Source organism: Longitalea luteola, from assembly GCF_017356035.1.
GTDB lineage: Bacteria > Bacteroidota > Bacteroidia > Chitinophagales > Chitinophagaceae > Niastella > Niastella luteola.
Genome location: NZ_JAFIQX010000013.1, coordinates 173,014 through 230,684 on the forward strand (window position 1 = coordinate 173,014; position 57,671 = coordinate 230,684).

Here is a 57,671-nt window from a genome sequence, read left to right on the forward strand (position 1 = left end):
ATGGGGATCATTACCGAACAGCCAAGCACGGATGCTTTCAGGTGCGCCGGCATATCATCAGCTCCCTCATAATCATGTTTGTAATCAGGATCGTTCTCCCTAACCGTTTTATTGAAGAAGGTCTCAAAGTCTATGCGTACGGTAGGATCGGCATTTTCATTGATGGTGAGCGATGCCGAAGTATGTTGTATAAAGACCTGGCAAAAGCCGGTTGTAATGTTTGCCATGGCCGGCAGCGCCTGCACCACTTCCCGCGTTATTAAATGAAAGCCTCTTGGTTTTTCCGGTAATGCGATCACTTGCTGGTAAATGTTCATGCCCTTTGTTTTTTTGCTGGGTACAAATTTCAGGGAATTTGATTGAATGGAGTGGAAGTTACAGGAAGGATGCCAATGGAACGAAGAAATCATTATTCTCTACCGCTTTCATGGCTTTTAGTTTAATAGCATCATCGAGACTGATATGACCGTCGAGGATCAGTAAAAGATCGTTGCCATCCATACCGATGATACTGGTTCTTTTACCATGACGAAAAGCGATGAGCCCATCAGCAGAGAAGCCGGTATAACTGATAAAAATACCGCGTGCCCAGGTTGATTTACCTTCTACCTTACTGTTGAACACCAGCAGGTCGCTTTGTGGGGTGGGCAATGAATGCCATTTGGCTTCGAGCAGCCATGTTTGCGCGCCCAGGTCGAAGCTGCCGTCAATCTCTTCGCCCTGCAATCGAAACGCGCTTCTGGTAATTATATGATGGGCAGTGAACAGCCGGTGCAGGAAACGTTGAAAGGCAAAGCCGCGGGCCTGTGCGTTCATTTCCGGCAAGGCCAGGTAATCTGCTTTTAATGCGTCAAGGTCAGGTGCAGGTGGGGCAGGCTCTTGCGGGGTCTTAGCAGATGTGAGAACAGCCGCTGATGCGGGCCTTACGGGAATGACAGGTTGCATCGATGGCATTGGTGGCCGTACCGGTACCAGGAGCATAGCTGCCGGCCGCATCAACATCAACACCAGGCCGGCGATCAGGAGGCTCATAGCCACTTCCTGCTTGGTATGTTTGTCTTCCATTAAATGATATAAACCCATCAGGTACAAGCCAACGCCGGCACACCGGATACTTACAACGATGGTATTGCGAACAGTTTTGCGATCAGGCTGATAAGGATCCGGGGGACCGAACAGCAGGCTGTCTAACGGCGATAAAATAATAGCGCATATTACAGCAATGGCTATGCTTTCTTTGTATAAATGCCGTTGAAAACCGCCTACTATCAAAAGGCAGGCCAATGTAGCGATCCCTTTTCTTATCCAGCCTATTTTTATATACGTAGGAATGTCATCCCAGGGAGTACTGATGCGAACGGTTTTACCATGCTTAAAATAATTAACAAGCACCGGGAAACATATTACCAGGCCTGCAATAAAAGAAGCCAGCGCAGCTGCTCCATAATCGCGAAAGGCCATGCGAAAACCAAGCAGGAAATAACCGAGGCCGACCAGATAACGATAATTGTAAGGGATACTATTCATATAAGCCAGGCAATGAGCATTGGAATTAAAAATACTATATCAATTCCTGTAAGGGTACAAAAAAATAATTGGTTTCAACAGCGCGGCGGGCCTTCTGCCTTATGGCGTCAACCAGCGAAAGACGACCCGCTAACACCAGTTGCAGATCACTGCCATCCATACCGATAATGCTTGTGCGTTTTCCTTTGGCAAACATGGCCAGGCCTTCAGCGGTAAATCCTGCATCGCTGATAAAAATGCCCCGTGCCCACGTTGATCTTGATTCGACTTTTGCATTGAACATCAGTAAAGCATCTTCGCCAATCTGTACCGGTTGCCAGTTGGCATACAGAATATAGATCTGACCTTCTACCTCAAAGCTGCCGCTGATGCCTGCTCCATCGAGGGTAAAGGCATTGCTCACCAGCGTGCCCTGCGAGGAAAACAAACTGTTCAAAAATTCGACATAAGCAGTGCCCTTTTGGGCCGGCTCCGCCCACCGTAAATTTTTATACATGTCTGATAGGTTGGCCAGGGTGTCGGCGTTGCTCGTAGTTGCTTCAGGAACTTGCACAGCTACCGGTTCAAGACGAGCTGCTGGCACCGGATGCCCTTCAGGGATGGCTGGTTTAACTGGTACAACTGGTTTCCTGTTGCCCAAAAACAGTTTTTTAAGCTGCCTGATAAAAACAAGTGCCAGCCCAATGGCTATTAACACCATGCTTGCTGCAAACTTCTCTTTTTCAGGGAAAGACAAAATGCCGCCCGTAACGAAAAGTAAACCTGTGCTTCGGAGAAACCATAAACCGGTATTCCGGAGCGTCCACGGCCGGCGTTTACTATTGCCTTTAAAAGGGGGAATGGAGTAAGTAAAAACCTTATCGCTAAGGGGCGATAAAAGAAAGCATCCGGTGATCAATAAAGGCGGTACTGCAGGCCACATTAGCGGCTGCCTGGCCTCAGTGAATGCACCCAGGCCGCAAAGGAAACCAACGAGACCACGGCTCCAGTCCATAAAGGTGTACACGTCAAATTCGTTTGCCAATACAGCCATCGAAGTGGGCGATTCATGACGGCGCATTAATAGTATGGGCTGCAGCATTAAAAAGCAGGTGGTTACCAGCAGGCTGATCCCGCCCAGAATATACGAGTCTACAAACTCGGCTATGCTGCCCATTAGCACGCAAAAGGCAGTAATTATACGCAAGCAGAATACGAAGACATTCATACTATGGATGGTTCTACGATCATAACGGCTAAAGATAATATTAGAATGCCGCATTTCATATAGTGCAGGCTTTATTGATATAGATCATGAAAAGAGGCGCCGGCCGGATAGTGCGGACCGCCTTTTTGGATGCGTGATCCGCAGAAAAAAGGGAACCGGAAGGCGCCGGGCGGTATTTTAATATTCTTCTAATGTGGCACAATGATTTAATACATAAAAGGGTATTAAGTTTAATGAAAATCATGTGTTATGAATTGTCCTAATTGTAACGAAGTCCTTGTAATGACAGAAAGACAAGGTGTAGAAATTGATTATTGTCCCAAATGCCGGGGTATCTGGCTCGATCGGGGTGAACTGGACAAGATCATCGAAAAATCAGGAGCGTCTGGTTCAACCTACGAAAGCGACCGTTATGACAGCGATCGCTATCGCGGTGAACAGAAGGACTATGATTCATACAAAGACCAGAACCATCCAAATTATAGAAAGAAGAAAAAGGGCGGCTTTTTGTCAGACTTATTCGACTTCGATTAACAAAACAGCCCCGGACCTGGTCCGGGGCTGTTTTGTCTTTTGCCTTTTTGTCTATTGTCAATTGTTAATTGTCTACTTGTTCGTCGTAGCCTTGGCGAAGGCGAATTGTCCATTGTCCATTGTCTATTGACCCTTGTCCATTGCATCTTTAAAGGCCGGATACATCTCGTACAAATTGTCAATGGTCGCCTGGTCGGCATTTTTGGTTGCAGTATACGCTTTTGTGAGCGGTATTGCTTTATCCCATCGGTTGTCTTCTACATAACGGTATATAAGTTCGAGTGTGCCAGGACTATAGTCAGGCAGATTTTGATGAAGCCTTTCGAGGCATAACAGCTGGTTGGCAGCATCGTGGCTCTCCCTGTAGATCAGGGCGCGGTAATAATCGAGGAAAGGATCTTTATTGATCAATGAATCGAGGCCATTGATGCAGCGAAGGGTGCCGGGATAATCTTTTTTGAGATAATAGGCATCCATCATCAGCAGGTACATGTTGGTAGCCTGCGGGTATTCCTTTTGAAAATTGATCAGGGAAGCCAGGTATTCATCTGTTCCCAGGCCGCTGGCAATTCTGGTGTAGATGATCTTATAGATCTTCTGCTTCTTAAGTACCTCGGGCAGCGAATGGTAGATCTTATTCGCTTTTTCATACTCTTTTTCATTAATATACTTCTTCATCAGATCCATTTGTCTCGCGTCTTTTGTATCAACCGGCTTTGAAGCTTCTTCTTTCATCGACAAAAGCATTTCAGCATAACTGGTACTCAGGTTCTCGCCCGTGACATAAACGAACACATCTGCTATTTTGACCTGATCATTTACTTTAACCAGCTCGAAGTCGTGGTAGTTGATCTCCTGGTCGTACAGCCGGAAGATCAGGTGCTGGTGGTTGTTCTTTTCATATTGTTTTACCAGCTCATACGTGCCAGTTTTGCCCAGGCTCTTTATTACCTGCCGGCCAAAGTCGCCGGATTTTATAGAAGTGAGCGTATTGGCTACTAACGACCGGCTCAGTTTGTTATCAGACTGCTCCATGATCCTTTTTTCAAGGAGCTCAGTCGACAGCAGGCTGTTCAGAAATCCTGAATTGCGGTTGGCAATAGCGTCTTCCAGGGCAGCAGCAATTTTAGCCGCTTCTTCCTTTGTGACCGGTCTTTCCGGCTCAGAACAGGCTGTAACAAAGAGCACTATTAACAGGAACAAATAGGAAAAGAAAGATTTGCAGTTCATGGTTGGTAATAGGGTCGATAAATAATAAAGAGAAAGAACGTTATGATACCATATTTGTTGTGAGGAGGCAGGGGATCGCGGGAAAATGCTGCCCGGTAAATATTGATTATCTTTGCCCCGTATTCTTCAAACGGCTGATTTGGGCTATTCTAAGGTGCTGATACCGCTACGCTATAAGATCAGGATTTGTACTTTAAATGATAACTACGATGTCAACCTTTTTCTGTAACATTTAAAAGTACATTATGCGAAAGCTGTTGTTATTACACCCGGTTGTTTTCTTCTTTTTTTATTTCTCAGTAAATGCCCAAAAGGATAATTCAGATTCTCTTAATCTCGTATCGAAGATCCAGGCGGATTCTGCCCGGCTCAGGGAACTGCAAAGCGAGCTCGACCTCAAAATGATGAGCAAACAGGAGGCTATTGCCAGGGCGCACCGGTCGGCAAGCGAAAATGTAGCCGCTGCAGACAGGTTGAGTGATGATCCCAGGAATAAAAGGCTGGCCAAAAGAGCTGATAAAAATGCGGGGGAGGCCAGGCGCGATGCCAAAAATGCCAGGTTAGAAACCGAAAAAGTAGATAAATTGGATAAGGAAATCAGGAGAGTACAGAAAAGACTGGCTAAAAACCAATCCAGGCTAAGTAAATACATCCAGCGTGGATACGTTCAGCCGGCAACGCCCGATACTTCGCAACAGTAGCGGGAGTGTTGGAAGAAGTGACTTCCCGCTCGTTAGTAAAGGTATTATTCACGTCTATGGAAACAAATATTCTGATCATCAATGGCTCGCTGCGCGGAGCAGCCGGTAATTCAGGCGCTGTTGCCATGAAGGCCGCACATATGCTGGGAAGTGAATTTAAATTACCGGCCACCCTGTTAACGCTCACCGGTACTTTGCCTTCGATCAGGGAAGTGTATGACCTGGTCAGCAATTCTGACGCTTTCCTCGTAATTACCGGTGTGTACTGGAACAACTGGAGCTCACCGTTGCAGCGATTTGTGGAAGTAATGACAGCCTTTGAAAATACTCCTGCTTTTTTTGGCAAACCGGTCGCCTGTGCAGTAACGATGGACTCTGTTGGCGGAATAGAAGTGGCGGCCAGGCTGCAGGCAGTGTTTGGCGGACTGGGCTGCTGGAGCCCGCCCTGTTCTACCGTCGTATTGTCGCGAACAGCACACGAAGCCATGGCGGCTTCTGCAGGGGCGGCGTTTGATCCCAATGAAGATGTGTGGCGCCTGGATGATCTGCATATTGTGCTCCAAAACCTGGTTACAGCCGCTGCCATGCCCCGCAACAACTGGGTTGCCTGGCCCCACACCGAACTCATAATTCCCGACGGTCCCTGGCCCTCCAGCGGACCGCTCGACATGGGAACGCCTAAATTTCTACCTTAATGTTAACATAGGAATGGAAAAGAACGATCGCTTTACCTGGGCATTATCTGTCATGGATATCCGGCCCAATCACCAGGTGCTTGAAATTGGCTGTGGAGTAGGGCTGGCTGTTGAACAAATGGTACCCATTTTAAAGACCGGCTCAGTTACCGCTGTTGACCGGTCAGATTCAGCTATTGAAAAAGCAGCCAAACGGAATGCGGCTGCCATAACTGCTAACAAAGTAGAATTTCTTACCTGTGATCTGCTGCAGCTGCATGATCATAACAGGCGCTATGATAAAATACTTTCTTTTAACGTTAATCTTTTCTGGACCAAAAGAGCAATTGCTGAAGAAGCTGCCATTTTACGATCGCTTCTTAAGAAGAATGGCTCAATATATATCTTATATGGTCCTTTAATAGGTGGTATCAAAAAGATCGAGGGCCCTCTTACCAAAAATATGGAACGTGAGGCGTTCGTTTTACACCAGGTAATCCATGACAGCACATTAAACTGCTGCTGCTTTGTTGTTAAAGGGAATTAACATACTGCAGATGCGCATCGGGGTTATATACCTCCAATAAAAAGGATGGGTTGCTTAATTTTTTGAACTGAAACTGACGATACAGACCATGGGCGTCACTCGTATTCAGCATCTTCCTTCTCAGTCGCTTCGACCAGTCCTGCTCCATGATATGGGATAACATTTTTTTTGAAATGCCCTGTCCGCGGTATTCCGGTAGTACAAAGAAATCGGCGAACCACCCAAACGTGTAATAATCAGTGATCACCCGGCCAAATGCCACCTGCCTGTCATCAATAAAGGCGCCTACACAAAATGAGTGCGTCAGCGAGTGGTTGACCAGTGAATAGGAGATCCCTTTTGCCCAATAAGAGGCTGTGCTTAAGAAATGATGGATCATGTCCACATCCATATGCTCTTTGCCTGTTTTGATGGTAACTACCGACATAACTTTTATTTTGGTTGTAAAAATAGTTCCAGCTGTTCAATAGACACAGCCTCAGTTTTGTAAATTTTGATGGACACAGTTACTTTTACGTATGAAGCAAAAATTCCTGTATTCCGAGATCACCAATAACATTGCCGCACTTATCAGGAGCGGGGTTTTGAAAACAGGTGACCGGTTGCCTTCGGTAAGAATGTTGTGCCAGGAGTACAATATCAGCATGAACACTGCCAAAAGGGTATTCCTGGAGCTGGAAGCGCAATCACTCATTGAGTCAAAACCACAGTCAGGTTATTTTGTAAGCCCGTTGCGGTATCAACGCGTGCCGCTGGCTGCCGTTAGCAAGCCTTCATCGTCGGGTGGCAGCAAAGAACCAAAGGATCTGATCGGAAAAGTTTATGACACCATGGGACAACCGGATATGACGCTTTTTTCTATTGGTGTAGCTTCCGGGGAATTGTTGCCTTTGTCGAAACTTCATAAAGAAATAATTCATGCTACGCGCACCCTGAAGGATGGAGGTACCGGCTACGAACCATTGCCCGGCAATGAAAAATTGCGGCGGATGATCGCAGCACGTTCCATGTACTGGGGCGGCAATCTTCATGAAAATGACCTGGTAACTACCGCCGGTGGCATGAACGCGCTATCATTTTGCATGATGGCTTTGGCAAAACGCGGCGATACCATTGCCGTGGAAAGTCCGTGTTATTCCGGCATTTTACAACTGGCATTGAGCATGGGGTTGAAAGTGCTTGAGCTGCCCACGCATCCCATCACCGGCATTGAAATAGACGCTTTACGAAAAATAGTATCAAAGATCAACGTTTGCCTGTTGGTGCCAAACTTCAATACGCCGTTAGGGGCTTGTATGCCTGATGACAATAAAAAAGAAGTGGTGAAGCTGTTGGCCAAACATCGTGTACCCCTCATTGAGGATGATATTTATGGCGATCTTTATTTTGGAGCACAACGCCCGTCCTGTTGCAGGTCGTTTGATAAAGATGGGAATGTTTTATTGTGCAGTTCATTTTCCAAAACCCTGGCGCCGGGCTACCGGGTAGGTTGGGTAGCGCCGGGCCGGTATAAAGAGCAGATCCTGAAATTGAAGCTCGCGCATGCCATATCGTCTTCAGCCATTACCCACGAAGCAGTGGCTAACTTTCTTGCCAACGGCCGCTATGAAAATCATCTTCGCCAGCTGCGTTTGACCTTACAAAACAATTACCAGCACTATCTGCAGGTCATAGCCGATTATTTTCCGGAAGGGACCAAAACCAGCAGACCCCAGGGTGGGCTTGCATTATGGGTGGAGTTTGATAAAAGCATCGATACGACAGAATTGTTTGATAACGCAATTAAGCAGCGAATAAGTATTGCTCCCGGGCGGCTATACACTCTGCAGAATCAGTTTGGGAACTGCATGCGGCTGTCTATCGGCCTGCCATGGTCGGAAGAACTGCGTCATAAATTAAAGTTAATAGGAGGAATGGCAGCCCGGATGAAATGACAACGCTGGCATAATTCAGGGTGTTTTATTATCTTTAGCGCGTAGGCAAAGAGGTATTGTGTATAACCATCTTTGCACTTATTAAACCCTTAATTAATCAACATGTTAAAAGCCTGTTTTGTATTGGCTGCCACAGCCCTGAGTATAGCTGCATACGCTCAAAAACAATCTATCACCTGGGGTGATGAATTCAAACTTAAAAAAGGAAGCAATAGCATAAGCGTCGTGTACACGGATGCAAGCGGCGTATATATCCAGGAAGATCACCTGGCTTTAAAAGCCTATTTTGTGATCGGCGCTTCTATGCGTGGATCTGCTTCCCTGGTAAAATTGGACAAGAACCTGCAGGAAGTGTACAGAACTGATTTTAATAAAGAATTGCGGGGAAAAGAATTTGAAACATTCTTTGCCTTCCGCGATAAATTAATGATGATCGCTTCGGAATACCACAAAAGCGACAGAGCCCTGGAGATCTTTGCTGCAGAAGTTGATAAGTCATCAGGCGAGCTTACGGAATCCTTTAAGCCGATTACCAGTTTCCAGAAAGAAGAAAAGAAGGACGAAATAAATTTCAAGCTGATACCAAATGCCGATTCTACGAAGATCGTGCTCATTAGTACAGTATCCGGCAAAGAAAAGAATACCTACCAGGTGCAGGAGTTCGACAAGAACCTGAAAGCTACTACCAAACCAGCCATTATCACGAACGAGTTTGAGGCCAAAACCTATCAACTGGAGGATGTCTTATATACAAAAGACAAAAAGATAATCCTGGTAGGACGGGTATTCGAATACCAGGAGGGTAAAAAGAAGAAGGAGAAATTCCTCGATTTTGCCAATTATAATATCCGGATCTATGATGAGAAAGGTAAACAGCAAAGCGAGATCAATACCAATATCAATGGTAAATGGCTCACGAATACAAAACTGATGCTGGGCAAAGATAAGGACCTGGTACTGGCCAGTTTCTACAGTAAGGAAAAAAGAGGAACCACGAACGGGTTACTGGTTCAACGCATCGACCCTGCTTCGGGTAAGGTGATCAGCACTGCTGAAAAAGAGATCAATTATTCGCTGCTGACCACTGATAACGGAGAAACCGAAGAAGAGGATGATGATAAAGACGGCGAAAGCAAAGCGGAAAGAAAGGAAAGGGAAAAACTGGCAAAGATCAAAGATGAAGGCGAAGGTTTTTCCAAATACATGAAATTCCGGAACATTTTTTACACGGCTGATAAGGGACTGGTACTGCTGGCAGAGAATTACCACCAGTTCACCTATACCAGTTCTTCCTATACGCCTGGCACCAATGGAATGCCTGGCCGGTGGACTTACTACACCAATTATGTTTATGATTGTGGTGAAATAATGATGTGTAAGATCGATGCAACCAACAATATTAGCTGGTTGCAAATTGTGCCTAAATCGCAGCGTGAGGTGATCCGTTATTCCGATGGTTCCAGTGGAGCCGGTGCTTCCATTACCTTCGGCGGTAGTTTTTTTGAATCGGGATCAAGGCCTTTTTATGCAGGTTTTGGCGCTATTCAATCCAGGAACCAGATACACCTGTTTTTTAATGACAGTCCGAAAAACGCCGGCGTATCGCAGCCCGGCCAGAAGGTCAAAGCAATTTCCAGTTTCAGGAAATCTGACTGTTTTATGGTAAGCCTCGATGAAGTAACAGGCAAATACCAGCGTAAATTGTTTTTCTCTAATGCAGATGTGCCTACGGCCATGCCGCGCCACAGTTCAGTCATTGGCCAGGATATGTATATGGTTGGTAAAACCGATCGTTTATTTGGCAAAACGAAATTAGCAGTGGCAAAGATCACATCGAAGTAGAGCGTGTTGCCTAAGATAAAATGATAAGCCCCTGACGGTATTGTCGGGGGCTTGTTTTTTGGTGATCATGTAATTCAGGCATCGGGTGATGCCTGGCCTCATTTTTATGGTGCTGGTTTAGGATCGTTTTATCGAACTTTACAATAGAAGTCATGTATTAAAATAGTGCCCAATGACCAAAAAAGAGCAACAAATTGATGGTAACATAAAGTGGATTGACGTAACCAGCCCGTCGGTTGAGGAAATGGCAGCCCTGAGTGCAGATTACAACCTGAATCCACATATCGTACGGGACTGTATGCAACCGGAACACCTGCCAAAATACGAATTCATTGACGATGTAAACTTTCTGATCCTCCGGTATTATGATCATACAGCCAGTAAACATAATGCAACCATCCAGGACATTACCAATAAGATCGCCATTTTTTATACAAACGATTTTATTCTCACGATTCATAAGTCAGACGTCCCATTCCTGGAGAAAGTTCGTGCAAAATATGTGGTAACCGGCAAATGTTCAACTGTCATTGATGTGTTGATCCATATAGCCTGGAACGCACTGGAAAGCTACGATGAGCCATTGAACCGGCTTTCTGAGCAGGTTGATTTTTATGAGGACCAGATCATGATGAAAACTTCAGGGCGTTCGCACATTGAAGCGCTTTACATTATCAAACGGCAGGCGTCCATATCCCATAAGATCTTAATGTTAATGCAGGAGCCGATCAACCATATTTACCCCAGACATGGAGAGGAAGCTGCCAAGCAGGACCTTAAAGACCAACACCTGAAAATGCAAACCTTATACACCCAGGTACTGGAAGATGTAAATAACCTGCTCAATCTCGCCATGTCTTTTTCAGCGCAGCGTACAAGCGATGTCATGAAAGTACTCACGATATTTTCTGTGTTCTTTATGCCACTAACCTTTATAGTGGGTATTTATGGAATGAATTTCGAATATATGCCCGAGTTGAGCGCCAAATGGGGATATCCGGGTGTACTGATCATAATGGGTATTGTTACAGGAATTATATGGTTCTGGTTCAAACGAAAGAAATGGTTATGAACTACTATTAATTCATCTTTCAGTAACACTTCTTGCAGCTTCAATTTGATGGTGACCGGTTGCTTTTCGCAAATATCCAGATTGATATACATCCATCCCAACGTTGATCATAGCTCCCCGCCAGTATAAAAAGGCGGGGGCCCTTCTTCCCCGGCACGTCTTTTACTTCAGCAGCAGCCTGACGGTTCAGGGCGCTGGCAACAAACGGCTTAACGGGTACTTGATGAACCGGTTCCCCGTTTTCATGCGGCATACTTTTTTGGGCTTTGTGGATAAACAGATATATGTTAGCAATGAATTATCGCGGCCCGTTCAGGGTTCGTTTGGACAGAAACAAGGCAGAACCTGAGATTCAACATCCCCAGGATGCTATTGTTCGTGTAACTCGTTCATGTATCTGCGGTTCTGACCTGCACCTGTATCATGGCCTCGTGCCAGATACCCGGGTGGGTATGACCTTCGGGCATGAATTCACCGGTGTGGTAGAAGCGGTTGGCGCCGGCGTTCAAAAATTAAAAGTAGGCGACAGGGTACTGGTGCCGTTTAATATAGCCTGTGGCACCTGTCCCTTTTGTTCACAACAATTGTACGGCAACTGCCATGAAAGTAATTCTGAAGCCACCGCAGTAGGCGGTATCTTCGGTTACTCACATACGGCCGGTGGTTATGATGGCGGACAGGCTGAGTATGTGCGTGTGCCTTATGCAGATGTTGGACCGGAAATAATACCCGACTGGATGGATCTTGATGATGCCGTTCTGCTTACCGATGTGTTGCCCACCGGTTACCAGGCCGCTGAAATGGCTGGTATTAAAAAAGGGGATACCGTTGTCGTATTTGGCGCAGGCCCCATTGGCATTATGGCCGCCAAATGCGCCTGGTTATTTGGCGCCGGCCGGGTGATCGTTATTGATAAGCTCGACTACAGGTTGGAATTCGTTCAAAATTACGCCCAGTGCGAAGTATACAATTTCCTTTCGATCGACGATCCGGTGCTCTTCCTGAAAAAGCTCACCGGTATCGGTCCTGACGTTTGTATCGATGCTGTAGGCGCCGAAGCAGCCGGTGATCTGTTCCATACTTTGACGGGAAGAAAAACACTGCTGCAGGCAGGCTCGCCCACAGCGTTGGAATGGGCCATCAATGGGGTGAAAAAAGGAGGCATAATCTCCATTGTAGGTGTTTACGGACCTACCGGCAATATGATCCCCATTGGTAACGTGGTAAACAAAGGCCTCACCATCCGCGGCAACCAGGCATCTGTAAAACGCCTGTTGCCACGCCTTATCGAGCACATTAAAAACGGCATTATAAACCCCAAAGAAATAATAACGCACAGGCTGCCTTTGGAAGAGGTGTCAGAAGGATATCATATATTCTCTGCCAAGCGTGATAATTGTATCAAAACAGTTTTAATACCACCAAGAGCAGTTGCCTAAAACATAATTTTATGGAAAGTAAAAATCAACAAACGCCCGGGCATTGGCCTGTAGACAAAGCTGAGCCTGCAGAAAAACAAGGTGGCGATGACATGGCCGCCCGCTTTGCCCACATAAAAGGTTGGGGCATCGATGCTGATGCTGAGAATGAACCTACTTATCCAATGAAGCACTGGAATGGCGACGATCGTAAGGGATTGAACTATGACCGGCCGGAGCTGCAACCGGTTACCGTGGAAAAGTTGCACTCAATCGAAAGGCCCTCGGTTTCAGCCGTTTTTGGCACCACCTGTCCGCCCACCGGTGTAAGCGGTGCGCTTCGCCGTCATGCCTTCAAATACAGCGAAGGCAAATGGGCCCACTGGCTTACTTTGCTGGTGGCCGACCGGGTGAATGCCGTAGAAGGAATTATTGACGATATTAAGCAGGGCATATTTCCCAACATCATTGCCGAACGGGGATGGACGGCCGAATGGAAATACAACCGGAAAGGAATGGTAAAGAATATCGCGATCGGTGTTGCGGTTACAGCGGCTGTATTAATGCTGCTGTCGGGACGGAATAAAAAAGCACATTAGGGTTGAACGAAGAAAAATAGCAGAACACGATTTACTCTATAGCAAAAGCCTCGCTATGGATAGAGCGAGGCTTTTTCAATATATAGTAACATTTAAATTGATCATCACTGCATCACTCTGTCTTTCCCTCCAATGCCAGCAGGAATGCATATTGCCAGGCTTTGTCTTTGAGGTAATCAAAGCGACCAGAAGCGCCGCCATGGCCCGCATCCATATTGATCTTGAACAGCAGCTTATTGTTATCTGTTTTCAATTCCCGTAATTTGGCCACCCATTTGGCCGGTTCAAAATACTGCACCTGCGAATCGTGCAGGCCGGTAGTTACCAGCATATTGGGATAAGCCTTCTTTTCTACATTGTCGTACGGAGAATAGGACTTCATATAAAAGTACTCTTCCTTCTCGGCGGGGTTGCCCCATTCTTTATATTCACCGGTGGTTAGCGGGATGCTGGGGTCCGACATGGTGGTGATCACATCCACAAAAGGCACATCTGCTATAACGCCGTTCCACAGGTCAGGACGCATATTCACAATGGCGCCCATCAGCAGGCCGCCGGCACTGCCGCCATTGGCATACAGGTGTTCTTTGGTGGTATACTTTTCTTTGATCAGGAATTCACCACAATCGATAAAATCATAAAAGGTATTTTTCTTATGGAACATATGCCCCTGGTCGTACCAGGAACGCCCCATTTCCTGTCCGCCCCGCACATGCGCAATCGCATATATAAAGCCACGGTCGAGCAGGCTGATGATATTACTGTTGAAACCAGGCGAAATGCTGCTGCCGTAAGAACCATATGCATACAATAGCAGGGGATGGCTGCCATCTTTTTTCATACCTTTTTTATACACCAGCGAAACAGGTACTTTGGCCCCGTCCCTCACGGTGGCCCACAGGCGTTCCGCAGCGTAATCTTCCTTTTTGAATCCACCCAGCACTTCGGTTTGTTTTTTCAGTTCCCGTTCCTGCGTATCCATGTTGAAATCATAGATAGAAGTGGGCGTGGTCATGGAAGTATAGGAGAACCGAAGAATATTTGTATTATAATCCGGGTTTATATGCTGGAAGGCAGCAAATACTGTTTCCGGAAAACTGATATAGTAATCCTTTTTGTCAGTCTGATCAATGACACGCAGTTGGTTCAACGCATCTTTCACCTCGCCCAGTACCAGATGGTTTTTAAAGACCAGCATATTGGAAATATATACATCCTTCCGGTGAGGTATCACTTCTTTCCAGTTCTTTTTGCCGGTTTTGGCTTCAGGCGTTTGCATCAGGCGGAAATTAGGCGCATTCCAGTCGGTAAGTACATAGAACCTGTCATTGAAATGTTCGATGCTGTATTGGAAATTCTCTTGCCGCGGTTCAAATATTTTGAAGGAACCGGTTGGCTGGGCGGCTTCCAGCAGGCGGAACTCAGTAGATACCTGGTTCATGCTGGAAAAGATGCTGATGTATTTCTTCGATTTGGTGCGATAAACCCCGATGTAAAAACGATTGTCTTTTTCCTCATACACCATTACATCCCTGGCCGGATCGGTGCCCAGTTCATGCCGCCAGACCTGGTAGCCCAATAACGTGGTCACATCTTTTTTTACATAGAAAATGGTTTTGTTGTCGGCCGCCCAAACAATATAATTACCTTCTACATTGCTGATGATTTCCGGGTAGATGGCGCCGGTTACCAGGTTTTTAACCTGCAGGCCATAGAGCCTTCTGCTCACCGAGTCTACCGTAAATGCCAGCAGTTCGTTGTTATCACTCACTGCCCGTCCGCCAATGGAATAATATTTGAAACCTTCGGCCATCACATTCTGGTCGAGCATGATCTGTTCCGGAGCTTCAAGCGTTTCTTTTTTACGGCAAAATATGGGATATTGTTTGCCTTCCTCATAACGCGTGTAATACCAGTAGCCATTGTCTTTATAAGGCAGTGATTCATCTTTTTCTTTGATGCGGCTTTTCATTTCCTGGAAAAGCTTTTCCCGCAGTTCCTTCGTGCCACTCATTAACGTATCCAGGTAAGCATTCTCTGCTTTTAGATAATTCAGCACTTTGGGATTCTCGCGTTGGTTCAGCCAGTAATAATCGTCTATGCGCTTGTCGCCATGTGCCACTAATTCTTTTGGCTCCTTGTCCGCCACAGGAGGTTTTATATCTCCTGGCCATTGAAATGTATTCATAGTAGGGGATGGTTGATTAAACGCCACTAAGGTAGCAGCAATTGGTAATAAAAACAGATTTCTCATGTGGCTGGGTTTGACATTGAATTTACGGCTTTAACATAGATTAATTACACAAAATGCGGTCAATTAAACGGGGAATCTTTGCGAATGCTTCGCTTTTGGATCGTTCATGCCTTTGGTCTTTGAATTCCTGGTATTCGATACCTATATGGTAAAAATCCTTTTCAATATCAACGCCTAAATAATGCGCACAGCTTTTAATATGAGGCACCAGGTGATTATGAGCTTCCCTAATTCCTCCTGGCTGAAAATCAAATTCCCCGGAAGAAGTAAAGACCACCAGTTTTTTCCCTGTCAGGATGGGTTCTATCGGAAAGTCTCCGCGGGAAAGATCAAAGGAAAAAGTTTCGTTGATCCGCGCGATCTGATCGAACCAGGCCTTCAGGGCTGCCGGCATTCCATAGTTGTACATGGGAGTGCCGATAACGATCAGGTCCGTTGCCGAGACCTGCCGGATGTATTCATCTGACCTTGCGAGCGCCAGTCGTTGTTCTTCGGTAAGCGCCGTCCTCGAAAAAGCACCTGCTATCCAGTCAGGGGTCATCAGCGGGGGAGGGCATTTGACAAGATCCAGTTCTTCGATCTCAGGATTGTCAATTTTTTGTTGAAGCCTGCCGAGGAAATCCTTTGAGAGCTTACGGGTAAGTGACCGTTCCATGCTGGCACTGGATTGAACATTCAATATTTTCATTCACTGTTTTTTTAATGCAGGTAAATTTCGTACGGCGCCGCATTAAAAAAATTGAACTGGTTCAAGAAATGATCACAGGTCTTTTTGTGCCCTGATCTTACTCAGCATTTCGGCTGAAATGCCCAGATAGGATGCAATGAGGTATTGTGGGATCTGCGCCTGTAACGACGGGTATTGTTGTAAAAATGTTTTGTACCTGCTCCTGGCGTCATGTGCATTCCTGTAATAAATACGCCGTAACAAAGCGGTAGCGTGGCTTTGAAGTATCAGCCTGAAGTATTTTTCAAGCTTGGGTAACTTTTCAAGCAGCTCATTGAAAGCAGCGCGGGTGATGAGCGCCACTGTTGCAGGTGTTATAGCGGAAATGTTCAGGCTGCTGGCATGCTGATTATGAAAGCTGTCGAGGTCAGCCGCCCACCAGTCGGCAACGGCGAGTAATACGATCTCTTCCTTGCCGGTAGCAGCATCAATTATATAACCCTTTAGACTGCCCTCCAGCACAAAAGCATCATACCTGCACACTGATCCTGCAGACAGCAGATGCTCGCCGCGGTTCAGTTGTTTAATGGTCCAGTATGAGCTTATTATATTTTGATCTTCTTCTGTAAGCGAAACATACCGCCTGATGTTGTCGAATAATAGCTCCATAATTACTTGAAGTAAAACAAAGTTACGAATACCGTACTTTTGCCAAATGCACAAATCTTCTTTTTCTATTGAGGACTCGCTCAGGAATTTACAGATCGATGCGTTGAATGAGATGCAACAGGCGTCTTTGGAAGCCAATAAAACCGCAAATGAAGTAGTGTTGCTGGCAGATACCGGCTCCGGCAAAACGCTTGCTTTCCTGCTGCCGGCAGCACAATTGTTAGACAGACATAAAAAGGTTACACAGGCAATGATCATTGTGCCTTCGCGGGAACTGGCCCTGCAAATTGAACAGGTGTTCAAAAAAATGGGAACGGGCTTTAAGATCACCTGTTGTTATGGCGGTCATTTACGGGAAACGGAAGAAAATAACCTGAAGCAGGCGCCTGCTTTGATCGTGGGAACACCAGGCCGGCTGGCCGATCATATCCGCCGCGGTAATATTATTACCAGTCATATTGAAACCCTTGTGCTGGATGAGTTTGATAAGTCGCTCGAGCAGGGCTTTGAAGAAGAAATGTCTTTCATTATCGCGTCACTGCCTGCCTTGAAGAAAAGAATGCTTACATCTGCTACCGAAGCCCTGGAAGTGCCGGCATTCGTAGGACTGCAGGAGCCGGTGAAACTTGATTTTTTAAAAAGGGAGAAAACAGGCGCCCTGACTGTTCAAATGGTATGGAGTGATGATAAAGATAAATCGAATACGTTATTCAGGCTGATCTGTGCATTGGGTAATCGTTCTACCATTGTGTTTTGCAACCAGCGCGAGTTTGTAGAGGATGCTAGCGCTTACCTGAAAGACAATGGCATTGTGAATGTATTCTATCATGGCGCCATGGAACAACAGGAGCGCGACGCCGCTTTGTGCAAATTCCGGAACGGCAGTTCGAATGTATTGATCTGTACCGACCTGGCTGCACGCGGACTTGATATTCCCAATATCCGCTACATTGTACATTACCAGCTTCCCAATACAGAAGAATCCTATACGCATCGCAACGGGCGTACTGCCCGCATGGAAGCCAGTGGTACCGCTATCCTGATACTGGGGCCAACCGAAAGAGTGCCTGAATACATTTCAACAGCACCTGCCGTCATTGAACTGCCAACTACAACCGTATTGCCCAAAAAGCCGGAGTGGACCACTTTCTTTATTTCGGCGGGTAAAAAGGACAAAGTGAATAAAGTTGATATTGTAGGTTTCCTCGCCAATAAAGGTCAATTGAAAAAAGAAGATATAGGATTGATCGAGGTGAAGGACTTCTTCTCCTTTGTAGCGGTGCGTAAATCAAAAGCAAGCCATACTTTACATTTGATCAAAGATGAGAAGATCAAGAATAAGAAAGTAAAGATCCATGTGGCGAAGTAGCCATTGATTACAACGATCCCTACGTGGTTTGGCGTTAGCACTGCCTCAGATCAAATGCCGTGCTTCGGCCCAGCGCATATGGTAAGCCATTTTTGCCGTATAGCCGAGTTTGCGTATGAGCCTGTAATTTACCAGCGCGCCCACCGGTGCTCCTATAACGGGGATCAGCTGCGCCATTTTAGCCAGGTCGATATAATCGCGGTATTCCTGCTGGAAGGGGCGCCATTCAAACTGGTGAATATCTTCGGGCAGGCTTTTCGATTTTTCATCCCAGTCTTTCATGCTCAAAAATACCTGTCTTCGGTGTTTGGCCGAAGAGAACGCCAGCTGAAAGATATGCAGGATATACACACGCTCCTTGTAATCATTTACCGGGTATCCATAGGTAGCTGCGATCTCGAAAAGGAGTTTGATCTTTATAGCAATTAAAAGCGGAAAATCGGCCAGGCCGAGCAACAGGCCGCCGGCGCCTGTGACGGCGCCTTCAACGGCTGCTGTATTACGGTATAGTTTAATCTTTTCATCAACACGGTAGTCGCCTTCTTCCAAAGAAAGCAGCATCTTTTTATTCCGTGTCGTCCATTTAGCGCCAAATAATACACCGCGGATCATTTGTTTGATCGCTACTGTAATGGCCTGATGCACTTTTTCCGGGATCAGGCTGTTGATCTTGTCTTGCGCTGATTTGGACAGGCGGTTCAGGACGCCGGGCCTCCGCATCATTTTCCGCTGCCATAATTGCAGCTCCCGCATCATTTCCTGTTCGTAGATCATCATAATGCTACGAAATGCAAAAATGCTGCCGGGGATCAGTTGTCGGGCGATTAGTTTACCTGCTGAATCTGAAGGGGTTCAGGGGAGCGTAAACTTTCTTATTTTACCGAAGCGATAAAGTTTTTTATTAATGTGGCCGCGGGAGCAGCGTGCGTTTCGAGCATCAGGTGCCCGGCATCAAAGATATGCGCTTCCATGCGAGGCAGGTCTTCCATCCAGGAAACCGTTTCTGCAATGTGGAAGAAAGCATCGTGCCGGCCCCATAACAGTAAGGCAGGTGGCTGATGGGTTCGCAGGTAATCACCGATGGCATCAAACTGCGCTGCATGCGTGGCATAATCAGTGATCAATTTGCGTTGAACGTCTAAATGGCCTGGCAGCGACATCACCCGCCAGTCTTCCTCCCACAAAGCCGGTGCTATTTTTTTTGCTACGTCTTCCGGTACGCCGGCAACATATTGGTCTCGCATACCCTGCAAGGTTAAATGCATCATCGCGGCGGCTTCATTTTGAGGATTGGGATGAGACCAGTACTCCAATGTATCTTTCCATAATGGACCAAAACCAGTGCGATGCGCATTGGCGTTTTGGATGATGAGGCCAAGAACACGTTCCGGCGCTTTCATGGCCAGCCGGATGCCGGGTACAGCACCGAAATCATGTAAATAAATAAACAGTGATCGAACTTCTAAATGATCGAGCAGTTCACTGAACACCGTAGTGTATGCGTCGAAGGTGGAAACGGGTAATTTTTCTGATTGGCCATAGGCCGGCATGTCGGGAGCGATCACATAGGCCGATTGAGCCAGCACGGGGATCACATCCCGGAATCCATTCGCTGAGTTGGGAAACCCATGAATTAACAAAACGGCCGGCCGCTGCTTTTCACCGGCAACGATCACGGAAAGATCTGTTCCGAAGGATGTTTTGACGGTAATTCGGTTAATGGTGTTTGACATGATCTATAGGTTATATATCCTTAAAGATACGCGCTACGTTTTGCCCCATCACGATTGTTAACGGTTTGTCAAAAGCCCGGTAACTGGCGTGAATTTCCATTTAAAATTATCGAGGTTCAACCATTCCCATTGCACGAGGTCGTCGCCGTTATTCATGCCGTTGGCGTTTATGGCCAGGCATTTGGCGCTGTTGTGTGCTACGATCTTGTAATAACCTCCGCCTGCATCAATGATATTGTACCGTTGACTGGGCGCATTCAGTTCGCTCCATTGTTTTATCAAAGCGCCGTTGGCGCCGGAACTGCCATCTACCGAAAACACTTTTGCATTGTAAGCAGGAACGATCCTGTAACCATAGCTGGTCTTTTCAATGTTGAATTTGAGATTGCTTTGGTTCACCCAGCTCCACTGTTCAATCTGGGCGCCATTATCTACCGACCATCCCTGAACGGAAAGGTATTTGCTGCTGTGTTTGGCCTGTATGGAATATAAGCCGTCTGCAATGGGGCTTCCGGCGATAGTTACCGGTATTACAAAAGTGGTGACCGACATCGCCGGGGCCGTATAACCGAGCTGGTTATTGGTGAAATTCAAACTGCCCAGGGATGCGCAATTTTCGGTATTTGACGTTCGGTATACCTGCGCGGCCGATACGCCGGCAAACAGGTTCAGATCTAATTTATAGGCAGCATCTGCATGGGTGGCATTCACCACTACCAGCACTACCTGGTTATTGGCAGCGTTGATGGCTGCGAGCGTATTGGCCTGGTTGCTTTCAATAACGGTGTAGCCTTGTTTAATGAACCGGGAAAATTGCATGCGCACGTAATAGTTCTTTGTTCTTACATACGTGTGGGCGCTGTCGTTATAGCGTAACAGTCCCCAGGTATTGGTGTAGCTGTCCATCAGTTGCCAGTCGAGCCAGGCATTGGCATGCATATCATGCATGTCCTGCACGATGCGGGCCGCGATCACCAGGTCATAAGCCAGGTCAGAGTTATCTGGCGGTGTGATCCATAAAGGCCCGCTTTCTGACTGCCAAAGCCTTTTGTTATATTGTTTGGCAATGGCATACAGCTGGCTTCGTTGTGTGCCGCCATAACTGTGGGTATTGATCTGGCTGAAGCTGCCCATATTGGAAGCGCCAAAATAGTTCAACGCCGACACGCAGCCATCGATCGAATTGGCATCATTGGCTGCCAATTGCACCGGTAGGCCTTTGGCGGTTATCTGGCTTTTGCAGGCATTGATCAAGGTGATCTGGTGGTCCCAGTTAACGTAAGTGCCTTCCTGCTGGCCTAAGGACGGCCAGGCTACTTCCGGTTCGTTCAGCGGTTCCAGGGTTCTGAATTGAATTCCATACAGCGTGTTGTAGTTTTTGACGACCTCGGTAAGGTAGTCGGCATAAGCCGTATAATGCGTGGATTTAATATTTTCCGCGCCGTTTACGCCACCGGCCGAACAGCCGCTGTTGGTCATCCAGTAGGGCGGTGAATAGGAGGCGGCCTCAAAAATGCAATCCGTTCTTTTTGCTTTCAGGGCCAGCAAGAATTTTCTTTGGCTGGCATCCCGCGTAAAATCATAGGCTGCGGACGCGCTTGTTTTAAAACCGGGAATGGCTGCATCAAAACGCATGTGGTTATGTGCAGGATCGTCGCCGCCACCGATATTATACCTGAAAATATTCATGTTGAGCTCGTTGGGGCTGGTGATCCAGTTGCATATTTCATCAACCTGTGCCGGGGAAGCCCAGCTGCCAACCCGGTTGGCCCACCACGATAATGAGCCGCCCCAGCCTTCAACCGTCTGGTATTTTAATTCAGGGTCAATGGCAATGTAGCTTTGGGCCATGGCAGAACCGGCTGCTATGGCAAGAATGGCAGCAATAGTTAGTTGTTTCATGGTAATAGGTGCATGAAAGGTGTACTAACAATGCTACTGATAAAACAAGCAAAAGGAAATGGAAATTTTTATGGTAAGGATGGATTTTATTATGGGAGCTTACAGAAAAAGATACTACAGCCGCGCAATAAAATTGCGCTCCTGTCACTTTTAACCCTCTAATTGTCGCATCCGCACCTCGATCAACATGATCTTGCTGCCGAAATTTGTGTCCTAACAAACCGACAATATGAAAAATTTAATTCTATTCAGTTTCTTTGTTGCCCTTGTGGTGGCCTCATGTCAACAGCCTTCAAAAGAAGATCCAAATGCGTCGACGGCATCGAAAGACACGACTGTCAGCCAGTCCATAAAACCGGCCGACACCGGGTATGCAGCTGTAAACGGACTGAAAATGTATTATGAGGTCTATGGCAATGGTAAACCTATCGTTTTGTTGCATGGCTCTTATATGAATATACCTATGAACTGGGCGCATATAATTCCGATGCTGGCAAAAGACAGAAAGGTCATTGTAGCGGAGATGCAGGGTCATGGCCGCACCAGGGATATAGCCCGGGAATTCAGTTACGAAGCTATGGCCGACGATGTATCCGGGTTGCTGAAGCACCTCAAAATAGATAGTGCAGATATCCTGGGCTATAGCATGGGAGGTGGAATAGCTTTCCAGTTTGCTATACGCCATCCGGAGCAGGTGCGCAGGCTCGTCGTACTGTCAGGTACCTATACACATGATGGTTGGTGGCCCGATGTAGAAGCCAGTTATCCGAGCATCACTGCAGATATGTTCGAAGGCACTCCCATACAAAAACAATACGACAGTCTAGGAAATGATCCGGCCCATTTTGCAGAATTTGTAAAAAAGGTTATCAGTATAGATTTAAAACCTTATGATTGGTCGAAGGATGTCAAAAATATAAAAGCCCCGCTGTTCATGGCTATTGGTGATGCCGATGGTGTACGGTATGAGCATGCCCTGGAACTGTTTCGCGCCAAAGGTGGTGGCAAAATGGGTGATATTCATGGGCTGCCCAAATCGCGACTGGCCATTATACCCGGCACTACCCACATAGGTATGATGTATAGGACGGATTGGCTGATACCCATGATCACCGATTTCCTGGATGCCGACCTGAATGCGCCACCGCCTACGTTTTAACTTTTTTGATTCGCCTGCTTCCCGCAAACAAAACAACCGCTTCCCAAGCGGTTGTTTTGTTTGCTCACCGGCTTAAGGGCACTGGCTATTGGAAGGCCATTTTAAATTTCTACATCTTATCTTTATCAAATAAAGCGCTGGTTGGCCAGGCTGAACTGTAAATCATTAATTTTATTGCGCCTTCTATGAATCGTTCCATAATCGATATCAAGGATAAAACGCAGCCGTCAGAGGATATAAGAATATCTCCTTTCAGAAAGGAGGTTAGGAAAACAAATCCGCATAAACACAATAGTTATTTAGAAATAGTTTATCTCTCCGCCGGTAACGGATTTCATATTATAGATTCGCGGAAATTTGAGGTAACGCCGCCGGTCATCTTTTTTGTGCGGCAGGAACAAATGCATTACTTTGATCTGGAAGGCGAGCCCGAAGGTTTTGTAACCATTGTAAAAAAGCCGTTTGTGCAAAAGAGCCTTGATAATGAGTTGAAGCTGTTGCTGGCAAAACTCAGCTCGCAGCAATGCCTTCGAATGAGTGAAGAGGAAACCATTGACCAGTTATTCCGGTTAATGGTCAAAGAATATGCAGCCAACGGGGAACATAGCTTTCATATCATGGAAGGATTGTTAAAGGCTTTATTAGCCAAGATCCTGGAAATTGCAAAACCTGTCATTCGTACTTCAGAGCACAGACCAGACCTGTATCAATCTTTTGTGGAATTGCTCCAAGCAGGTGCGGTAGTAAAAAACTCCGTGCAGTTCTATGCAGAGCAATTGAACACCACGCCGCAAAACCTGAATGCTGCCTGCCGCAAAGCGGTCGGTCAATCCGCCACAGAAGTACTGGCAGAGTTTATTACCAGCGAGGCCCGGCGGCTTTTGCTTTATACCAACAATACGGTTTCCCAAATAGCGCATGCCCTTGATTTTATAGATGCCTCTCATTTTGTAAAATACTTCAAACGGATAACAGGTCAAACACCGCAGACCTTCCGGCTTTCAGGTAAATGATACCTTTGCCGAAAAAGCGTCCTGTTTTAGAGATGCTTGACTATGGATTAAAACAGAACAGCATGATCAACACCAAAAATGACGGCCCACAACGGCCTTCGTTAGCTGAGCTGGCCGGTTTGTTCTTGAAGCTGGGTATTATTGGTTTTGGTGGTCCGGCTGCGCATATTGCACTTATGCAGGAGGAAGTAGTGAGCAGAAGACAATGGATGGATGGCCAACATTTTTTAGATCTGGTTGGGGCTACCAACCTTATACCAGGGCCCAACAGTACCGAGCTGGCCATGCACATTGGCCGTGAAAGGGCCGGTACAAAAGGATTGATAGTGGCGGGCGCCTGTTTTATTTTACCTGCCGTACTCATCACCGGTTTATTGGCATGGCTATACTTACAATATGGCACGGTGCCAACTGTACAACCATTTTTATATGGAATAAAACCTGCTATCATCGCCATCATTCTGGCTGCCATTTTTCCCCTGGCCAAACGGTCATTAATAACAGTGCAGTCGGGTATTATTGGACTGGCGGCGATAATATTGTCTTTTTTTCAATACAAGGAAGTATACATCATTTTTGGCGCAGGATTACTTGCACTGCTGCTGGCTGTATTAAAGCGCCGGCCGAACACGCATTGCCTGTTGCCATTTTTCATGCTTCAGCTACCAGCCTCTGCATTGTTAACGATTACCGCCTCCAACTGGAAATTATTTCTTCTCTTTTTGAAAATAGGTGCCATTCTGTATGGCAGCGGATATGTATTATTTGCCTATATTGAAAGTGAGTTGGCTGCGACGGGAATAATAACGCATCAGCAGTTGACTGATGCCATTGCTGTTGGTCAGTTCACACCAGGGCCCGTCTTTTCCGCCGTTACTTTTATCGGTTATCAGGTGAATGGTTTTACCGGGGCCGTTGCTGCAACTATGGGCGTTTTTCTGCCTTCCTTTCTTTTTGTAGCGATGTTAAATCCACTCGTTCGCGCCATGAGAGGTTCAGCCACTTTCTCTGCATTTCTCGATGCGGTGAATGTTGCCTCGGTGGCAGTAATAATAGTCGTATGTTATGAACTGGCAAAAAGTTCGGTGACTGATTGGCGAACGCTGCTGATAGCGTTGACAAGTTTGTTTGTTCTATTCATTGCCAGGATAAACGCGGCTCTCATCATCGTTGGCGGCGCGCTCGCGGGATATGTATTAGGCTTATTTTAATATTTAGTGATATACCATACTATTTTCAAATATACCATAAACTTACCCGGCTAATTTCGAATATTTGCTTTGAATGATTGCGGATATAGGCCTTGCCGCCTGATCCGCAATTCTTTTTTATACGCGGGTTATAACTTCCACTTAGTTGCACCAGTATGTTTGCAAAGCTATTGTCAACCAACAACGATAAAACCACCATTCTGATACGCCTGATGGTCGGCGTTGTTTTTCTTTCTGAAGGAATTCAGAAATTTTTATTTCCAGGTTCATTGGGCGCCGGCCGTTTTAAGAAGATCGGAATACCGAACCCGGAATTTTTCGGACCGTTTGTTGGAACTTTTGAGATCACTTGCGGCATATTGATATTATTTGGATTATTCACCCGCTTTGCTGCGATTCCCCTTATTATCATTATGCTGGTTGCCTTTACAACCACCAAAGCCCCGTTACTTGCTGATGGAATATGGAAAATGTTTCATGACAGCAGAACCGACTGGGCCATGTTGCTCGGCAGCATTTTTTTACTGATCAGGGGTGGTGGAAAATGGTCACTGGACAACCGCATGACACAACCAAAATAAAACGAGCCATGTTAGCATCAGGCCATTCAGGTAATAAAAGTTACCTGGCTATTGTTTCTTTCGCTTTCCTTGTAACCATCGTTGCTCCCGGAATAGCTCGTGCGCAGGAGATCAGGCTTTCTATCAAAGAAACACTGGAGAAAGTGCAACAACAGTTGCCGCAGCTCGAATCGTACCGGCAGCAGGCCGCAGCCACAAAAGAAAACATTTCATTAGCCAGGAACAGTATGGTGCCCGATCTTACAGCCGGTTACCAGGTAAACATGGCTACGTTTAACAATATAACCGGAATGAATTATCCGGGTTTTTTAGTGCCTGTCAGCGGCCCGCCCAGTGCCACCAATGAGATGAATTTTATTCCGGGTACAGCATTGGGTGCATTGGTGAAATGGAATCCATTCACTTTCGGCCAGCGTGAAGCCGCCATTGCCAAAGCTACTGCGCAGTACAAACAGGCCAATGCTGCCTATGATGATCAGTTGTTTCAATTTCAGTATACGGCTTTGAACCTGTATCTGGAAGCATTGTACCTTAAACAGGTGCTGCGCATTTCGGAAGAAGTAACGAATAGATATAAAGTAAGCCTTGAACAATCGCTGGTACTGGCAAAGACCGGGTTAAAGCCGGGGATAGATACCGCTCAATTTCAGTCGATGATCATTCAAACAGAAATTGACTACCTGCAAACCGAAAAAGCTTACCTGCAAAAGCTGGAAGAACTTACCCGGCTTACTGGTTTAACCGGTGCCGCTGCCAATGTGGTGCTCACAGATTCTACGCTCAAATCGTCATTGCTTGTTGAGGATAGTGTTGTATTTGCCCGTCATCCCTATTACCAGTTTATAGAAGCGCAGAGAAATACCACAGAAGCCGGTTTGCGCGAATGGCAACGCGCCTGGATGCCTCAACTCGATATCTGGGGCAGCCTGTATGCGCGAGGTTCGGGGGTTAACGCGCATGGGATCGTGAACAAAGCAGATGGCTGGGGGCTGTCGAGAACCAATGCCGGCATCGGCCTGCAACTGAGCTTCCCGGTATTGCAATTCAGCAAGGTCAATATCAGAAAAAAGCAGCACTGCCTGTTGCTAAGATCAGATGAGGCCAGGCTGGCGCAGGCCCGTTTGGATATTGCCAAACAGCTGGAAAGCGCTCAATTGCAATACAAACAGGATGCGAAAATTGCGGCAAAAACGCCTGTTCAATTAAAAATTGCAGCAGACGTCTATGAGGGGCTGAAGCTGAGTTATGAAGCTGGTTTACTGGATTACACCCGGCTGTACCAGTCGCAATATGAATTGACAAAAGCAGCATTGAACAACGCCACTGCTCAATTACAGTTATGGCGGTCTTTATTGGCCGTTGCTGTTGCCAAAGGAAACCTGGCCATTTTTACTGACCAACTTAACTGATCTTATGAAACTCATTATAGCTGCATTGCGGCACCCCATTACAATACTCGTAACAGTATTTGCCATCCTGTTCTTTTCCTGGCTGGCCGTACGTAATACAAAAGTGGATATTTTTCCAAAGCTGGGCTTGCCGACTGTATACGTGGCCCAACCTTATGGCGGCCTGTCGCCCGAGCAAATGGAAGGATTCATTACATCATACTATGAATATCACTTCCTGTATATCACCGGCGTAAAATATGTAGACTCGAGATCCATTCAGGGTGCAGCGCTTATCAAGATAGAATTTAATGAAGGTACCGATATGAGCCAGGCAATGGCTGAAGTGGTAGGGTATGTGAACCGATCCAGGGCTTTTATGCCGCCAGGTACCGTTCCACCATTTATAACGCGCTTCGATGCGGGTAGCGTACCCGTGGGCCAGCTGGTGTTCAGTAGCGAAACCCGTTCACTGGGCGAGATCTCAGACCTGGCCTTGTTCAGGGTGCGGCCGATGTTCTCCACGCTGCCGGGCGTTTCAGCACCGCCGCCATTTGGTGGCAACCAGAAAACGGTATTGATAACAGTTGACCCCGACAAGATCAGGAACTATCACCTTACTCCCGACCAGGTAGTACAATCGCTCATAAAAACAAATACGATCAGTCCGGCCGGCAATGTGCGCATTGGAGACAGTACCTACATAACGCCTCAAAATAGTGTTATCGAGAATTTGCAGGAGCTACAGAACATGCCCATACAACCCGGCAGCGGGCCAGCTGTGTATGTAAAGGATATTGCCACTGTTTCACTGGGTTCGGATGTAACTACCAGTTATGCCCTGGTGAATGGCAAGCGTTCAGTATATATTCCGGTCACGAAAAGAGCCGATGCTTCCACCTGGGATGTGGTGCAACGGGTGAAAGCCGCTTTGCCCGACATGCAGGCGGCCATCCCGGACGATATAAAAGTATCTTACGAGTTCGATCAATCAGGTTACGTGATCAATGCCCTTAAAAGCCTGCTGTTTGAAGGGGCACTGGGCGCCCTGTTGACCGGCTTGATGGTGTTGTTGTTTCTCGGAGACAGGAGAGGAGCCTTCATCGTTGTGTTAACTATTCCCCTGGCCCTCTTGGCTTCGGCCACCCTGTTATATCTCACCGGACAAACCATCAATATTATGACACTGGGCGGCCTGGCTTTGGCAGTAGGTATACTGGTCGATGAAGCTACCGTAACCATAGAGAACATACACCGGCATATGGAAATGGGCAAAAGCAAGGCAAGGGCCATTGCTGATGGTTCAAAAGAAATAGCGATCCCCAAATTGCTGATCCTCTTAAGCATTTTAGCGGTATTTGTTCCGGCATTATTCATGCATGGGGTACCAAAAGCGATGTTCCTGCCCTTATCACTGGCAGTAGGCTTTGCCATGATCGCTTCCTTCCTGTTATCTCAAACCTTCGTACCCGTGATGGGCAACTGGCTAATGAAGCATCATTTAAGCGGGGGGCACAAAAAAAACGGCGCCTTCTCCCGGATTCAAAATAAATATGTGCAATATGGCAGCCGCCTTCATGGAAAAGGCGGCATTCTCACGGTGTTATTCATCGGCTTTTCGGTGGCAGCTGCTGCTCTGTTGTTCGCTGCCATTGGAACCGAATTATTTCCAGGAACGGATACCGGACAAACACAGGTACGGTTGCGATTACCGGTAGGTACCAGATTGGAAAGAACGGAAGACGCCACGCGGAAATTATTAAGTGAAGTGAACCGGATTGCCGGAAAACAGAATGTACTTATTTCGTCTGCTTTTGTGGGTACCCAGCCATCGAGCTTTCCCGTTAACTATATTCACCTGTGGACAGGCGGCCCGCACGAGTCGGTAACAAAGTTCAAATTAAAGCCCGGGGCCATTGCCCTGGATTCATTCAAAGAACAATTAAGAGCTGCTTTGGCAAAAGAGCTTCCTGCTGCGAAAATTTCTTTTGAACCAGGTAATTTGGCCGAGCAGGTGCTGAATTTAGGATCAACGAATCCCGTTGAGCTTGCTGTGGTAAACAAAAACCTGGAAGAAGGGAAAAAAACCGCTGCCTGGTTGTACAACCAGCTTTCGGCTATACCGTATTTAAAGGATGTGCAGATCGCTACTCCGCTTAATTATCCCGCCATCAAAATTGATGTGGACCGGGTGAAAGCCGGACAACTGAACCTCACTACCGATCAGATAACCCGCAGCACAATAGCGGCTACTTCTTCGAGCCGCTTTACATCGCCAGCCTACTGGCTCGACAAAACGACAGGAACAGCCTATATTATACAGGTACAATACCCCGAATACCGGGTAAATAATACCACGCAGCTGGAAATGATCCCGATAGCTGCCGGTAACGGCAATCTGCACCTGCTTAATGAAGTTGCTTCCTGGAAACATGTTACGATGCCGGGTGAATATGACCGGTTAAATCAACAACGTTATATCACTATTTCGGCCAACGTACAGGGCAAGGATCTCGGCACTGCTTTCCAAGAGGTAAATACGATCGTTAAGCAGGCGCCTTTACCTAAGGGTTCAAAAATCTTATTGCGTGGGCAACCGGAATTGCTGGAGGATACATTGTACAGTTTGCAGTTCGGTCTGCTGGTGGCCGTGGTCGTTATTTTTTTACTGATGACCGTATTTTTTCAATCGTTTCGCATTTCTTTTACCATCCTTTCTGTAATACCGGCTGTTATAGCAGGTTCCTTATTTTTTCTGTTGATCACGGGCAATACGCTGAACATACAATCGTACATGGGATGCATTATGGCGGTAGGGGTCGGCCATTGCCAATGCCGTGTTGTTCATCACCGCTGCAGAAGTGCAACGAAAGGCCGGTGATCTTCGTACGGCTTATGTTGCAGCCTCAGCGAGCAGGCTGCGTCCGATCCTGATGACAAGCCTGGCTATGATAGCGGGCATGATACCGATGGCGATCGGCCTTGGCGAAAGCGGTGATCAAACTTCGCCCCTGGGCATAGCGGTTATTGGAGGATTGGTATTTTCAACTGTAAGTGTCCTGTTCTTTTTGCCACAGGTCTATCAGTATGCTGTTGGCAGGCGGAAATATATTTCTGCGTCCCTTGATCCCGACGATCCTGATAGCAAAAATTTTAATGAACAATAAAACGCTCTATAGGAATATGAAATATGTTATTGCAGTGGTACTGATTGCCGCATTGACCGGCTGCCGGAACAATACCCCATCGCCGCCGGTTGCTCCTGCAAATACCCCCGATACCGTTCCTGTTTTTGTAATTCACGATACCCATGTAACCAAACACATCGAGTTGCCTGCTGAAATGTTACCTTACGAACAGGCAGTCCTGTTTGCCCGGGTGCAGGGTTATATAAAAGATATGAAGGCTGATATGGGCGACAAAGTACGAAAGGGACAAACACTGGCTGTCATAGAAGCACCGGAATTGCAAACGAAATATGCAGAATTCCAGGCCACGTTACAGGCGGCAAAAGCAAAGCTGATGAGCAGTGCCGACGTGTATCAACGCTTATCGAAAGCGGCGCAGGCAAAAACGCCCGGCATTGTTGCTGCTGTGGATTTGGAACGAAGCAGGAATCAATACCTGGCAGACAGCGCCAGCTATGAAGCATCGAGGCAGCTGGCGAGATCATACAAAGAGGTGGCGGGTTACCTTGTGCTAACAGCACCTTTTGATGGAGTGATCACTGCCCGGAATGCTGACCGTGGCGCGCTGGTAGGCAACAACCAGGCTATCCTCACAATTCAGCGTATCGACAAACTGCGTATACGGGTAGCTGTTCCTGAACTGTATGTGTCATCAGGCGCTGTTTCCAAAACGGCTGATTTCAGGGTAGATGCGTTTCCCAACAAATTGTTCCAGGCAACGCTTACCCGCAAAAGTGAAAGCATCGATCCGCAAACAAGAACCGAAATGTGGGAGTTTGATTATGATAACCGCAAAAATGAACTGAAAGCCGGCTCCTTTGCTTACTTAAAACTGACCTTACAGCGCAGCGGCAACTCCTTTATTCTTCCGCCTACGGCTGTTGCGACCACCCAGGAAAGAAAATTCCTGATTAAAGTAAAAGATGGCAAAGCAACCTGGGTAGATGTGCGCCAGGGGATGTCTACTGATAAAGGCGTAGAGGTATTCGGCGATTTAAAGAACAATGATACGATCGTAATAAGGGCCACCGATGAAAGAAAACCGGGAACTGAAGCTTATTGGAAATTAAACAAGCTTTAACAAAAACAGGAAAGGGCAATAATATTTGTTTAAAGAACGGGTAAAAAAATCCACGGATGAAAGCTCTTCACAGGCTGTACTTCAATAAATGTGCATAAAGCATTAGAAATGTACGCTCAATGGCTTTTACATGGGGCATTTTGCGGCGATGGTATCTAAATTGTAGCTTTTGGGAGATCGCTCAAAAAATGAAGTCACGCTTATGATCAAGCAAATCCTGGCATGTGTGCATGCCTCCCTATGGGCAGTTATCTGTTGTTTACTGGTTGCCTGTAACAAAGATGCATTGAATGAATACAGTGGTGGTTATAAACCTGGCCAAAAGGCTCCCGTCGGCAACGTCACAGACATAATTTACATCCAAACGAATAACAATCAATACGCACAAAACGCCATTATCGGCTATCGTGTTTATGAAAACGGCGTTCCCGTGCTTATGGAAGAAGGGCCGTTTTTAACCGGTGGCTCAGGACTGCCCAGCAGCCCGAATGCCGGTTCCTTTAATTCAGACCATGAAGTGCGGTTGTCGAACGATAAGCGGTTCCTGCTGACCGTTAACTCCGGTGACAATACCATCTCCGTATTTTCCATACAATCTGACGGTACTTTGAAACTGGTGCCCGGCGCACCATTTTCGTCGGGTGGTGAAACCCCGGTAAGCATCGACATGTGGCAGCAATATGTGATCGTACTGAATAAAAGCAATGACCCGGTAAAACCTTCATCGGCACCACCAAACTATTCGGTGTTTAGTTTAGCAGCCGACGGATCACTGAAGCCGGTGAGTAAATTTGAAGTGCGCGAAGGTATATCGCCCGGACAGGTATTTGTTTCCCGCACCGGCGCCTTTGTATACGGTTCCAATACCTGGGGTTTTGATTATACACCACCGGCCATCCGGTTGGATCTGTTCTCCATCAGCGGCAATGGCGTGTTAAAGGCCGGTATGGATGCGCCGGCAATCGATTCCACGCTGCCCGGCGCCCTGGGCATGTGCCAGAGCTGGCGGCAAAATGTATTGTATGTTGCTTTTCCCTTTTCGGACCAATTCAATTTTTATGACATGGATCCCAGCACTGGCGCTTTAACCTATGTTGGAAACGCAAACGCCCGGCCTGGCTGTAGCCGCCTTTGTTCAGATAATTCTAACAACAAATTATTCACTGCCAATACCATCGATAATTCGGTGAGTATGTTCGATATCAGCAGTGCACGGTCGCCCCGCAAACTGGGTGAGTTAACGCTCAAGGAAACGGGACCAGCATACACCGGGTATTTTGGCAGCTACGCGAGCAGTCAATGCGTTTCATTGGCTACCAGCAGCAATGACCAGCTGTTGTATGTAGTTTCGCAACACGCCAATCCCGATCTTGGCATCGGCAATTATAATTATTTACACGTTTTACATATTGACGAGGCGGCTGGTCTGCAGGAGCCCGATGAACCGGTACAATTGCCCGTGCCTAATACTTTGCGGCCGCGCGGGCTGGCAGTATTGACATTGAATTAATCCAAAAAAGCGATCTCATTCAGCCTCTTTGCCTCTGCCGGTGAGTTCCTGCAACTCCTCAATTTTCTTCGAAGCTTCGGCCTTGGTCATATTTTCATCGATTTCCACCTTGGCCTCGCCAGCCAGCGTATGTAAATAAGAACGTTGCGCTTCTGTCATCGGTTCATTGCCGGTTGTCCAGTTGTCAGGATCTTTGATTGCGTTTCCTTTATTGTTGTTGTCATTCTTCTGCATGTGCTAATATTTTTAGTATAATTATGCCATAATTATGCCATCCCGATTGCGCCAATGTGCAAAGTAAATTTTGGATGCTGTATAATTTTAGTGGATTTTTGCGCGACATAATTCATCTATTTCCTTCCCCCCGAAAATTTCAATTTCCTTCCCGCTGATAACGCTGCTTTTCTTCACCTAAAACAAAGGAGGCGTTTATGGCAAAAAGAGGATTATTAAGATCAGGTTATGTCCTTCTTGTTATTCTGACTGTTGCATCATGCCGTAAGGACATCGGCCATTACTGCGATTGCGATCAGGAGGACCTGGTAGCATCCGTTTCAGTATTGGCTTCCGGGCTGAACAATCCGCGTGGATTGACATTTGGACCAGACGGAAACCTTTATGTTGCAGAAGGCGGTATTGGAGGTACCAATTCTACTGCCGGTTTATGTACCCAGGTGCTACCTCCCATAGGCCCATATACGGGCAGCAATACCGGCGCCCGGATATTGAGAGTAGATTGGGCCGGGAACGTTACTACGGTTGCCGACAGCTTACCATCGAGCCAGACAGCTGCTGAAACCGGCAGTTTGGTCAGTGGCGTTGCTGATGTAGCTTTTATTGGAAATACGCTGTATGGATTGCTTGCAGGAGCCGGCTGCTCACATGGCGTTACCAGTGTACCAAATGGCATTGTAAGGGTGCATAGTAACAGAACATGGGAGTTGATAGCCAACCTCAGCGAGTGGCAAATGGGTCATCCGGTAGCCAATCCTTCAGCAGGCGATTTTGAACCGGATGGCAGCTGGTACGACATGATAGCGGTAGGCGGCCGGTTCTATGCCGTTGAACCAAACCATGGTGAGATCGTGACTGTAACCCGCAATGGAAATATTGACCGGCTCGTCGATATGTCGGCAACTGAAGGGCATATTGTGCCGACTGCAATTGCTTACCATAGAGGCAATTTTTATGTAGGCAATCTTGGTGTTTTCCCGATTGAAGGAAATTCGAAAGTTTATAAGGTTACACATTCGGGTGAGGTCAGTGTAGTGGACACCGGTTTCCATGCGATTCTTGGTATTGCTTTCGACAGATCAGGCGGAATGTATGTGCTTGAAAACACAACAGGAAATGCTTTTCCCACACCGGGCACAGGCACTATCATCAGGATCGATCCTTCAGGCAACCGGCGCACACTGGTTACCGGTTTAAACCTGCCCACGGCATTGGAATATGGACCAGACGGTAATTTATACGTTTCCAACTGGGGCTTTGGTCCTCCGGCCATAGGAGGTGGAGAAATACTTAAGATCAGGATCGATTGCGACAAAAACCGCAAGGATAAATGATCATACATGAACATTTGATACTTCTTGAATGGCGTTCCTTGAACGCCATTTTTCAGTAATCCGGTAATTGAAAAAGTGACCCGGGTAAGATCATTGGTGTCATAAGCAGTTGTTCAACCCTGAATTTACCGGGGCGTTTTATTTTCAATATATTTGATGTCATAAAGGAATGTATGCGACAGCTGTTCAAAGTTGCAAAAGCCATTTTTTTGTACATTTTGGGAAGATGCAGAGGCCTGTTCTCCACCAGTTCCTTTGGGATCAAAGGAGGCTACCGGCATCGTAAAAAAGAGGTCTATTGGGATGATACATCGTTCACGGATGAATGTCAGAAAGAGGTGTATGAGTTAGCCCGGTTTTACCTGGATAAATACGGTTACAAAAACGTATTGGACATTGGCTGTGGATCAGGTTTTAAATTGCTGCGCTACTTTTCTGATTGCAATACAGCAGGCGTGGAGGTGGATGCTACGTATAAATTCCTCAAAGAAAAATATCCTGACCGTGTATGGATAAATGCGGATCAGGCGGGTCAGATGCCGCAGAAAACGGATATAATTATCTGCGCCGATGTAATAGAGCATCTGATTAACCCGGATGACCTGTTGAAGCTGATAAAAGATATACACTTTGAACTACTGTTTTTAAGCACTCCGGAAAGAAAAATATGCAGGGGCTGGCTGGATTACGGTCCGCCCGCAAATATTCATCATGTGCGCGAATGGAATGCAAAAGAATTTAGCCGCTACATTGCTCCTCACTTTGATATTTTAGCGCATATGATAACAAATGTAGCCGATGCTACGCAGCTGCTGATCTGCAAAAGAAAAACGACGACCTGATCGACTGCCGGTAAGAGAAACGCCGCCTTAAAATCTGCTTAAAAAAATGAGCGGATGCACGAAATATGATATTAATCACCGCTTAACAACTTTTCACCAGCCGGTTTGTTAATAACCAATAATTTTGCAGGCTAAATTATTCCTACCCAAACTTTTAGCTATTTAATCACCGATATTACGCGTTCTATGAAAGGTGTATTTACTTTACTGCTTTTACTGATGCTGTACCCTTCGCTGTTGTTGTCACAGGTAATAACTGATACTACACTGGAGCAGGCGACCCTTCAACAGTGTATCCGGTATGGGCTGGAACATCAGCCTGCCATCCGGGCTTCTATAATTGATGAAGAGATTACCGAAACAACCATTAAAAACAAACTGGCCGACTGGTATCCACAACTGAATCTATCGGCCAACCTGCAGCATTACCTGAAGATGCCGGTTTCCATTTTTCCTGACTTCACGAATCCTGCCGGTCCAAAACGCGAAGTACAAACAGGTGTACGCAATTACTCAACACCGCAGCTTTCAGTAACCCAAACTATTTTTAATCGCGATGTATTACTGGCAAGCCGTACGGCCCGGGATGTTCGGCTGCAAGCCCGCCAGACAACGACAGCCAATAAAATAGAGGTTGCTGCCGGCATTTCAAAAGCGTTTTACGACGTACTGCTTACCCAGCAGCAAATACAGGTGTTGAACGAAACCATCACCCGGCTCGACCGCAGTTTGAAAGATGCCTGGTATCAATACCAGAGTGGTGTGGCAGACAAGACCGACTATAAACGAGCTACGATCGCATTCAACAATGCCAAGGCTGATCGCAGGGCCGCACAGGAGCAGCTCAATGCCCGGTACGCGTACCTCAAGCAGCAAATGGGTTATCCCGCCGAACAGCCGTTACATTTATCGTTCGATACTACCCATATGGAAAAGGAGATCGCCTTCGACACTTTGCAAAAAGTACAATATGAGAGCCGGATCGAATTCAAACAATTGCAAACCCAGCAACGGCTGCTGCAGGCCAATGTAAAGTATAATCAATGGAGTTATATTCCCACGTTTTCGGCCTTCGGCTTATACAACCTGGTTTATCAAAATGATGAATTTTCAAAATTGTACAGTCAGTCGTTCCCCAACTCTTACATCGGGGTACAATTCGCATGGCCGCTTTTCCAGGGAGGTAAAAGAACGCTGAATATCAGGCAGGCCAATTTGCAATTAAAGCGAAATGAGTGGGAGATGGCCGATCTTAAAAACAATATCAATACACAGTACAGCCAGGCGATGGCCACCTATAAAAGCAATCTGAACGATTTTTATACGCAGAAAGAGAACCTTGAACTGGCCAGTGATGTATATAACACGTTGCAATTGCAATATAAGTCAGGTATCAAGACCTATCTGGAAGTCATTATTGCCGAAACCGATCTGCGCACTACGCAACTGAACTATTATAATTCATTATACCAGGTATTATCAAGTAAAATAGATGTTGAAAAAGCACTGGGTACCTTAAAAACCAATTAGCTGATGTGCAAATGTGATAATGTGATAATGCATCAAATTTCAGAACTCCGCGATCATTCAGCAGTTGTGGATTTTCGATTATCACATTATCGAATTATCAAATTATCACATTAAAATGTATATGAACAAGCACCTTTCATGGGCAATTATTATTATCAGCGCGGGCTGGCTTTTGTCGTCGTGTAAAGATGATAAAGCCAATACCCAGCCAGCCGCCCCACCGCCCGTTCCTGTAAATGTATATACCGTGACCAAAGGCAGGGCCTCTTATTACGATCAGTATCCGGCCACTATAACACCACTGAACCAGGTCGACCTGCGGCCACAGGTGAATGGTTATCTTACCGGCGTCTTTTTTAAAGATGGCAGCCGGGTAAGAAAGGGGCAGAAATTATATACCATTGATCAGCAGCAATACATGGCGAATTATCAGCAGGCGCAGGCGAATTTGCAGGTGCAGGAAACCAACCTGATGAAAGCGCAGAAAGATGCCGACCGCTACCATGAGTTGGAAAAGCATGATGCTATTGCCAAACAACAGGTAGATTATGCAGACGCAGCGCTGGAAGCCGCGAAGAAACAGGTGGCTGCTGCCAAAGCTAATGTAGCAAGCGTTCAAACCGGCTTGCGCTATACCACCATATTTGCACCCTTCGACGGCACCATCGGCATTTCCCAGGCCAAACTGGGTACTGCTGTATCGGCAGGTCAAACCTTGCTAAACACAATATCTTCCGATGATCCCATGGCTGTTGATGTGGCCATCGATCAAAAGGACCTGTATCGTTTTACGCAATTGCAAAAGAAAGGCGCCGGCAGGAAGGATTCTACTTTTAAACTGATACTGCCCGGCGGGGAAACATACCCTTATCCCGGCCAGATCTATACAATTGACCGGGCTGTTGATCCGCAAACGGGGACCATTAAAGCGCGGCTGCTTTTCCCCAACAAAGAAAGTGATTTGAAAGCCGGCATGACAGCCAACGTACAGATCCTGAACAATGCCAACACCGAAAAATTATTGATACCGCATAAAGCCGTTGTTGAGCAAATGGGCGAATACTTTGTATACACTACCGATGGCAAGTTCGCTCATCAAAAGAAGGTAAGCCTTGGAGCAAGGATTGGCGGCCAGGTGATCATTAACGAAGGATTGAACGAAGGCGAACAGGTGATCACCGATGGCCTGCAAAAATTGAAAGAAGGAGCGCCTGTTCAGGTGGCACAAACGGAACAGGCAGCAGCGCCTGCCACAGCCAGGTAGAATATTGAACGAGTATTGTTTACAGAACTTCAATCAAGCGCTACAATATGATCGCTAATACATTTATAAAACGACCGGTAACCGCTATCGTGATTTCGATTGTGATTGTAATGACAGGTTTACTGGCAATGTCTGATTTACCCGTAGCCCAATATCCTAATATCACACCTCCTGTTGTTCAGGTTACGGGCGCTTTTACCGGCGCCGATGCCCAAACGGTTGAACAAACGACAACGACTGCAGTTGAAACCCAGATCAATGGTACGCCAGGCATGGCTTTTCTGCAAAGCAACAGCACCAGCGATGGCCGTACCACAATGAACGTAACTTTTGAAGTAGGCACCAATGTTGACATTGCCGCACTGGATGTGCAAAACAGGGTAAGCGTTGCCTCGCCATCATTACCCGATGATGTTAAACGCCTTGGCCTTACCGTTCGTAAGCGTAACCCCAGTATTTTGATGCTGGTGGCCATCTTCTCACCCAATGGTACACACGGCGTTCCCTTCCTCGACAACTTTACGAATATATATGTAAAAGATGCCCTGCTACGTGTAAAGGGCGTAGGGGACGTTTTCTCGCGGGCAGATGATTTCAGCATGCGTGTTTGGCTGCAGGCCGATAAACTGGCGCAATTAGGCATTACATCCAATGAAGTAGTTGCAGCATTGCAGGAGCAGAACCTGCAGGTGGCAGCCGGTTCTGTAGGCGCTCCGCCGCAGCGTTCGGTGCAGGCTTTCGAATACACGGTGTTTACCAACAGCCGCCTCAATACAGCAGACCAATTCAAAAATATTATTGTACGCACCAACCCCCAGAATGGTTCTGTCGTTTACCTGAAAGATGTTGCCCGCGTAGAGCTGGGTAAATTCAACTACTCCAATAATTCTTTCGTCGATGGTAAACGCGCTTCCTACCTGCTTATTTACCAGGCGCCCGGCAGTAACGCCATGCAAACAGCCCAGGGCGTGTACGATGTAATGAGCCGTTTAAAAAAATCTTTTCCCGCCGACGTCGACTATATTGTTCCTTTTGAAGCAGTGTCTGTGGTGAAGGTGTCTATTCACGAAGTGGTAGAAACCCTGCTCGAAGCATTAGCGCTGGTTGTGCTGGTGGTGTTCCTGTTCTTGCAGAACTGGCGCGCCACATTGATCCCGGTGCTCGCCATCCCGGTAAGTATCATCGGCACCTTTGTTTTTTTTATACCGCTCGGATTTACGATCAATACCCTTACGCTGTTTGGTTTTGTGCTGGCCATAGGTATTGTGGTGGATGATGCTATTGTGGTGGTGGAGGCCGTACAGCATTATATGGATGAGCAAAAAATGTCGGCCAAAGATGCTACCATACACGCTATGGCAGATATCTCGGGGCCTGTTATAGCCATTGCCCTGATCCTTGCCTCGGTGTTTATTCCGGTGGGCTTTATTCCTGGTATTGTAGGGCGGTTATACCAGCAATTTGCCATTACCATTGCCATTTCCGTATTGATATCGGCCTTTGTGGCGTTGTCGCTCACCCCGGCATTATGTACGCTGTTGCTGAAGCCGAGCCATATCAATAAAGAATCAAAAGGCATTAACCGGTTCTTCTTTGTATTCAATGAATGGTTTGCCCGTACAACCGCCAGCTATAGCCGCGGGGTAAAAAGATTTATCGGCGGCGCACGGTATGCCGTCATTCTGCTCGTGTGTATCCTGGTAGGCACGTTTTTGTTATTTAAAACGAAGCCTACTGGTTTTATTCCAACAGAAGACGAAGGCCGTATATTCATTACCTACGAGCTGCCGGAAGCATCTTCTACCACCCGCAGTATAGAAGTATTGACCACCATTCAAAATACATTGAAGACGATACCCGCTGTGGCGCACTATGCCGCATTGGGCGGATTGAACGTGGTTACCTTTTCAACCAAATCGAATGCAGGCACTGTATTCACGCAGTTGAAACCATGGGATGAAAGAACAGACAAAAGCATGCAGATCAATGGCGTAATTGCTGAAGTGCAAAAGAAATTATCGGCGATAAAAGATGCGAATATTGTGGTTATACCACCGCCACCGATCCCGGGATTAGGACAAACCGCCGGTTTTACATTTGAACTGCAGCAGCGCGAAAGCACGGATGACCTGAAGACCTTTGAAAAAGTTGTACAGAATTTTGTAGCAGAAGCCAATAAACGGCCTGAGATCAACCGCGCATTTTCATTTTTCACTGCCCGAACACCCGGTTACCAGGTAAATGTAAACCGCGAACAATGTAAAAAGCTGGGCGTTTCCATAGCCGATGTGTTCAATACCCTCCAAACCTATCTGGGCAGCCGGTATGTGAACGACTTTAATATTTATGGAAGGAATTTCAGGGTTGTAGCCCAGGCAGACACAACTTTCCGGGGCGATATAAGCGAACTGCAGAGATATTATGTACGTAACAGTGCCGGGAATATGATACCGCTAAGTGCTGTAACCACCTACACGGTTACGGAAAGCGCCCCGCTGATCCAGCACTATAACCTGTTCAGATCGGCTGAAATAAACGGGGGTTCCAAAGAAGGCTATAGCAGCGGTGAGGCCCTTAATGCATTACGCGAGGTGGCTGATAAAGTGCTGCCCACAGGATATGGGTACGAATTTTCAGGGTTAAGCCGCGAGGAAATTAATGCCGGTTCAAAAACAGTGTACATCTTCGCATTATCGGTGGCATTTGTATTCCTGTTCCTGGCAGCGTTATATGAAAGCTGGTCGGTACCGTTCTCGGTATTGCTGGCTGTGCCTATTGGCGCTTTTGGCGCCATACTTACCCTCACTTTTTTGCCATCACTGTCGAATAACGTATACGCGCAGATAGGGTTAATTACTCTGATCGGGCTGGCAGCGAAAAATGCGATCCTCATAGTGGAGTTTGCCAAAGAAAGGGTCGATCGCGGCGAGGAACTCATTGCGTCTACCCTGGAAGCGGTAAAACTGCGTTTACGGCCGATACTTATGACTTCGCTGGCATTTATACTGGGTGTGCTGCCGCTCGCCTTCGCCAGTGGTGCAGGCGCGAATGCGCGTAAAACGATCGGTTGGACCGTTTTTGGCGGCATGTTATCGGCTACGGTATTATCGATCTTTATCGTACCGGTGTTGTTTGTGATCATTACCCGGATCTCATATGGTAAACAAAAATTGGGCGCTTTGAGAAAGAAGAGTGCCAAATTAGCTGAATAGACTATGAAGTATAAGTTATCACCCGAACAGGCAGGCATAACACCACACCAGGTAGAAATTGAATCGTACAACCCTGATTGGCAGCTGATGGCGGGGGAAATTTCAGCCAGGCTGGCGAATGTATTAGGCGAAAATCTAACCTGCGTTGAGCATATTGGCTCTACAGCTGTACCTGGTCTGGCTGCCAAACCTGTTATCGACCTGATACCTGTAGTTAACAGCCTGACGCAACTGGATGAACAAAAACAACTGGTTGAAGAACTGGGTTATAAATGGCATGGTGAGTTTGGAATAGCCGGCCGGCGATTTTGTACATATACCAACGGCGCAGGCAAACGTTTGATCCATCTTCATTTCTTTGAGAAAGGATTCGGGGCCATTACACGTCACCTGGCTTTCAGGGATTACCTGAGAGCGCATCCGGCCGTTGCCAGGCAATATGAAGCGGAAAAAAGGCGGGCTGCGCAGTTGCATGCAAACGATTCGCTTGCTTACAACGATGAAAAAGCTGCCTGGGTGAAACACTATGAAAAAGAAGCGTTGAACTGGTATCACCTGCACACGTTGCAGAAAGAGTGAGGTGAACATGTGATCTGCGGAAATGAATTGAGATAACGCATGTTCCTAAACGATACAATTATAGTTGACGGTATAATGGTCGAGATAGATCAATCAAGAGGTTAGTTATAGGAACATACGAATAAACCTGTAAGTAAAAAAGGTGAAAAACACCTGATGTTAATACGATTTTGTTTGTAAAGGCTGGCTCAATCTTTTAAGCCGGCCTTTTATGTATAATTTTTCAAGAGTTGGCGTTTTCTGGTTATATTTAAATAAAAGCAATATTATGCCGTCAACTAAAATACTTACTGTGTTTGGCGCTACCGGTGCACAGGGCGGAGGACTTGCCCGTGCTATTTTACAGGACCAAGACAGTGCCTTTAGCGTTAGGGCTGTGACCCGCAATCCCGATTCTGATAAAGCAAAGGAATTAGCGGAACTCGGGGCTGAGGTGGTAACCGCAGATATTGATGATCAACAGGCTGTTGAGAATGCACTGCAGGGTGCTTATGGCGCTTTTTTCGTTACTTTTTTCTGGGCCCATTATTCAGCAGAAAAAGAGAAAGCTGAAGCCGCCATATTTGCTGAAGCGGCGAGAAAAGCCGATCTGAAACATGTTATCTGGTCTACCCTGGAAGATACACGTACATACATTCCACTTACTGACGAACGAATGCCTACACTCCAGGATAAATATAAAGTTCCTCATTTTGATGGTAAAGGCGAATCGGATAAACTTTTTATTGATGCTGGAATTCCAACTACATTTATGCTCGCCTCTTTTTACTGGGACAATTTTATTCACTTCGGGTCAGGACCAAAACGAGGCGAGGATGGCGTGCTGGCGCTCACCATGCCGATTGGCGATTCCAGGATGGCGGGAATTGCAGCCGAAGATGTTGGCAAATGTGCCTATGGCATTTTCACAAAAGGCACTGGAATGGTAGGGCAAAGAATTGGCATAGCAGGCGAACAATTAACCGGTGAAGAAATGGCCGCTGCAATGAGCAAGGCATTGGGCGAGCGGGTAGTTTACAATAAGGTGCCAGCCGACGTGTACCGGGGCTTTGGATTTCCCGGTGCTGATGAACTTGGAAATATGTTCCAGTTTTATGACGAGTTTGCAAAGGAACTAAACAAAACCAGGGATGTTAATTTCTCCAGGGAACTTAACCCGGAGCTGCTCAGCTTTGAGCAATGGCTCAATAAATATGCACGTCAAATTCCCATATAGATAAAACACACAAAACAGACTTTCATAACATCACCGGCAGCTGATGTTGCGCATGAGCATTCACTTAACCGGATCACTTGCTTTCATTCCCATACGAACGCCCGCTCAATGACTGACATTTATATTGAACAGCGATGAAAACATACGCCCGGGCATGGCATATGTTTAGCATATGAACCATATAATCGTCTGTTATGAAAAAGCGTGTTTTCCTCTTGATTCTTTCCATTGTACTGCCTGTTAGTCTCGTATTTAGCCAATCCATTGAAAACATAGCGCCCGGCATCTGGAAGATCGTTTTCGGAGCTCCGGAAAAATACCTGCCCACCGATTTTAAAGAACCACCGTTATCAGAACCATTGAAAACACTAGGGCATGTTGACAGGCCACCATTCGATCTAAAAACGATTCAATTCCGTAAAGCGGCAGGTGGTATAATAGCGCAGTTGCCTGTTGATACAGCAGAAAGGTTTTATGGCTTCGGTTTACAAACGAATGCCTTTGAACAAAGAGGAATGCGAAGAGAGATCCGGATCAGCAGCTGGGTCTCGGGTAACCTTGGTTTTGGTCACGCGTCCATGCCATTTTATATTTCATCCAGGGGATATGGCGTTTTGGTGAATACCGCGCGGAATACTGTATTTTATATGGCATCAAAGGGAAAACTGGATACAGCAAGGTTTGAACGCGCAAACAACGATAGTCAGAAAATTGCACTTACAACGGTAGATCTATACGGGAAGCAACATACGCCATCCAATGAAGTTAGTATTGTCGTCAATGGCACCGAAGGCATGGTGCTCTATGTCTTTGGCGGACCCTCCATGCGCGAGGTGGTGCAGCGATATAATCTGTTTTCAGGCGGCGGGGCTATGCCGCCCTTATGGGGACTGGGTTTTAAGTACCGCACCAAAGCTACCTTTACTGATAAGCAGGTTGCCGCAATAGCCAATTACTTCAGGGACAATAAAATTCCCTGCGATATGATTGGGTTGGAACCCGGCTGGCAAACGCATTCCTATTCCTGTTCTTTTGCCTGGAATAAAAAGAATTTCCCCGATCCCGATGCTTTTATCAGCAGCATCAATGCAAAGCAGTTTAAATTAAATCTGTGGGAACATGCTTATACCCATCCGTCTTCACCTTTATTTGACAGCATTGTAAAATATTCATGTGATTATACGGTTTGGACGGGCGCCGTGCCTGATTTTATAACAGCCGGTGCGCAAAATCTCTTCGGCAATTACCATGAAACAACGTTTGTTAAAAAGGGTATAACCGCATTCAAGCTCGACGAATCGGATGCAGCTGATTACCTGGTAGCCGATCTCGAATGGAGCTTTCCTGATATTGCGCGTTTTCCGTCGGGCATAGACGGTATACAAATGCGGCAATTATTTGGCACCTTGTACAATAAGACAATGATCGATCTGTACAGGAAGAACAATAAACGCACCTGGTTCGATGTAAGATCGTCGTATTTGTTTGCAGCGCCGTCTCCGGCGGTATTGTATTCTGACATGTACAGTCACGCAGACTTTGTACGTATGACTGTTAATTCAGGATTTGCCGGTGTGAACTGGTCGCCTGAACTACGGGAAACAAATAATGAAGCAGATCTTATCAGGCGGTTGCAAACGATTACTTTATCAGCACAAATGGTCGTAAACGGCTGGTATCTCGATCTGCCACCCTGGTTGCAATATGAGGTGAACAAAAATGCGCGACAAGAGTTGTTGCCCAACCATAAACAATTGGAAGAAAAAGCAAGAAAGCTGATCAATCTGCGCATGAGCCTGCTGCCTTACTTATATTCGGCATTTGCCCGCTATTATTTTGAAGGCATTCCACCTGTACGTGCGTTGGTATTGGATTATGCCGACGATGTGAACGTAATGAAGATCGATGACCAATATATGCTGGGTGAAAGTATATTATGCGCGCCGTTTATAGACAGTGCATCTACCCGCACTGTTTATTTCCCAAAAGGCACATGGTACGACTTCAATACCAATAAAAAATATGAAGGCGGCAGATCCTATAAGATTACGATGTCGATCGACGAAATTCCTATGTTCATAAAAGATAATACCATTCTGCCGCTGGCTAACCCCGAACAGTTTATTACATCCGAAACGGTGCTGCAGGTTACGTGTCACATTTACGGTAAACCAGTGCAGCCATTGCAACTGTTTGAAGACAATAGTTTCAATTACGATTATACCAAAGGCATTTATAACCGGTTACAGCTTTCATGGGATGGCCGGAAGGGTTCGGTTACCCGGAAAGGGAATTACAAAGGACGGTTGTATAACATCAATAAATGGCAGGTAGTGGCATCATAGTACAGTTAATGGTCAGCGATCCACTATAATTTCTTTTCAAACGAAAATATATTGATCGTTCCGTTATTATAACTGCAAACCCAGGCCTCCAGTTTATTATCGTCTTCAAAGATATCTACCCCTACAGGGTGACCTTTACAGGGCAGAGAAGCTACCCGGGTGAAGCTGTTCTCATTGAGCTTGAAAACCTCTACTTTGTCGCTGCTATAGCAGGTTACAAATAAGAACTTATAATTTTTGGAAAGCGCAATAGTGCGCGGTTGGGCCGGGGTAGGGGCTGTAAATAATGTTTTGCGGGCGATAGGATCTATACAGGCGATGCGAGCCAGCTTGTTGTATGATACCAGTAGCCGGCCATTGTCGGTTAATACGATATGCCGGGGGTTTGATGCAACAGGGATATCGGTTTCCCTGGCCCAGGTATCATTATTTATGACAGTAATGGCTGCGCCACCCATTATGGCTACATACGATTTTTTCCGTTGGTCATCAACTGCTATGCCTCTTGGTATGGCAGAGACCCGAACGGTGCTTACTGTTTTCGCATATGGAAAAGCGGCAGTGTCAGTATCTAACACGCTCACACTGTGAGAATGCCAGTTGCTTACCAGTAAATGTTTACTATCTGCCGTACGGGCAATAATTTTTGGGGTAAGACCTGTACCAATGACCGGTACCTGAATTGAATCTTTGATGGCAGAACCAGCATGTTCTATATAGATCTTCTTGCGTTTTACACTAGTGTTGGATGTATCTGCCTTATAACCAATAACCTGTTCCGTAGGTATAGGTACAATGCTGGCCGCATTATGCAATGAGACCCAAAGTAATTTGTCGTCATGACTCAGGCAGGCTTCTACCGGCTTTTCTTCATAGCTTGCCATCGGTTTATTGGTCTCATAATCCCAGCCGGTTCCTTCCGTTGGTTTAAATTTAAATTCGCGTTGCAGCTGTCTGTTCGCCTGGTTAAATTCATAGATGCTCATGCCTTCCAGGTTCATGGCGTATAGTTTTTGACCGGTCTTGTTAAATAGAACCGATTTTGTGCCGGGTGCCGCTTTTATGTGTTCTGTTTTCTGGAAGACCAGCCTTGTATAGGGCTTTAATGAGGGAAGCATCACCGTATCATCATTCGTACCGATTGATATATTGGTCTTGTTTGCAATACTGCTGCCGGTTGAAGGAGCATCGGCTAACTGGGTATCATGGAACGGTTGGAATGCACTACTTATTATACAAAGGAATAGGGATGCGCTAATTGAATACGCTTTCATTTGACGGATTTTTCACCCAGGCGAAATGCGTCCATTCGCTGGTAGGGCTGGGTGCGGTTATAGGGGTATAAAAAAAGACAGAGCGGAAATACTTCCACTATGTCCTCTCTGATGACTGCAAGATACACATTTTTTTTATGGATTAAAATGACTTTTCGTTTTTGTACCAGGCGCGACGCCAGGCAAAAAATTGATCAATTAGATAAAAAAGGTATCGATAAGATGTAACACCGCATCAAAGTTCTTTTCCAGCACTTCGTGCACGCCACGCCATTCAGGATATATTTGTGCGCGGCGTCCCAAACCGTTATTAAACCCTACTAAAATAGTAGAATAAATTTGACAGTAATATTACAACGCCTATCTTTGCCATGTTTACTCCTGTATGACGGATGGCGCTGTAAGCTGCCCGGCTAAGTTGTTACTGTTATTTCCCGCAATGAATGTTTGATGAATGCTTCCTTCGTCGGAGACAATGAGTTGTTTCTTCGATGCGTATAAATATTGTCTTTACGACTAACCTATAACTATATAAATGATAAGGATGAGACCATTTTTAGCATCTATCTTCCTGATACTGCCGTTATGGATGTTTGCACAAACCAGAACGGTAACCGGCGTGGTAAAGGCAAAAACAACTGGATTGCCACTGGCTGGCGTAACGGTGATAGGTAATACGGGTAATAAGGCCAGTGTTTCTGATGCTGGCGGTAGCTTTTCCATCGCTGTTAGTGGCAGCACGATCATTACCATTTCTCATGTCGGGTATGAAGCACAACAGGTAGTGGTAGATTCTTCGGCCAATCACCTGGTGATCGAGTTGTCGCCTGCCGACAGATCGCTCGACGCCGTGGTGGTTACTGCGCTGGGTGTATCACGGCAACGGAAATCGCTTGGCTATTCTACACAGGAATTGAAATCGGCCGATATTGCCGAAGCCAAAGAGTCGAACCTGGTGAATGCGCTGGCCGGAAAAGTGGCTGGTGTGCGCATCACCAATACGCAGGGTGACATGGGGTCATCGCGTATCATAATTCGCGGCGAAACCTCTATTGCAGGCAATAACCAGCCTTTATTTATAGTTGATGATATTCCGGTTGATAATTCGCAATTGGGCGCCGGCGGTTCCCGGGATTATCGCAACGCCATTTCCGACCTCAATGCGGAAGATATTGAATCGATCAGCGTTTTAAAGGGTCCTAACGCCGCAGCCCTGTACGGCTCAAGAGCAGCCCATGGCGTTATACTTATCAAAACAAAAAGTGGAAAGAAAAAGCAGGGCCTGGGGCTGACGATCAATTCCAATACTACCTTGTCGAGCCTGCTGGTATTGCCGGAATACCAGAATGTGTTCGGCCAGGGGTCGGAAGGAAAATTCAGTTATGTTGACGGAAAAGGTGGAGGTGTCAATGATGGCGTGGATGAAAGCTGGGGACCCCGTTTAGACGGACAACTTATACCTCAGTTCTACTCCAATGGAACGCCTGTGCCATTTGAAGCTCATCCCGATAACGTCAGGGATTATTTCAGAACAGGCGTTACCTTAAACAATAGCATTGCCCTGGAAGGCGCTGGTGACAGTTATAATTACCGAATAGGTTTTGCTAATGAAAAGCAATCCGGCATAATTCCAAACAGCGAGGCCCGGAAGAACAACATCACCTTTAATGCACAGTTTGCGGTTACGCCTAAAATAAAGATTAGTGCTAACGCCAGTTATGTAGTGTATAATGCGCCGAACCTGCCGGGTTCAGGAGGCAGAAGGGCTACCAGCACTATGTTGCAATTTACCTGGTTTGGCCGGCAGGTAGACATTGAAAAGCTTCGTAATTATAAAGATGCCAATGGCAACACCTTTAACTGGAATAATAGTTATTATAGTAATCCATTCTGGGTGGCTTATGAGAATACGGTAGGTCAGCGAAGGAACCGCTTCATCGGTGCTGTTAAACTCGATTATGCAATCATTGATGGATTGAACTTAAGTGTCCGCTCCGGCAATGATTATTACAACGACCGGCGGAAAATTAAAATAGCGTATGGCACCAATGGAACGCCCTATGGTTCTTATCAGGAAACCGGGTACACTGTAAATGAAAATAATACGGAGGCAACGCTTCGTTATACTAAAAACCTCAACGAAGATTTCAGTATCGATGTGCTGGCTGGTGGTAATATACGCTCGAAGTATTATGAAGAGAACGATCAACAGGCGCCACGGCTGGCGGTCGCAAACGTGTATACGCTTTCCAATTCAAGAGACCCGCTGATCTCTTCCAATACGTATTCCAGGTTGAAAACATACAGTGTATTTGCGTCTGCACAGGTGGGATATAAAAATTATGCTTTCGTGAATGTTACGGCCCGTAACGACCGTTCCTCTACATTACCCGAGAAAAATCTGTCATATTATTATCCTTCCGTTAACGCCAGTTTTGTGCTGTCGGAAGCATTTAATCTCAAGGGATCTGTATTGAACTATGCCCGTATTCGGGGCGGCTGGTCAAAGGTGGGCGCTGATGCCGATCCATACCAGTTGATCAATACCTACAACTTTAACGCTCCGTTTAATGGTAATCCGCAACTGACCACTGCCGGCGTTGACCTGAACCCTGAGCTACGATCAGAAAGCACCAACTCTACGGAATTAGGTTTTGAAGCGGGATTCTGGAACAGCAGGGTACGGCTGGATGTAAGTTTATATAGTACAAACAGTATTGATCAGATCCTGAAAGTAGACGTAAGCGCCACTACCGGTTATACCCAGAAGTTGTTGAATGCAGGAAAGATCAATAATAAAGGTGTAGAAGTGCAATTGGGCATAACGCCCGTAAGAACAAGCCGGTTTCAATGGGATGTGAATGTAAATTATGCGGCCAATAGAAGTAAGGTATTAAAACTCGATGATGAAGGCCGGTTGCAGAATTATGTGCTGGGCAGTTATCGAAGTGTACAGGTGATCGCATCCGTTGATAAAGCGTATGGAACCCTGTTTGGAAATGCCTATCTGCGCGATGCTGCAGGCAATATTATAGTTAACAACAGCGGTATTCCGCAGGCTGACCCGAATAAGAAAGTGCTTGGCAAATTTACGCCCGACTGGATAGGCGGTATTACCAATAGTTTCTCTTATAAAGATCTTCATTTGTCATTCCTGGTAGATGGCAGCATTGGTGGATCATTGTTTGCCGGTTCCAATTCAACCGGCAGTTATACCGGTGTGCTGGCAATGACCCTGCCGGGCCGGGATGCTGAACATGGAGGCTTATATTATTACTATCCCGGCAACAACAAAGCCAATGGGACCGTGGCCCTCCCGAAAGGCGGCAATGCACCCAACGGAGAAACAGTGTATGATGATGGCATGATCTGGAAGGGCGTTACAGCCAATGGAAATGACAATACCACAATTATTCCTGCCTCGCAATATTATAAAGCGCCGAGAAGCATTGAGGAACATTTTGTGTACAGTGCTGATTATGTAAAGTTCCGTGAATTGAAGCTGGGGTACACGATCCCTGCCAAATGGGTCAGGAAGATCAGGATGGTAAGCGCTACCGTTTCGCTGGTTGGCAGGAACCTTTGGATCATACATAAAGACGTGCCCAATATTGATCCAGAAACAGCTTTTACCAATGGAAATACCCAGGGGCTTGAAGATCTGTCGAACCCCACGGTAAGAAGTTATGGATTGAACATCAACCTGAAATTTTAAACGGAATAGGATGAACAAAATAAACAGGATTTTTATAGCAGCGATGATCTTGATGGCGGTATCATGCAGGAAGGACCTTGTTGAGATGAATAAGAACCCGAATGCAACGGAGAACCCACAGCCCGATTACCTGCTCACAGCCGCGCAAAAGATCTCTTCAGATCTGTATTGGGGAGCAGACAATAATTTCAACTCCACCTTGCTGATCATTCAACATTGGGCCAAAGTGCAGTACACCGAACCCGATCGTTATATTTTTTCCAACAGCAGTTTTACCTCGCTTTGGAATACCGGTTATGCACAAAGCATTACCAACCTAAATACTATTATACAATTGCCAGATGAAAAGGCAAACATTAATTACAAGAACGTTGCGTTGATATTGCGGTCATGGGTGTTCAGTTTGCTCACAGACGCCTATGGCGATATTCCTTACAAACAGGCAGGGGACATCAAGAATAATTTTACGCCGGCTTATGACGCGCAGAAAGACGTGTATTATGGATTGCTGGAGGAGTTGAAACAGGCTTCCGCTGCTTTAACAACAACCGGTAATGCTATTTCAGGCGATGTGATATATGCAGGTAAAATAGATCGCTGGAAGAAGTTTGCCAACGCATTACGTTTGCGGATTGCCCTGCGTATTGCTGACAGGGAGCCGGAAAAAGCAAAACAAACGATCAATGAAGTGCTGAGCGATGGTGGTGGACTCATCAGCAGCAATGCAGAAACGGCGCAATTTACGTATAGTACGTCGCCCCAGCAGAATCCGGTGAGCGCCTGGTTCGATACCCGGGATGAATTTCGTATTGCCAAAACCATCCTCGATAAATTAACCGCATTGAACGATCCCCGCATATCCGTTTTTGCGAATAAACCTACCGATCCTTCCGTTGCAACTTATGTAGGTGTGCCCAGCGGCCTCACAACCAGTGACGCCAATAACCTGGGTTTCGCGAAAACATCCCGGCCAGGTTCTTTCTTTTTTGCGCCCACATCACCGGCCGTGATCACCAGTTATGCAGAAGTGTTGTTTAACCGGGCCGAAGCAGCCGCCAGGGGCTTTACTATGGAAAATGCCAGTGAATTGTACAAAGCAGCCATCACGGCGTCTTTCAATCAGTATGGTATAACTAATGCAGCCGCCATAAATGATTATCTGGCGCAGACATCGGTGCAGTATGATGCGGGCAATTTTAAAAAGTCAATCGGTGAACAAAAATGGATAGCCCTGTATGGACAGGGGCTGGAGGCCTTCGCTGAATGGCGCCGCCTCGATCATCCCCAGTTGACGCCAGCGGTAGCCGGTGTATTGGATAAGAAAATTCCCGTACGGTTCATTTATCCCGGTTCAGAGCAGTCACTCAATGGGAACAGTTACAGGCAGGCCATAAACAATCAGGGAGCTGATAATCTGCTGACGAAATTGTGGTTCGACCGGTATTAATGATAATTCCAGGTGGCAGTACTGTGCAGTTCCGTAACAGTCAAAGCCCTCAAAATAGCTTGTGGAATTTTATTTCTACAGAGCAGTTATTCATTCATTCATTCATTTAATACGGCCGCGGTTTTCACCGTGGCCTTTACTTCAAACCTTAAATAACGCCAAACTTATGAGACGTTCATTATTTATTACCCTAATGCTGATCCTCCTCGTTTCATCAGCAACCGCTCAGTTTGTTCTTAGCGGTGTAATTAAAGACAGCCTGGGTGCGCCTTTGGTGGGCGCCACCGTAATTATCAAAGGCACCAATTCCTTTGCGCTGGCTGATGCAAACGGATCATTCAATATCACGGCTAAAAAAGCGCTGCCCTACATATTATCTGTCAGTGCAGCGGGTTATAGATCAAAAGAGATTGAGATCACCGAATCAACAGCTAAGCCTTTGTCTATTTTTCTTGCATTGAGTAACGAGCTCACCGAAGTTGTCATTACTTCCCGCCGGCGGGCAGAAACAGCGCAGGATGTGCCGATTCCTATTTCCGTAGTTGGGGGCGCACAGGTGGAAGCAACCGGCTCCTTCAATGTAAATCGCCTGAAAGAGCTTATACCTACTGTGCAGTTGTATTCATCAAACCCGCGCAATACCACGTTGAATGTACGCGGACTGGGTTCAACATTCGGTCTTACCAATGATGGTATTGACCCGGGTGTAGGTTTCTATGTAGACGGCGTATATTTTGCCCGGCCTGCCGTTACAACACTCGATTTTATTGATGTAGAGCAGATCGAAGTGCTGCGCGGCCCTCAAGGCACCTTGTTTGGAAAGAACACCACGGCCGGCGCGTTCAATATTACGACCCGCAAACCCACGTTTACACCCGGGGCAACTTTCGAGGTTAGCTATGGTAATTTTGGTTTTATCCAGGCAAAAAGTTCAATCACCGGAGGCCTTATCAAAGACAAACTGGCTGCCCGTTTATCGTTTTCCGGTACACAGCGGGATGGTACCATTTACAACATTGCTACCGGCAAAAAGGTGAACGATATCAATAACCTGGGAGTAAGAGCGCAGTTCCTGTTCACACCCACTTCCAAAACGCATATCACGCTGGTGGGAGATCTGTCGCGACAACGTCCTGAAGGCTACGCACAAGTGGTCGCAGGCGTGGTAGAAACAAAACGTGCAGCTTACCGGCAGTTCGATCAGATCATTAAAGACCTCAATTATGAACTGCCCAGCAGGAATCCTTTTGACCGCGTAATCGATCATAATACACCGTGGCGCTCGGGCAATGATCTTGGCGGTGTGTCGATCAATATTGATCAGAAGATCGGCAGAGGTACGTTAACGGCTACGACCTCGTGGCGTTACTGGAACTGGGATCCCTCAAATGACCGTGACTTCACCGGTTTGGCGGTATTGAGCTTATCTCAGGCTACTTCAAAACATCAGAACTGGACGCAGGAAATACGGTATGCCGGAAACATATCTTCCCGGTTGAGTGGCGTTATTGGCGTCTTTGCCATAGGGCAGGACCTGAAGACCGATCCCTACCACATTGAAGAATCAGGTTCGGCCCAATGGCGTTTTTCGCAAAGCACTACCAGCTCAAAATGGAAGACACCCGGTTTGTTTGATGGTTATGGTATCAAAACGTATTCGAGGCTTAAGAGTTTAGGGGCAGCCGTGTTTGCACAGGTTGACTGGGCCATCACCGAGCGCCTGCATATCCTGCCGGGATTACGCTTCAACTACGATAAAAAGGAAGTGGATTATGACCGCCAAACGTATGGTGGATTAGAAACAACCGATCCTGAGCTGCTCGCCTTAAAGAACCTTGTATACACGAACCAGTACTTTACCAAAGATGTAGATGAAAACAATTTTTCAGGCCAGTTGACCGTATCGTATAAGGCCACAGAAAAGATAAACGCATTTGCCACCTATTCTACCAGTTATAAACCGGTGGGCGTTAACCTCGGTGGTTTGCCAACATCCAGCGGCGAAGTGATGCTGGACCTGGCGCAGATAAAACCGGAATATGTGACCCATTATGAAGCAGGTGTTAAAACCAAACCCTTTCCCGGGGCAACGGTGAATGCAGTTTTCCATCATACCAATGTGAAAGACTTTCAAACACAGGTACAAACAGCCGAAGTGGGCGTGAACAGGGGTTACCTGGCAAATGCGGAAGAGATACGGGTGTTAGGTGTTGAGGTGGACGCGAATATTAGTTTAGGTCAACAGGTTTCATTGAATGGAGCCCTGGCCTGGACAGAAGGCGAATACGTTTCTTTTACAAATGCACCTGTGCCTTTGGAAGAAACCGGTTCGCCAAGTGCCTTTAAAGATATTTCGGGTGGCGACCTGCCAGGTATTTCCAAATGGGCGGGCTCTTTAGGTGGTGAGCTTCTTTCCCGGCAAACGACTACGCTTGGCCAGCATGGACGGTTTTTCCTTGGGCTTGACAGTTACTTCCGTTCTTCTTTTTCTTCAAGCCCTTCCCCTTCACAGTATTTGAACATTCCAGGGTATGCGTTGGTAAACGGTCGGCTTGGTTTCCGGGCCATTAACGGACTAACATTTTTCGTATGGGGCCGTAACCTGTTCAACCGCGATTATTTTGAACAATTGTTACCAGCTGCAGGAAATGCCGGCCACTACGCAGGCGTCCTGGGAGATCAAAGAACGTATGGCGTAACATTGCGGTATTCTTTGTAGTGCATTAAAAGATGCTACCAATATAAACGGCCGGAGCCCTAGTGGATGGCTACCGGCCGTTTATTTCGATTGGCAGCAAGTAACGTGCTGCTTATAATTAACTTTTCAGCAGGAGTCCGAGTAAAGCTGCGGCAACGATAATAACCGGCTCCTGTACCTTTTTAAATTTTAGGAGCACCAGTATGGTCACTAATGCAATGATCGCCGATGTTATATCCGTTATCTGCCGTTTACCCAGCACCAGCACAGCGCCTGCAATGGCGCCAATGGCGGCCGCAGTAATACCATTTACAAAAGCCATGATAGCCGGGTGTTTGCCAAATTTTTTAAAATAGGGCGCTGGAATAACAGTAAAAAGATAACAGGGTAAAAAAGTGGCGAGGGCTGCCACACAGGCGCCGGGAAAACCTGCTACCAGATAACCGATAAAGCCAACTGTAATTACTACAGGCCCGGGCGTGATCATAGCCACCGCTACTGCATCCAGGAACTGTTGATCATTCAGCCACTGGTATTCTTTTACTACGCCGCCGTACAGGAAGGGAACAATAGCCAATCCACTGCCAAAGACAAAAGCCCCGGCTTTAAAAAAGAACCAGCTTATCTGAGTGAGCTTTTCATTCAATGTAAAGCCGGAACTTATTTGAAGTAACAAGGGAGAAAGTAAAATGCTATTGAGCGCAGCTCCCGGCCGAATTTTATAGAGCCACACGATAACACCGCCGGCCAGTATCAGCCAGAGACTTTCCTGTTCCGTTATGAAAGTGGTAACAGCAAGGACGATTGCAATGACCCACAACAGCCAATCTTTACCCAGGCTTTTTTTAGACAGCTTGTAACTACTTATGGCAATGATACCGATAACAGCTGCACCAATGCCATAAAAAACAGCCTGCATCCAGGGCAATCCACCAGCCTGCACATAAGCATAACTTATTCCCAGCACCATTAGAAAGGAAGGAAAGACAAAGGCCAGTCCGGCCAGTGTGGCGCCCATGATCTTGTAGTGCACATAACCCAGGTAGATAGCCAGCTGGGCAGCCAGCGGTCCGGGAGCCAGCTGGGCAAGCGCCAGCCCTTCTTTATAATCTTCTTCAGTGATCCATTTGCGTTTTTCAACCAGGTCCCGGTGCATATAACCTACCAGCGCAACAGGACCGCCAAAACCAATGGTTCCCAGCTTAAGAAAATACAGCGCCAGGTCTTTTAATTTATACGAAACTTCCATGAGTTATTATTTGAATGCTGCATATACATTTAGATAACTATTAAAAGATCATCCCAAATTGAAAACCAATGGCAGCCGTTGTGGGCAGGTCATTGCCAAAACGTACAGGAACAGGAACGGCGATAAAAAAACTACTGCTTTGGCCCTTTTTTACGATCTTATTCAATACCGGCGTAAAACCATACCTGCCGGAAGTTTCAAATGCGGCGCGTGTTGCCAGGGTGAAGCCTCTGCCCAGCCCGAACAGGGCGCCTGGATGAAATAAAAAATTATTCATCTTGCTGGTTCCATTGGTTGCTCTTATAAGCGGCACGAACTCCATTGAAAAGCCGATTTTAGCGCTCTTCCAGATATTGATGCCGGTTGGCATTCCCACTGTGTAAGCTCCATCGAAATTGTAATGCGGTTCCTCCTTGCTGTAAGTGACCAATGGGTGCAGAATGCCAACATAACCTGTTATTTTGGGATAGGTTGCCGGCGCCTGTTGTGCTACACTGTGGCCGTGCAAACTGCCGATGATAAAGTTTATTAGTAAGATTTTCTTAAAGTGTACCTTCTTAGATCCAGGCAGGATGAAATTTCTCATTCGTTAAGCATTTGGTTTATTTCCTATCGAACCACAATGCTATGACTATATGTTGGCGCAGAATAGAACAAAAATTACCCGCCTTGTATAAAAATTACTTTTTCCGCAGATTTTTTCTATAGGCTGAAGGACTGATGCCCGTGTGCTTTTTAAAAATCCTGGTAAAATGACTTTGATCTGAAAAACCTGTCAAATAACCGATATCTGTAAGAGAGTATGACGGATTGCTCATTAATTCGATCGCCCGTTCTATACGTAATTTGCGGGTGTAATCGCCAAAGCTTAAGTTATCGAAGTGTTTCGAAAATTCCCTGGATAAATAGGAAGGATTAATATCGAGGTCTTTCGACAGTTCTTTTAACGTCACATTTGTGTCAATGTGATCCTGGATCATTTCTTTTAACTCCTGTACCCAGGAAGGCATCTCTTTTCCTTCGGCCTGTTTATTCCTGATAAACGTCTTAAATACGTTGAGCAGTGAGTTTTCAAATGGCTGTTGCGTATGTTTTTCTTTTTGCAGGTGTTTTGCCCAACTATATAAAGCATCGTATATCAACATGCCCTTTTCCAGCAGCTCGTGATCGTTTTTATAATTATAGGCCAGTCCTGCCGAAATAGCCCATAGACCCGACGCCTGTATGGCAATCTCATGACGATCTGTATCTGCTCCCCGCACTATGGGCGCCATCGTTTTTACTGCAGGATCGGTGATATTATATTTTTTGATCAGGTAATCAAAGGTGCATTCGTCGCCATAGTGAGTATGTTCCACATTGGGAATGTCAAAGGGAACAGCATTGAGTTCTTCTGCTTTGGGCAGCACTTCTTCAAACGGAACATAAATGATTTCCGCCTGTGGGTCAATGAAACGTTTAATCAACCACGGGCAGGCTATTCTGTCAATCTTTGGATGTTCCCTGGTAATCCACTTCATAAAAACCGTTTAAATTTTGTGCAGGACCGGCGGGTAGTTTGCGGAACTAATTTAAGACTAACCGATTCATTAAAGCGGCTTTTCCCGTAAAATTCTTTAGGTGAAAAGCTGCGGGCGCATGCTTTAATGTTATTCCAATAAATCAAGTATTGCATCATCCCGGCAAGCGTCGTCAACTCGATACCCGTTTCAACATAGGTTA

46 protein-coding genes (1 of these 46 running past the window's edge) are annotated in these 57,671 nt (G+C 46.4%); 30 read left to right on the forward strand and 16 right to left on the reverse strand.

Annotation, left to right across the window (positions count from 1 at the left end):
- The 3 genes in view from JUB15_RS24940 to JUB15_RS24950 are tightly spaced (at most 58 nt apart) and all read right to left on the reverse strand, a layout consistent with a single transcriptional unit that may run on beyond the window.
- Positions 1–317: the 5' portion of a secondary thiamine-phosphate synthase enzyme YjbQ gene (locus JUB15_RS24940; protein ID WP_242696506.1), read on the reverse strand. 106 nt of this gene lie to the left of the window's left edge; 317 of the gene's 423 nt are visible here — the first part of the coding sequence; it begins with the start codon at positions 315–317; the stop codon falls past the left edge of the window.
- 58 nt (positions 318–375) lie between these two features.
- Positions 376–1,527, reverse strand: a complete 1,152-nt coding sequence (locus JUB15_RS24945) for a hypothetical protein (protein ID WP_207515378.1) — start codon at positions 1,525–1,527, stop codon at positions 376–378.
- Between the two features lie 34 nt (positions 1,528–1,561).
- Positions 1,562–2,683, reverse strand: coding sequence for a hypothetical protein (locus JUB15_RS24950; protein ID WP_207515379.1), 1,122 nt, complete (start codon positions 2,681–2,683; stop codon positions 1,562–1,564).
- Positions 2,684–2,983: 300 nt separating this feature from the next.
- Between JUB15_RS24950 and JUB15_RS24955 the strand changes: the two genes are divergently transcribed.
- On the forward strand, positions 2,984–3,268 hold the full coding sequence (locus tag JUB15_RS24955; RefSeq protein ID WP_207515380.1) for a TFIIB-type zinc ribbon-containing protein: 285 nt from the start codon (positions 2,984–2,986) through the stop codon (positions 3,266–3,268).
- Between the two features lie 123 nt (positions 3,269–3,391).
- Here the strand turns inward: JUB15_RS24955 and JUB15_RS24960 are convergent, their stop codons facing one another.
- Entirely contained in the window at positions 3,392–4,498 is a 1,107-nt protein-coding gene (locus JUB15_RS24960) for a tetratricopeptide repeat protein (protein ID WP_207515381.1), read from the reverse strand.
- A 245-nt stretch (positions 4,499–4,743) separates the two neighbouring features.
- Here JUB15_RS24960 and JUB15_RS24965 point away from each other — a divergent pair, with 245 nt between their 5' ends.
- The 3 genes from JUB15_RS24965 to JUB15_RS24975 are packed head-to-tail and all read left to right on the forward strand — an operon-like array spanning position 4,744 to position 6,420.
- Positions 4,744–5,199: a hypothetical protein gene (locus JUB15_RS24965; protein WP_207515382.1), complete on the forward strand. Its 456-nt coding sequence runs from the start codon at positions 4,744–4,746 to the stop codon at positions 5,197–5,199.
- Positions 5,200–5,255: 56 nt separating this feature from the next.
- Positions 5,256–5,894 carry an NAD(P)H-dependent oxidoreductase gene (locus JUB15_RS24970; protein WP_207515383.1) on the forward strand — a complete coding sequence of 213 codons (639 nt, stop codon included), beginning with the start codon at positions 5,256–5,258 and terminating at the stop codon, positions 5,892–5,894.
- Between the two features lie 13 nt (positions 5,895–5,907).
- Positions 5,908–6,420, forward strand: a complete 513-nt coding sequence (locus tag JUB15_RS24975; protein ID WP_207515384.1) for an SAM-dependent methyltransferase — start codon at positions 5,908–5,910, stop codon at positions 6,418–6,420.
- On the opposite strand, the gene JUB15_RS24980 is transcribed toward JUB15_RS24975, so the two are convergent.
- The gene (locus JUB15_RS24980) at positions 6,407–6,847 is read right to left on the reverse strand and encodes a GNAT family N-acetyltransferase (RefSeq protein WP_207515385.1); all 441 of its coding nucleotides are present in this window, start codon (positions 6,845–6,847) and stop codon (positions 6,407–6,409) included. The genes JUB15_RS24975 and JUB15_RS24980 overlap by 14 nt on opposite strands.
- 91 nt (positions 6,848–6,938) lie before the next feature.
- Between JUB15_RS24980 and JUB15_RS24985 the strand changes: the two genes are divergently transcribed.
- From JUB15_RS24985 to JUB15_RS25005, 5 genes are all read left to right on the forward strand, one after another.
- Entirely contained in the window at positions 6,939–8,354 is a 1,416-nt protein-coding gene (locus JUB15_RS24985; protein WP_207515386.1) for an aminotransferase-like domain-containing protein, read from the forward strand.
- Positions 8,355–8,456: 102 nt separating this feature from the next.
- Positions 8,457–10,196 carry a hypothetical protein gene (locus JUB15_RS24990; RefSeq protein ID WP_207515387.1) on the forward strand — a complete coding sequence of 580 codons (1,740 nt, stop codon included), beginning with the start codon at positions 8,457–8,459 and terminating at the stop codon, positions 10,194–10,196.
- A 172-nt stretch (positions 10,197–10,368) separates the two neighbouring features.
- On the forward strand, positions 10,369–11,268 hold the full coding sequence (locus JUB15_RS24995) for a magnesium transporter CorA family protein (protein ID WP_207515388.1): 900 nt from the start codon (positions 10,369–10,371) through the stop codon (positions 11,266–11,268).
- Positions 11,269–11,552: 284 nt separating this feature from the next.
- On the forward strand, positions 11,553–12,707 hold the full coding sequence (locus JUB15_RS25000) for a zinc-dependent alcohol dehydrogenase (RefSeq protein WP_207515389.1): 1,155 nt from the start codon (positions 11,553–11,555) through the stop codon (positions 12,705–12,707).
- An 11-nt stretch (positions 12,708–12,718) separates the two neighbouring features.
- Positions 12,719–13,285, forward strand: a complete 567-nt coding sequence (locus JUB15_RS25005; protein ID WP_242696508.1) for a hypothetical protein — start codon at positions 12,719–12,721, stop codon at positions 13,283–13,285.
- A 112-nt stretch (positions 13,286–13,397) separates the two neighbouring features.
- Here JUB15_RS25005 and JUB15_RS25010 read toward each other — a convergent pair whose 3' ends face one another.
- The 3 genes from JUB15_RS25010 to JUB15_RS25020 form a co-directional block, all read right to left on the reverse strand.
- Positions 13,398–15,539, reverse strand: a complete 2,142-nt coding sequence (locus JUB15_RS25010; RefSeq protein WP_242696509.1) for a S9 family peptidase — start codon at positions 15,537–15,539, stop codon at positions 13,398–13,400.
- A gap of 40 nt (positions 15,540–15,579) precedes the next feature.
- The gene (locus tag JUB15_RS25015) at positions 15,580–16,227 is read right to left on the reverse strand and encodes an FMN-dependent NADH-azoreductase (protein WP_207515390.1); all 648 of its coding nucleotides are present in this window, start codon (positions 16,225–16,227) and stop codon (positions 15,580–15,582) included.
- A 72-nt stretch (positions 16,228–16,299) separates the two neighbouring features.
- Positions 16,300–16,875: a Crp/Fnr family transcriptional regulator gene (locus JUB15_RS25020; RefSeq protein ID WP_207515391.1), complete on the reverse strand. Its 576-nt coding sequence runs from the start codon at positions 16,873–16,875 to the stop codon at positions 16,300–16,302.
- Between the two features lie 46 nt (positions 16,876–16,921).
- Between JUB15_RS25020 and JUB15_RS25025 the strand changes: the two genes are divergently transcribed.
- Positions 16,922–18,244 (forward strand): DEAD/DEAH box helicase, encoded by a 1,323-nt coding sequence (locus tag JUB15_RS25025; protein ID WP_207515392.1) that lies wholly within the window; start codon positions 16,922–16,924, stop codon positions 18,242–18,244.
- A gap of 45 nt (positions 18,245–18,289) precedes the next feature.
- Here JUB15_RS25025 and JUB15_RS25030 read toward each other — a convergent pair whose 3' ends face one another.
- The 3 genes from JUB15_RS25030 to JUB15_RS25040 form a co-directional block, all read right to left on the reverse strand.
- Positions 18,290–19,021 carry an EcsC family protein gene (locus JUB15_RS25030; RefSeq protein WP_207515393.1) on the reverse strand — a complete coding sequence of 244 codons (732 nt, stop codon included), beginning with the start codon at positions 19,019–19,021 and terminating at the stop codon, positions 18,290–18,292.
- 95 nt (positions 19,022–19,116) lie between these two features.
- Positions 19,117–19,977 carry an alpha/beta fold hydrolase gene (locus JUB15_RS25035; protein WP_207515394.1) on the reverse strand — a complete coding sequence of 287 codons (861 nt, stop codon included), beginning with the start codon at positions 19,975–19,977 and terminating at the stop codon, positions 19,117–19,119.
- A gap of 57 nt (positions 19,978–20,034) precedes the next feature.
- Positions 20,035–21,879: a glycoside hydrolase gene (locus tag JUB15_RS25040; protein WP_207515395.1), complete on the reverse strand. Its 1,845-nt coding sequence runs from the start codon at positions 21,877–21,879 to the stop codon at positions 20,035–20,037.
- A gap of 229 nt (positions 21,880–22,108) precedes the next feature.
- Between JUB15_RS25040 and JUB15_RS25045 the strand changes: the two genes are divergently transcribed.
- The 9 genes from JUB15_RS25045 (at position 22,109) to JUB15_RS25080 (ending at position 33,010) form a co-directional block, all read left to right on the forward strand.
- The gene (locus tag JUB15_RS25045; RefSeq protein ID WP_207515396.1) at positions 22,109–23,038 is read left to right on the forward strand and encodes an alpha/beta fold hydrolase; all 930 of its coding nucleotides are present in this window, start codon (positions 22,109–22,111) and stop codon (positions 23,036–23,038) included.
- A 185-nt stretch (positions 23,039–23,223) separates the two neighbouring features.
- A complete protein-coding gene (locus tag JUB15_RS25050; protein ID WP_207515397.1) occupies positions 23,224–24,051 on the forward strand; it encodes a helix-turn-helix domain-containing protein in 828 nt (275 codons plus the stop codon).
- Positions 24,052–24,113: 62 nt separating this feature from the next.
- Positions 24,114–25,262 (forward strand): chromate efflux transporter, encoded by a 1,149-nt coding sequence (chrA, locus tag JUB15_RS25055; RefSeq protein ID WP_207515398.1) that lies wholly within the window; start codon positions 24,114–24,116, stop codon positions 25,260–25,262.
- Between the two features lie 155 nt (positions 25,263–25,417).
- Positions 25,418–25,843: a DoxX family protein gene (locus tag JUB15_RS25060; protein ID WP_207515399.1), complete on the forward strand. Its 426-nt coding sequence runs from the start codon at positions 25,418–25,420 to the stop codon at positions 25,841–25,843.
- Between the two features lie 8 nt (positions 25,844–25,851).
- Complete coding sequence (locus JUB15_RS25065; protein ID WP_207515400.1) at positions 25,852–27,252, forward strand: TolC family protein; 1,401 nt, start codon at positions 25,852–25,854, stop codon at positions 27,250–27,252.
- Between the two features lie 4 nt (positions 27,253–27,256).
- Positions 27,257–30,112, forward strand: coding sequence for an efflux RND transporter permease subunit (locus tag JUB15_RS25070; protein ID WP_255539677.1), 2,856 nt, complete (start codon positions 27,257–27,259; stop codon positions 30,110–30,112).
- A complete protein-coding gene (locus JUB15_RS28675; RefSeq protein ID WP_369411604.1) occupies positions 30,093–30,398 on the forward strand; it encodes an efflux RND transporter permease subunit in 306 nt (101 codons plus the stop codon). Before JUB15_RS25070 ends, JUB15_RS28675 begins: the two co-directional genes overlap by 20 nt.
- Positions 30,399–30,414: 16 nt before the next feature.
- Positions 30,415–31,500, forward strand: coding sequence for an efflux RND transporter periplasmic adaptor subunit (locus JUB15_RS25075; protein ID WP_207515401.1), 1,086 nt, complete (start codon positions 30,415–30,417; stop codon positions 31,498–31,500).
- A gap of 202 nt (positions 31,501–31,702) precedes the next feature.
- On the forward strand, positions 31,703–33,010 hold the full coding sequence (locus tag JUB15_RS25080) for a beta-propeller fold lactonase family protein (RefSeq protein ID WP_207515402.1): 1,308 nt from the start codon (positions 31,703–31,705) through the stop codon (positions 33,008–33,010).
- Between the two features lie 15 nt (positions 33,011–33,025).
- Here the strand turns inward: JUB15_RS25080 and JUB15_RS25085 are convergent, their stop codons facing one another.
- Positions 33,026–33,244, reverse strand: coding sequence for a DUF3072 domain-containing protein (locus tag JUB15_RS25085; protein ID WP_207515403.1), 219 nt, complete (start codon positions 33,242–33,244; stop codon positions 33,026–33,028).
- A 197-nt stretch (positions 33,245–33,441) separates the two neighbouring features.
- Between JUB15_RS25085 and JUB15_RS25090 the strand changes: the two genes are divergently transcribed.
- From JUB15_RS25090 to JUB15_RS25125, 8 genes are all read left to right on the forward strand, one after another.
- The gene (locus JUB15_RS25090) at positions 33,442–34,578 is read left to right on the forward strand and encodes a ScyD/ScyE family protein (RefSeq protein ID WP_207515404.1); all 1,137 of its coding nucleotides are present in this window, start codon (positions 33,442–33,444) and stop codon (positions 34,576–34,578) included.
- A gap of 173 nt (positions 34,579–34,751) precedes the next feature.
- On the forward strand, positions 34,752–35,420 hold the full coding sequence (locus JUB15_RS25095) for a class I SAM-dependent methyltransferase (RefSeq protein ID WP_207515405.1): 669 nt from the start codon (positions 34,752–34,754) through the stop codon (positions 35,418–35,420).
- 186 nt (positions 35,421–35,606) lie between these two features.
- Positions 35,607–36,950: a TolC family protein gene (locus JUB15_RS25100; protein WP_207515406.1), complete on the forward strand. Its 1,344-nt coding sequence runs from the start codon at positions 35,607–35,609 to the stop codon at positions 36,948–36,950.
- A gap of 121 nt (positions 36,951–37,071) precedes the next feature.
- Positions 37,072–38,214 carry an efflux RND transporter periplasmic adaptor subunit gene (locus tag JUB15_RS25105; protein WP_207515407.1) on the forward strand — a complete coding sequence of 381 codons (1,143 nt, stop codon included), beginning with the start codon at positions 37,072–37,074 and terminating at the stop codon, positions 38,212–38,214.
- A gap of 47 nt (positions 38,215–38,261) precedes the next feature.
- The gene (locus JUB15_RS25110; RefSeq protein WP_207515408.1) at positions 38,262–41,426 is read left to right on the forward strand and encodes an efflux RND transporter permease subunit; all 3,165 of its coding nucleotides are present in this window, start codon (positions 38,262–38,264) and stop codon (positions 41,424–41,426) included.
- 3 nt (positions 41,427–41,429) lie between these two features.
- Entirely contained in the window at positions 41,430–42,005 is a 576-nt protein-coding gene (locus JUB15_RS25115; RefSeq protein WP_207515409.1) for a GrpB family protein, read from the forward strand.
- A gap of 268 nt (positions 42,006–42,273) precedes the next feature.
- Positions 42,274–43,221, forward strand: coding sequence for an NmrA/HSCARG family protein (locus JUB15_RS25120; protein WP_207515410.1), 948 nt, complete (start codon positions 42,274–42,276; stop codon positions 43,219–43,221).
- Positions 43,222–43,415: 194 nt separating this feature from the next.
- Positions 43,416–45,566 carry a glycoside hydrolase family 31 protein gene (locus JUB15_RS25125; protein ID WP_207515411.1) on the forward strand — a complete coding sequence of 717 codons (2,151 nt, stop codon included), beginning with the start codon at positions 43,416–43,418 and terminating at the stop codon, positions 45,564–45,566.
- A 23-nt stretch (positions 45,567–45,589) separates the two neighbouring features.
- Here the strand turns inward: JUB15_RS25125 and JUB15_RS25130 are convergent, their stop codons facing one another.
- A complete protein-coding gene (locus JUB15_RS25130) occupies positions 45,590–46,840 on the reverse strand; it encodes a YncE family protein (protein ID WP_207515412.1) in 1,251 nt (416 codons plus the stop codon).
- A gap of 544 nt (positions 46,841–47,384) precedes the next feature.
- On the opposite strand from JUB15_RS25130, the gene JUB15_RS25135 reads away from it, so the two are divergent.
- The 3 genes from JUB15_RS25135 to JUB15_RS25145 all read left to right on the forward strand — a co-directional run bounded on the left by JUB15_RS25135 (position 47,385) and on the right by JUB15_RS25145 (position 54,721).
- Positions 47,385–50,555: a SusC/RagA family TonB-linked outer membrane protein gene (locus JUB15_RS25135; RefSeq protein WP_242696510.1), complete on the forward strand. Its 3,171-nt coding sequence runs from the start codon at positions 47,385–47,387 to the stop codon at positions 50,553–50,555.
- 10 nt (positions 50,556–50,565) lie between these two features.
- Positions 50,566–52,002: a SusD/RagB family nutrient-binding outer membrane lipoprotein gene (locus JUB15_RS25140; RefSeq protein ID WP_207515414.1), complete on the forward strand. Its 1,437-nt coding sequence runs from the start codon at positions 50,566–50,568 to the stop codon at positions 52,000–52,002.
- Positions 52,003–52,168: 166 nt separating this feature from the next.
- The gene (locus JUB15_RS25145; protein ID WP_207515415.1) at positions 52,169–54,721 is read left to right on the forward strand and encodes a TonB-dependent receptor; all 2,553 of its coding nucleotides are present in this window, start codon (positions 52,169–52,171) and stop codon (positions 54,719–54,721) included.
- A gap of 97 nt (positions 54,722–54,818) precedes the next feature.
- Here JUB15_RS25145 and JUB15_RS25150 read toward each other — a convergent pair whose 3' ends face one another.
- The 3 genes from JUB15_RS25150 to JUB15_RS25160 all read right to left on the reverse strand — a co-directional run bounded on the left by JUB15_RS25150 (position 54,819) and on the right by JUB15_RS25160 (position 57,469).
- Positions 54,819–55,949, reverse strand: a complete 1,131-nt coding sequence (locus tag JUB15_RS25150) for a chromate transporter (RefSeq protein ID WP_207515416.1) — start codon at positions 55,947–55,949, stop codon at positions 54,819–54,821.
- A 40-nt stretch (positions 55,950–55,989) separates the two neighbouring features.
- Positions 55,990–56,535: a hypothetical protein gene (locus tag JUB15_RS25155; RefSeq protein ID WP_207515417.1), complete on the reverse strand. Its 546-nt coding sequence runs from the start codon at positions 56,533–56,535 to the stop codon at positions 55,990–55,992.
- 94 nt (positions 56,536–56,629) lie between these two features.
- The gene (locus JUB15_RS25160) at positions 56,630–57,469 is read right to left on the reverse strand and encodes a chromate resistance protein ChrB domain-containing protein (protein ID WP_207515418.1); all 840 of its coding nucleotides are present in this window, start codon (positions 57,467–57,469) and stop codon (positions 56,630–56,632) included.
- Between the last annotated feature and the right edge of the window lie 202 nt (positions 57,470–57,671).

What these genes read in the sequence shown, in the direction of transcription:
- JUB15_RS24945 (WP_207515378.1), bottom strand. Translation starts at nt 1,527, where the DNA reads ATGAATAGTATCCCTTACAATTATCGTTATCTGGTCGGCCTCGGTTAT.
- JUB15_RS24950 (WP_207515379.1), bottom strand. Translation starts at nt 2,683, where the DNA reads ATGGGCAGCATAGCCGAGTTTGTAGACTCGTATATTCTGGGCGGGATC.
- JUB15_RS24955 (WP_207515380.1), top strand. Translation starts at nt 2,984, where the DNA reads ATGAATTGTCCTAATTGTAACGAAGTCCTTGTAATGACAGAAAGACAA.
- JUB15_RS24960 (WP_207515381.1), bottom strand. Translation starts at nt 4,498, where the DNA reads ATGAACTGCAAATCTTTCTTTTCCTATTTGTTCCTGTTAATAGTGCTC.
- JUB15_RS24965 (WP_207515382.1), top strand. Translation starts at nt 4,744, where the DNA reads ATGCGAAAGCTGTTGTTATTACACCCGGTTGTTTTCTTCTTTTTTTAT.
- JUB15_RS24970 (WP_207515383.1), top strand. Translation starts at nt 5,256, where the DNA reads ATGGAAACAAATATTCTGATCATCAATGGCTCGCTGCGCGGAGCAGCC.
- JUB15_RS24975 (WP_207515384.1), top strand. Translation starts at nt 5,908, where the DNA reads ATGGAAAAGAACGATCGCTTTACCTGGGCATTATCTGTCATGGATATC.
- JUB15_RS24980 (WP_207515385.1), bottom strand. Translation starts at nt 6,847, where the DNA reads ATGTCGGTAGTTACCATCAAAACAGGCAAAGAGCATATGGATGTGGAC.
- JUB15_RS24985 (WP_207515386.1), top strand. Translation starts at nt 6,939, where the DNA reads ATGAAGCAAAAATTCCTGTATTCCGAGATCACCAATAACATTGCCGCA.
- JUB15_RS24990 (WP_207515387.1), top strand. Translation starts at nt 8,457, where the DNA reads ATGTTAAAAGCCTGTTTTGTATTGGCTGCCACAGCCCTGAGTATAGCT.
- JUB15_RS24995 (WP_207515388.1), top strand. Translation starts at nt 10,369, where the DNA reads ATGACCAAAAAAGAGCAACAAATTGATGGTAACATAAAGTGGATTGAC.
- JUB15_RS25000 (WP_207515389.1), top strand. Translation starts at nt 11,553, where the DNA reads ATGTTAGCAATGAATTATCGCGGCCCGTTCAGGGTTCGTTTGGACAGA.
- JUB15_RS25005 (WP_242696508.1), top strand. Translation starts at nt 12,719, where the DNA reads ATGGAAAGTAAAAATCAACAAACGCCCGGGCATTGGCCTGTAGACAAA.
- JUB15_RS25010 (WP_242696509.1), bottom strand. Translation starts at nt 15,539, where the DNA reads ATGAGAAATCTGTTTTTATTACCAATTGCTGCTACCTTAGTGGCGTTT.
- JUB15_RS25015 (WP_207515390.1), bottom strand. Translation starts at nt 16,227, where the DNA reads ATGAAAATATTGAATGTTCAATCCAGTGCCAGCATGGAACGGTCACTT.
- JUB15_RS25020 (WP_207515391.1), bottom strand. Translation starts at nt 16,875, where the DNA reads ATGGAGCTATTATTCGACAACATCAGGCGGTATGTTTCGCTTACAGAA.
- JUB15_RS25025 (WP_207515392.1), top strand. Translation starts at nt 16,922, where the DNA reads ATGCACAAATCTTCTTTTTCTATTGAGGACTCGCTCAGGAATTTACAG.
- JUB15_RS25030 (WP_207515393.1), bottom strand. Translation starts at nt 19,021, where the DNA reads ATGATGATCTACGAACAGGAAATGATGCGGGAGCTGCAATTATGGCAG.
- JUB15_RS25035 (WP_207515394.1), bottom strand. Translation starts at nt 19,977, where the DNA reads ATGTCAAACACCATTAACCGAATTACCGTCAAAACATCCTTCGGAACA.
- JUB15_RS25040 (WP_207515395.1), bottom strand. Translation starts at nt 21,879, where the DNA reads ATGAAACAACTAACTATTGCTGCCATTCTTGCCATAGCAGCCGGTTCT.
- JUB15_RS25045 (WP_207515396.1), top strand. Translation starts at nt 22,109, where the DNA reads ATGAAAAATTTAATTCTATTCAGTTTCTTTGTTGCCCTTGTGGTGGCC.
- JUB15_RS25050 (WP_207515397.1), top strand. Translation starts at nt 23,224, where the DNA reads ATGAATCGTTCCATAATCGATATCAAGGATAAAACGCAGCCGTCAGAG.
- chrA (WP_207515398.1), top strand. Translation starts at nt 24,114, where the DNA reads ATGATCAACACCAAAAATGACGGCCCACAACGGCCTTCGTTAGCTGAG.
- JUB15_RS25060 (WP_207515399.1), top strand. Translation starts at nt 25,418, where the DNA reads ATGTTTGCAAAGCTATTGTCAACCAACAACGATAAAACCACCATTCTG.
- JUB15_RS25065 (WP_207515400.1), top strand. Translation starts at nt 25,852, where the DNA reads ATGTTAGCATCAGGCCATTCAGGTAATAAAAGTTACCTGGCTATTGTT.
- JUB15_RS25070 (WP_255539677.1), top strand. Translation starts at nt 27,257, where the DNA reads ATGAAACTCATTATAGCTGCATTGCGGCACCCCATTACAATACTCGTA.
- JUB15_RS25075 (WP_207515401.1), top strand. Translation starts at nt 30,415, where the DNA reads ATGAAATATGTTATTGCAGTGGTACTGATTGCCGCATTGACCGGCTGC.
- JUB15_RS25080 (WP_207515402.1), top strand. Translation starts at nt 31,703, where the DNA reads ATGATCAAGCAAATCCTGGCATGTGTGCATGCCTCCCTATGGGCAGTT.
- JUB15_RS25085 (WP_207515403.1), bottom strand. Translation starts at nt 33,244, where the DNA reads ATGCAGAAGAATGACAACAACAATAAAGGAAACGCAATCAAAGATCCT.
- JUB15_RS25090 (WP_207515404.1), top strand. Translation starts at nt 33,442, where the DNA reads ATGGCAAAAAGAGGATTATTAAGATCAGGTTATGTCCTTCTTGTTATT.
- JUB15_RS25095 (WP_207515405.1), top strand. Translation starts at nt 34,752, where the DNA reads ATGCGACAGCTGTTCAAAGTTGCAAAAGCCATTTTTTTGTACATTTTG.
- JUB15_RS25100 (WP_207515406.1), top strand. Translation starts at nt 35,607, where the DNA reads ATGAAAGGTGTATTTACTTTACTGCTTTTACTGATGCTGTACCCTTCG.
- JUB15_RS25105 (WP_207515407.1), top strand. Translation starts at nt 37,072, where the DNA reads ATGAACAAGCACCTTTCATGGGCAATTATTATTATCAGCGCGGGCTGG.
- JUB15_RS25110 (WP_207515408.1), top strand. Translation starts at nt 38,262, where the DNA reads ATGATCGCTAATACATTTATAAAACGACCGGTAACCGCTATCGTGATT.
- JUB15_RS25115 (WP_207515409.1), top strand. Translation starts at nt 41,430, where the DNA reads ATGAAGTATAAGTTATCACCCGAACAGGCAGGCATAACACCACACCAG.
- JUB15_RS25120 (WP_207515410.1), top strand. Translation starts at nt 42,274, where the DNA reads ATGCCGTCAACTAAAATACTTACTGTGTTTGGCGCTACCGGTGCACAG.
- JUB15_RS25125 (WP_207515411.1), top strand. Translation starts at nt 43,416, where the DNA reads ATGAAAAAGCGTGTTTTCCTCTTGATTCTTTCCATTGTACTGCCTGTT.
- JUB15_RS25130 (WP_207515412.1), bottom strand. Translation starts at nt 46,840, where the DNA reads ATGAAAGCGTATTCAATTAGCGCATCCCTATTCCTTTGTATAATAAGT.
- JUB15_RS25135 (WP_242696510.1), top strand. Translation starts at nt 47,385, where the DNA reads ATGAGACCATTTTTAGCATCTATCTTCCTGATACTGCCGTTATGGATG.
- JUB15_RS25140 (WP_207515414.1), top strand. Translation starts at nt 50,566, where the DNA reads ATGAACAAAATAAACAGGATTTTTATAGCAGCGATGATCTTGATGGCG.
- JUB15_RS25145 (WP_207515415.1), top strand. Translation starts at nt 52,169, where the DNA reads ATGAGACGTTCATTATTTATTACCCTAATGCTGATCCTCCTCGTTTCA.
- JUB15_RS25150 (WP_207515416.1), bottom strand. Translation starts at nt 55,949, where the DNA reads ATGGAAGTTTCGTATAAATTAAAAGACCTGGCGCTGTATTTTCTTAAG.
- JUB15_RS25155 (WP_207515417.1), bottom strand. Translation starts at nt 56,535, where the DNA reads ATGAGAAATTTCATCCTGCCTGGATCTAAGAAGGTACACTTTAAGAAA.
- JUB15_RS25160 (WP_207515418.1), bottom strand. Translation starts at nt 57,469, where the DNA reads ATGAAGTGGATTACCAGGGAACATCCAAAGATTGACAGAATAGCCTGC.